Origin of the sequence: Streptosporangium sp. NPDC001681 (genome assembly GCF_040298085.1) — a bacterium.
In the GTDB taxonomy this organism is placed as follows: Bacteria; Actinomycetota; Actinomycetes; order Streptosporangiales; family Streptosporangiaceae; genus Streptosporangium.
On the sequence record NZ_JBEOZN010000034.1, the window covers coordinates 1 to 57,671 of the forward strand.

Consider the following 57,671-nt stretch of genomic DNA (forward strand, 5'->3'; position numbering starts at 1 on the left):
CTTCTGCTCTATCTCTTCTGGCCGCCTAGCCGACCCCGGCCCCCGCCCCGCCCCCCCGAGACTCCCCCGGCCCGGGGCGCGGCGGGCCGTACGGGGTGCCCGGTGCGGGCGGCTCCTACTTGAGCCAGCTCATCATCGGACGGAGCTTGGCACCGGTCTTCTCGATCGGGTGCTCGGCGAGCTCCTCGCGGTAGGCGGTGAACTTCTTCTGGCCGCTGTCGAACTCCTCCACCAGTTCCCTGGCGAACTCGCCGGACTGGATCTCGGCGAGGATGCGCTGCATCTCCTTCTTGGTCTCCTGCGTCACCACGCGCGGGCCGCGGGAGTAGCCGCCGTACTCGGCGGTGTCGGAGACCGACCAGTACATCTTGTGGATGCCGCCCTCGTACATCAGGTCGACGATCAGCTTCATCTCGTGCAGGCACTCGAAGTAGGCGACCTCGGGCTGGTAGCCCGCCTCGATCAGGGTCTCGAAACCGGCCTTGATCAGCTCGGACACGCCGCCGCAGAGCACGGCCTGCTCACCGAACAGGTCGGTCTCGGTCTCCTCCTTGAAGGTCGTCTTCAGCGCGCCGGCGCGGGTGCCGCCGATGCCCTTGGCGTACGACAGGGCGAGGTCCAGGGCGTTCCCGCTGGCGTCCTTCTCCACCGCGACGAGACACGGCACACCGCGGCCCGCGGTGTACTGGCGGCGCACGAGGTGACCGGGGCCCTTGGGGGCGACCATGGCCACGTCCACACCCTCCGGCGCCTCGATGAGGCCGTAGCGGATGTTCAGGCCGTGCCCGAAGAAGAGCGCGTCGCCCTCGACCAGGTTCGGGGCCACGTGGTCGGCGTACAGGTGGCGCTGGATGTGGTCCGGCGCGAGGATCATGGTCAGGTCGGCCTCTTCGACGGCCTCCGAGGGCGTGAGCACCCGCAGGCCGTCGGCTTCGGCCTTCTCCCGGCTCTTGGAGCCCTCGGGCAGACCGACCCGGACGTCCACGCCGGAGTCGCGCAGCGAGAGCGCGTGGGCGTGGCCCTGGCTGCCGTATCCCAGAACGGCGACGTGCCGGCCCTGGATGATCGACAGGTCGGCCTGGTCGTCGTAGAAGATCTCAGTCACTTGCTTAACCTTTCGGGTTTCTCGGGTGCGTTACGCGGTCCGGTCCAGGGCCCGGAGAGAGCGGTCGGTGATGGAACGGGCGCCGCGGCCGATGGCCACCATGCCCGACTGGACGAGCTCCTTGATGCCGAACGGCTCAAGGACCTTGATGAAGGCCTGCAGCTTGTCCGGCGTGCCGGTGACCTCGATGGTCACCGCGTCCGAGGAGACGTCGACGCAGCGCGCCCGGAACAGGTTGACCAGCTCCAGCACGCTGGAGCGGTTGTCCGCGTCGGCCCGCACCTTGATCAGTGTGAGCTCGCGCTGCACCGACTGCGCCGGGTCGAGCTCCACGATCTTCAGCACGTTGACGAGCTTGTTCAGCTGCTTGGTGACCTGCTCCAGCGGCAGGTCGGCGACGCTGACCACGATGGTCATCCGGGAGATGTCCGCGTGCTCGGTCGGCCCGACCGCCAGCGAGTCGATGTTGAATCCCCTGCGGCTGAACAGCGACGCGACGCGCGCGAGCACGCCGGGCTTGTTCTCCACCAGCACGGAGAGCGTGTGCCTGCTCATGCCTAGTCCTCGCTGTCCCAGACCGGCGCCATGTCGCGCGCGAACTTGATGTCATCGTTGCTGGTCCCGGCCGCGACCATCGGCCACACCATGGCGTCCTGGTGCACCACGAAGTCGACGACCACCGGCACGTCGTTGATCTCCATGGCCTTCTTGATCGTCGCGTCCACGTCCTCGGGGCGCTCGCACCGCAGGCCCACGCAACCGTAGGCCTCGGCGAGCTTGACGAAGTCGGGGATGCGGCGGACCGTCTGCAGGTCGGTGTTGGAGTAACGCTCGTTGTAGAACAACGTCTGCCACTGCCGGACCATGCCCAGGTTACCGTTGTTGATGATCGCGACCTTGATCGGCACGCCCTCGATCGTGCAGGTGGCGAGCTCCTGATTGGTCATCTGGAAGCAGCCGTCACCGTCGATGGCCCAGACCGTGGTGTCGGGCCGGCCCATCTTGGCGCCCATCGCCGCCGGCAGCGAGAAGCCCATCGTGCCCGCGCCGCCGGAGTTGATGAACGTACCGGGGTTCTCGTAACCGATGAACTGCGCGGCCCACATCTGGTGCTGGCCGACCCCCGCGGTGTAGATCGCGTCCGGGCCGACGATCGCTCCCAGCCGCTCCATCACGTACTGCGGGGCGAGGGAGCCGTCCTCGAACTCGGTGTAACCCAGCGGGTAGGTCGCCTTGTAGGTGTTGAGCGCCGTCCACCACTCGGCGTAGTCGCCCTTGCGTCCCTCACCGCGCACCGCGGCGATCAGGTCGGAGATGACCTCCTTGCAGTCGCCCACGATCGGGACGTCCGCGTGCCGGTTCTTGGAGATCTCCGCCGGGTCGATGTCCGCATGGACGATCTTCGCGTACGGCGCGAAGGTCGACAGGTCGCCGGTGACACGGTCGTCGAAGCGGACACCGAGTCCGATGATCAGGTCGGCCTTCTGCAGCGCGCCGACCGCCGACACCGAGCCGTGCATGCCGGGCATGCCCATGTGCTGCGGATGGCTGTCGGGGAAGGTGCCCCGCGCCATCAGGGTGGTGACCACCGGGATGCCGGTCAGCTCGGCGAACTCCAGCAGCTGCGCCGACGCGCCGGCCCGGTGCACGCCACCGCCCACGTAGAGCACCGGCCTGCCGGCTTCGACGATGAGCTTGGCCGCCTCGCGGATCTGCTTGGAGTGCGGCCGGGTCACCGGCCGGTAGCCGGGCAGCTGCATGACGACCGGCCACTCGAAGGTCATCTTCGCCTGGAGCGCGTCCTTGGCGATGTCGACCAGCACCGGCCCCGGACGCCCGGTCGAGGCGATGTGGAATGCCTCCACGATCGTCCTGGGGATGTCGTTCGGGTCGGTGACCAGGAAGTTGTGCTTCGTGATCGGCATGGTGATGCCGGAGATGTCGGCTTCCTGGAAGGCGTCGGTACCGATGGCGGCGCTGGCCACCTGACCGGTGATCGCGACCATCGGGACCGAGTCCATGTAGGCGTCGGCGATCGGGGTGACCAGATTGGTCGCGCCGGGACCACTGGTGGCCATGCAGACTCCGACCTTGCCGGTGGCCTGCGCGTACCCCTGGGCCGCATGCCCCGCACCCTGCTCGTGCCGTACAAGCACGTGCCGGACCTTGGTCGAGTCGTAGAGCGGATCATAGGCGGGGAGAATCGCGCCGCCCGGGATCCCGAACACAGTGTCGACTCCGACGTGCTCCAGCGCCCTAACGAGGGCCTGGGCTCCTGTCATCTGTTCGGTCATCGGCTCGTTCCTTGTGGCTGAACATGCTTAATGGCATAAAAAATGCCCCATTCCGCTTGGTCGGCGGAGCTGGGGCGGCGCGCAGGTCGGAGTACTTCGCTCAGCGACCTGCGCGCCGGTGAAGTACTACGAGGATCCCACGGTCAATCTGCATGCCTCCACCTTGGCCGACGGAGTGGCCCCACGTCAAATTCATGGGACAGATATCTCAGAGTCCGAGATGTGAGGTCAGGCGTGAGTCCCCAGGCTGGAGAGGCTGGTACGCATCAGCGAGTCGACGCCGCGCGCGGCCATCGGGCGCGCCACCAGGAATCCCTGGCCTCGGGTGCAGCCCATCTCACGCAGCAACTCCAGCTGCTCGGGCCGCTCGATGCCCTCGGCGACCACGATCAGCCCCAGGTCGTGACCGAGCCGCACGATCGTACGGGTCAGCAGGGTCAGCGTCTCGTCGCAACCGAGCCCGGACACGAAGGAGGGGTCGATCTTGATCATGTCGACCGGGAGCTGCCGCAGCAGCGCCAGCGAGGCGTAACCGGTGCCGAAGTCGTCGATGGCCAGCCGGACCCCGAGGGTACGCAGCTCGGAGAGCCGGGTGATGGTCTGCTCGGCATCCTCGACCAGCATCTCCTCGATGACCTCCAGGGTCAGCGCGCTGGGCGGCAGCCCGCTCTCGACCAGGGCGGACTCGACGGTCTCCACGAAACGCGGCGCCATGATCTGCCGGGCGGACAGGTTGAGCGAGAGGCCGATCTCCCAGGCGGAGGCGCGCCAGGTGGCCACCTCCCGGCATGCCTCGCGCAGGATCCACTCGCTCAGCGGCACGATCAGGCCGGTGTCCTCCGCCGGGCCGAGAAACTGCTCGGGCGGTACGAACTCGCCCCCCCGGCACCAGCGCACCAGCGCCTCGACGGCGGTGACGCGCGAGGTGGCCAGGTCGACCACCGGCTGGTACTCGATCACGAACTGGTCTTCCAGCAGCGCCCGCTGCAGGTCGGCGGCGAGCTCCAGGCGCCGTACCACGTCGGCGTGCATGTGCGCGGCGAACACCTCGACCCTGCGCCCGCCCAGTTCCTTGGCCCTGGCCATCGCCACGTCGGCGTTGCGGATCAGATCGGCGGAGGAGACGTCGTCGGCCGCGAAGGCCACCCCGACGCTCGCGGTCAGCGCGATGTCACGGTCGGCCACCCGGAACGGCTCGGAGGAGACCGTACGGACCAGTCGCTCGGCCAGGTCCACCGCCGTCTGGGCGTCGACCGCCTCAAGCAGCACCGCGAACTCGTCTCCGCCCCAGCGCGCCAGGGTGTCGTCGGTCCGTACCGCGGCGCGCAGCCTGCGGGCCGCCTGGCCGAGCAGGTAGTCGCCGCTGGCGTGGCCGACCGAGTCGTTCACCGCGGTGAAGCCGTCCAGGTCCAGGAAGACCACGGCGACGCTGTTCGCGCCGGGACGGCCGAGCACCTCGCGGGTGCGCTCCTCGAAGTAGGCCCGGTTGGGCAGGCCCGTGACGCCGTCGTGGAAGGTCAGGTGGGCGACCTGGCTGCGCAGGGCCTCCTGGTCGCTGATGTCACGGGTGGTGACGAGCAGCAGGCCCTCGCCGCGCACGTGCCGGGTGGCGACCGACTCGGCGGGGCGCCAGGTACCGTCGGAGGCTCGGACCCGGCAGGCGACCATGCATGCGCCAGGCCCCTCCTCGGTCTCCTCCTCCAGGCTCATCGCGCTCAGCGCCCCCTGGATTCCCGGCACGTCCTCGGGGTGGATGTAGTCGAAGATCTTCCCGCCGACCAGCTCCTCGGGGCGGTACCCGTACGTGATCTCGACACCCTCGCCGATCTGCCGCACCACACCGTCGTAGTCGCAGAGCAGGACCACGTCGCCGGCGCTCTCGGCCAGGTCGTGCAGCTGCCGCTCACCGAGATGGAGCAGGCTCCGCAGCCGCCCGGTCTCCAGCAGCATCACGAACATACGTACCAGCAGGACCGCGACGATCGACGCGCACACCGAGGCCAGAACCACCGGCGGCCCCTGTACCCCGCCCCCGATCACCTTCAGGAGCACGACGACGGCGGCCACCGCGACGAGGAACAGCGGCACCGCCGCGATCAGCGAGGACGTGCTCTCGCGGAGGAACGGCTCGTCGTCCTCGAGATCCGGCGACCGCGCCGCGCGCCCGCTCCACGGGACCACGGCGAGCACCAGGAACGCGGCGGGGGCCAGCCACACCCAGGTGAGCGACGGCGTGTCGCCGCTCACCCGGGCCAGCGCGGTGGTCGTCTCGGAGGTCGCGACGGCGGCCAGCACGGCCAGCGCCGCCAGGCCGACCGGCCAGGCCGACCGCCTGATCGGCACCACGGCGGGGCCCACGACGCAGGCGAGGATCAGGCAGAACAGGGGTGAGGCGAAGGTGACCGCGGCATTGCCCGCGTCGCCGGCGTCGCGGTAGACCGGCCCCACCAGCGTCACCCAGATGATCACCAGGATGGAGGCGGCGCACACGTAGGAGTCGGCGAGATCGCGCAGCAGGGCATGCCCTCGGGCGGGCCTGGCCGCCGACAGCGCGGTACCGACGGCGATCATGGCCGTACCGGCCAGGAGCACCAGGTCGGCGAAGGTCACCACGAACGGCGCGCCGTCCGCGATCGGCCGCACCCCCACCCCGACCAGCCAGGTGACCGAGCCACCCGCCAGCCAGCGCCAGGCCAGCGCCCTGCGCCGGCCGATCACCCTGGAGGCCGCGGCGAACAGTGAACCCGCGGCGGCCGCCGCGGTGACGACACCTGCCACCGCCTCGACGACCACGGCGGGAGCGCCGCTGACAAGAGCGGCAACGAGCCCCACCACGCCGACGGCGGCGGCGGTCAGCGGTACCCGGGGGTCACGCCAGCGGATCAATGTCGTCTGCCTATCGGTGTCGTTTCAGTGTGTTCTGCTCCCGCAGCATCTCCTGCTCGCTGCGCTCATGTCACCGGCGCGAGCGCGTCGTCCTTCGTCCTCGGCGCTCGTACCGACACACGGCCAGTGTGGGCCGTCCGGCCCGCGCGAGGGGTGACAACGCCGTAGTCGTCACCGATCTGATAACCGCGCGGGCGATGGACATCGTTTCCGCCGACGCTACGCACCGCAGGTCACGAGGTAGCCACGGTCCGGATTCCTTTGCCGGTCAGTAGGAACCCGTGATCACATTTTTGAGCGGCTCCCCCGCGAGGTAACGCAGCAGCTGGGAGCGGAGCAGCTTCAGCGTGCGCCGTACGGACGCCGGGCTGCTGCCCGCGACGTGCGGGGTGATGAAGACCCCCGGCGCGCTCCACAGCGGGTGTCCCTCGGGCAGCGGTTCGGGGTCGGTGACGTCGAGCGCGGCCAGGATCCGGCCGCTGCCCAGCTCGGCGACGAGCGCGTCGGTGTCCACCACCGGGCCCCTGGCCGCGTTCACCAGGACGCCGCCGTCCTTCATCGCCGCCAGGAATCCGGCGTCCACCATGCCCGCGGTCTCAGGGGTGGACGGTACGAGCAGCACCACCACATCCGCCGCGGGCAGCAGGGCGGGCAGCTCGTCCATGCCGTGCACGCCGGGCCTGGCGGTCCTGGCCACCCGGACGACGTCCACCTCGAAACCGTCGAGCCGTCGCTCCAGCGCCTCACCGATCGAGCCGTAGCCGACGATCAGGACCGTGGAGTCGGCCAGCACCCCGGTGTGGTGGTAGGTCCACTCACCCCTCCGCTGCGCGTGGACGAACCCGGGGAACTCCCGGAGCACGGCGATCATGGCTCCCACCGCCCACTCGGCGGTACCCGCGTCGTGCACGCCCCGGGCGTTGCACAGCGTCACCCCCTCCGCCAGGTGCGGCCGGTAGGCGTCGACACCCGCCGTGACGGTCTGCAGCAACCGCAGGCCGGTCATCCGGGCGAGCAGATCGGGGAGATCCGCCACCGGCGTCAGCGGTGGGATCCAGACCTCGACCTGCTCCGCCCCCTCCGGCACCGGCTCCGTGCCGTCATAGACGACGCACTCCACTTCGGGCAGATCACACAGAACGTCGGCGGCGGCTTTCGAGGGGACCCAGATCTTCATCCCCGCATTATCCAACCGCGACGCCCGCGAGCCACTACTCGTCCGCGCTTCCCTCACTCACGCACTTCAGGTCGAGTTCGGGGCGGTAGACCGTGGTCTCCTTGACGCGCTTGATCTCCTTGCCGTTCTGCTTGAAGACGCGCCAGACGTCGATCGTGAACCCCTGCTGGCCGACCATCGGGATGCAGTTGGGGCCGCTGTCGGTCGCGCTCTTGAACGGGGTGATGTTGTAGCGCTCGGACGAGATCGACTCGATCTCGTACCGCTTGGTGCTCCAGAAGGCGACGGTGACCCCGTTGTTGTCGAAGGAGGTCTTCACCAGCACCCCGTACGGCGAGTCGTTCTTCCAGCGGAAGTCGGGCTCGGGCCAGGAGACCGTGGACTCCCGTCCGGCGGGGTAGCGGGAGATGTAGAACTCGTGTGCCATGTGCTGGACGTCCTCAAGGCCGCCGAAGAACACCGCGTTGTACATCGTGGTTACGAACTGGGAGATTCCACCGCCGACCGAGTCGACCAGCCTGCCGCCCTGGATCATGGGAGCGGGGACGAAGCCGCGGGCGGTGTCGCGCTGGCCGATGACGCCGTTGAGCGAGAAGGTCTCGCCCGGCTTGACCAGGTAACCGTCCAGCAGCTTGGCGAGCGCCCTGATGTTGGTCACCCGTGGCGGGCAGCACTCGTAGGGCGTGGTGAACTGGCTGATCCGCTCCTTGATGCCGAGCTTGCGCGCCTCGGCGTCGGACATCCGCGGCCGGACCGTGGTCATGGCCACCGGGATCGTCCGCTCTCCGTTGCGGGAGACCATCTCGGCCACGTCGGCCGCGAGCCGCTCGTCGTCGACGCCCTTCCCCTTGCGGCCGGGCACCAGTTTCGGCTTGCCCGCGATGATCTGGAAGGTGGGGTCGCGCGGGGCCAGGGCCGGATCGACGAGCTTGTCCTCCACGGAGGCCACCGCGCTTCTGGCGTCGAACACCGGGCGCATGCCGCCGGAGCCGTCCGGCTCGAAGGACAGGTGCGCGGCGAGGGTCTCCACCGGCAACTGGACCTGCTTGCCGGAGAAAGTCAGGGTGACCGGCCCGGACAGGGCCTTGACCGCGTCGTTCGCGGCCTTCTTGACCGTTTCCGCGCCGACCTTGGGCTTGATCACCGAGACCGGGAGCCTGACCTCCTTCGCCGGACCGAGGAAGGCGTCCGTGATCGCGGCGACCGCGGCCTCCCTCTCCAGTTCCCTGCCGTCGCGGGGCGTCACGACGACGGGTTTGACGCCCTCGAAGGTGACCGAGCCCTCGCGGACCTTGAGGTCGATCTTCTTGGCCAGGCTCGCGACCGCGGTCTTCATGGCCTCGGCGTCGGTGGAGACCTTGGGCTCCAGCTCGGTGGTGCCGGTGAAGGCCCGCCATACCTCGGCGGGAGTGGGGAAGTCGCTGGGCGCCTGGTCGATGGTGGCGACCACGTTGAACTCCAGACCCGCCTTGCCCGGGTCGAATTCGTGGCGCTTGCCCGCGGCCAGGAGGGTCATCTCCTTCGACGCCTCACCCGCCAGACGGTCTCTGAGCTTGTCGGCCGCCTCGGTCGCGGTCAGGCCGCCGATCTCGACACCCCGCACCACGGTGCCCGGCAGCATCTTGCCGGACATGACGACCGCGGGCACCGCGTAGGCGAGAGCGGCGACGAACAGCACGGCGAGGATGATCAGGACGATCCTGCGGCCCTTGCGCCGGCTCGGGGAGGGCTCCTCGTAACGGAGGCCGCTGGACTGTGGGAACCCCCCGTCGCCGCCGGGGACGAGCGAGGGCTCGTCTCGCCGGAACGAGGGCTCGGGCGGGGCCGCCATCTGCCAGGGCTGCGGAGGCTGTGCCGCGGGCGGAAGCGCCGTCGCCCCGCGGGCCGGTGCGGCGGGACCGCCAAAGCCGGTGGGGCCGAAGATGTCGGGGGAGACTCCCGGGGGGAGGCGCGAGCCGTCCTTGGACTGGCCGCCCGGTGCTCCCGGAGGAAGGCGTGGATCACGGGCGCCGGGCGGGACGGGACGTGAGGGAAGCGGTATCGCCTCAAAGGGGTCCGTCGGCGGGTCCACAGACGCTCCGGCGTTCCGCACGGCCTCCGTCTCCTCCTGCTTCGCAGCTTCCACCTCCCGCAACCCTAAACCACACTGGTCAACCAACACCCGAAAATAAATAACAAATCAACCAGTCCAGCGGTAGCGATGCTCAGGCCGACCAGCGGTGCCGTACTTCGGACGGAGCTCCGCCTGGCCCGCCGCGCACAGGTGCTCAAGGTACCGGCGGGCGCTGACTCTGGAGAGACCGGTGATCGCCGCCGCCTCGGCCGCCGACATGTCGGTGTCGCTCTTCCTGAGCGCGGTGGCCACCAGGGTGCACGTGGTGGCCGACAACCCCTTGGGCAGCGGCAGTGGGACCCCCTTGACCGTGCCGAAGAGCTGGTCGACCTCGTCCTGACGCGCCTCGTCCCCGAGGGTGGCGAGCCTCCGGCGCATCTCGGCGTACTGTTCGAGGCGGTCGGTGAGGGCGCGGGCGGTGAAAGGTTTGATCAGGTAGTTGACCGCGCCGCCGCGCATGGCCGCCCGGACCGTGGCCACGTCACGCGCGGCGGTGATCATCAGGATGTCCACCGGGTGCGAGGCTCCCCTGAGTGTCATGAGTACGTCGAGTCCCGACATGTCCGGCAGATAGATGTCGAGCAGCACCAGGTCGGGCCCGTGCGTCGTGACCGACTCGATGGCGGCACTTCCGGTGTGCACGACGTCGGCGACCGTGAAGCCGGGCACCCTGGCGACGTAGCCGCCGTGGATCCTGGCCACCATGAAGTCGTCGTCCACCACCAGTACGCGGATCTCCCCCGCGTGCCCGTCCCCGGTCATCTCCGCGTCTGCCGTTCCGTGAGCTCCCCAGGGCCGGCGGGCTCCCTCTCGGAAGACGGCGCGGGCTCACCCGTGGGGAGGAGCGCGGTGAAGACGGCGCCGCCCGCGTTGTGCACCCGTACCCAGCCACCCCGGCGCGAGCACGTCTGGCGGGTCAGTGCCAGCCCCAGGCCCCGTGGCCCGGCGTGGGCCACCTTGGTGGTGAAGCCCTCCAGGAACACCTCGTGGACCAGGCCCGGGGTGATCCCCGGACCGGAGTCGCCGACCCGGATGTGCAGCCCGTCCGCCTCGGTACGGACCGAGACCTCCACCGTTCCCCCACTCTCCTGCAACGCGTCGAGGGCGTTGGCGACCAGGTTGCCGACGACCAGGACCGCGTCGTGCGGATCACCGAGCATGCCCTCCTCCACCCGGGAGTCGTCGGACAGCACCAGGGTGGCGCCCCGCTCGGCCGCCTCTGCCGACTTCGCCAGCAGCAGCGCGGCCAGCGTCGGGTCGGCGACCTTCTCCCGGACGCCCGAGGCGTGCCTGCTGTACGCCTCGGTGGTCTGGGTGATGTAACTGACGGCCGTCTCGTACTCGCCGAGTTCCAGCAGACCGACCACGGTGTGCATCCGGTTGGCGAACTCGTGGGCCTGCGCGCGCAGCGCGCCGGTCGTGGTGCTGGCCTGGTCGAGCTCGCGTGCCAGCCGCACCAGCTCGGTCCGATCCCGCAGGGTGACCACCCAGCCGCTCTGCCGCTCCCGTACCGCCACCGGGGTCCGGTTGAGCACCAGCACCCGGTCACGGTGGAGCACCACCCGGTCGTCACCGGGGTCCACACCGTCCAGCACGTCCCGCATCCGGCCGGAGAGCGGCATCTCCCCCAGGCTCCGGCCGACGTCGTGCTGGGAGAGTCCGAGCAGGTCGCGTGCCGCGTCGTTGACCAGCGTCACCCGGCCCGCCAGATCAAGGGCGAGCACCCCCTCCTTGACGCCGTGCAGCACGCCCTCGCGCTGTTCGAGCAGAGCCGCGATCTCCGCCGGTTCCAGGCCGAACGTCTGACGGCGAACCCTCCGGACGATCAGCGCGGCGGCTGCCGACCCGGCGGCCAGGACCGCGAGCACGGTCCAGAACAGCGGCGGGAGCGCCGCGCCGAGCTGGTCGTCGACGGTCTCCTCCAGGATCCCGACCGAGGCCAGGCCGATGACCTTCCCCGAGGAGTCGAAGATCGGCGCCTTGCCGCGCACCGAGCGGCCGAGCGTTCCCGTCTGGATGCCGGTCCAGGGGTGCCCGTCCGTCATCACCTGCGAGCCGTCGGTGGACAGCCGCTTGCCGATCAGGGCCGTGTTGGGGTGGGCGTAGCGGATCTGGTTCCGGTTGGCGATCACCACGTAGTCGGCGCCGGTGGCCGCCTGCACCCCGGCCGCGATCGGCTGCAGGCTCAGTTCGGGCCGCGCCCTGGTGAACGCCTCCCGCACCTGGGGAAGCCCCGCCACGGATTCGGCGATCGCCAGGGCACGCTGCTGGTACTGCCGGTCCAGCAGCTCACGGGTGTGCTCCATCCAGACGCCCGCCGTACCGCCGACCGCGAGAAACACGATCACTGTCTGCAACACGAAAAGCTGGGTGCCGAGCGAGGCGTTGACTAAGCGTCGCACGAGTTGACTCCCTGGTCAGGGAAGGTCGATGAAAGCAGCCCGAGATAACGACGAGGTCGCGGGGGCGCGTGACCAATATGACCGATACGACGGCAAACACGCAAAGGATCGACACGGCGACCGGCTGCGGTCACCATCCTCACCACGCTCTGTTCATGTTGTTGGGAGTTCGACCATGCGTCTTCGGAGACTTGCCACCCTCGCGGTGTTGTCCCTCGCCGCCCTCACCGCCTGCGGTTCCGGTGGCAGCTCAGGTACCAGCGCGCTGAGAATCATGGCTCCGGCCTCACCGGGAGGCGGCTGGGACCAGACCTCCCGCGTCGCGGGAGAGGCGTTGAAGTCCGCCGATCCGTCCCGCAAGGTCGAGATCTACAACGTGCCAGGCGCGGGAGGCACCATCGGCCTCGCCCAGCTCGCGGGTGAGAAGGGCAACGGCAACCTGCTGATGACCATGGGCCTGGTGATGGTCGGTGCGGTGGAGCAGAACAAGTCGAAGGTCACCCTGGCCGACACCACGCCCATCGCGAAGCTGACCGAGGAGTACGAGATCGTCGTGGTTCCCGCAGGGTCGCCCTACAAGACGCTGGCCGACCTGACGGCGGCGTGGAAGGCGGACCCCGCGAGGGTCGCCATCGCGGGTGGCTCCGCCGGGGGCACCGACCACATCGTGGCGGGCCTGATGGCCAAGGCCGCGGGCATCGACCCCAAGCAGGTCAACTACATCGCCCACTCCGGCGGCGGCGAGGCGCTCAACGCGCTGCTCGGTGAGAAGGTCGCGGCCGGGATCTCCGGTATCGGCGAGTTCGCCGAGCACGTGAAGTCCGGCAAGCTACGCGCTCTCGGGGTCAGCTCGCCCGCCCGGCTCGACAACGTGGACGCCCCGACCCTCAAGGAGGGCGGCCTGGACGTGGAGCTGGCCAACTGGCGAGGCTTCGTCGCGCCCGGCGGGCTGGACGACGGTGCGAAGAAGGAGCTCACCGAGCTGGTCACCAAGATGCACGACTCGCCGGCCTGGAAGGACGCGGTGATCAAGAACGGCTGGACCGACGTCTTCCAGACCGGGCAGCCGTTCGCCGACTTCCTCACCGCGGAGCAGACCAAGGTCAAGGCGGTCATCGCGGAGATGGGCCTCGTCTCCTGATGTCGTCCGCGAAAGACCCGTCCGGCACCGGACACGAACCCGTCGCCGTCGCCGTCGCCCGCGCCGGCGACGGCGGTACCGGCCAGGAGACCGGCGCGCATCCCCGTCCGGCCTCCGAGGTCGGTGCCGGCTGGTCGTGGCGGCGGCCCGAGCTGGGGCTGGCGGTGCTGGTCCTCGCGCTGGGGGCGTTCGTGATCGTCGGCACCGCGGACGTGGCCGCCCCGGGTTCCTCCTTCGGTCTCGGTCCCCGGTTCTTCCCCGCCCTGGTCGGGGCGGCAATGCTGCTGATCGGGCTGTTCTACGTGATCGACGTGCTCAGGGGAGGCCACGGCGATCCCGAGGACGCCGAGGACGCCGACTCCGGCGCGCGGGCGGACTGGCGCACCGTCGCGCTGGTCAGCGTGATCTTCCTGGCCTTCGCCGGGCTGCTCGACCTGCTCGGCTGGATCATCGCGGGCGCGCTGCTCTTCTTCGGCCTGTCCGTGACGCTCGGCGCCCCCCACCGGCTGCGCGCGGGCGTCATCGCGATCCTGCTGTCCACCGCCACCTACCTGGCCTTCGTCAAAGGGCTTGGCGTGACGCTGCCGGCCGGGCTGCTGTCCGGGGTGATCTGAGTGGACTCGTTCCAGTTGCTGCTGGAGGGCTTCGCGACCGCCCTCACCCCGGTCAACCTGCTGTACGCGCTGGTGGGCGTCACGCTGGGCACACTGGTGGGCGTGCTGCCCGGCATCGGCCCGGCCATGACCGTGGCGCTGCTGCTGCCGATCACCTTCACCGTCCCTCCGGCCAGCGCGTTCATCATGTTCGCGGGCATCTACTACGGCGGCATGTACGGCGGGTCGACCACCTCGATCCTGCTCAACACGCCCGGTGAGAGCTCCTCGATGATCACCGCGCTGGAGGGCAACAAGATGGCCAAGCGGGGCCGGGCCGCCCAGGCGCTGGCGACCGCCGCGATCGGCTCGTTCGTCGCGGGCACCATCGCCACCGCGCTGCTGGTCGTCGCGGCGCCCCTGGTGGTGGACTTCGCCATCTCCTTCGGCCCCGAGGACTACTTCGCACTGGCCATTCTGGCCTTCACGGCCGTCTCGTCCGTGCTGTCCCGCTCCGTGGTACGGGGGCTGGCGTCCCTGGGGCTCGGCCTGGTCATCGGGCTCATCGGCATCGACCAGCAGACCGGCCAGGCCCGGCTGACGCTGGGCGTGCCGCAACTGCTCGACGGCATCGACGTGGTGATCGTCGCGGTCGGTCTGTTCGCCGTGGGCGAGGTGCTCTACGTCGCCTCCCGGCTGCGGCACGGCCAGCCGGAGGTGATCCCGGTCGGCCGGGCGTTCCTCGGCCGCTCCGACTGGTCGCGTTCCTGGCGGCCCTGGCTGCGCGGCACCGCACTCGGCTTCCCCTTCGGCGCGCTGCCCGGTGGCGGAGCGGAGATCCCGACGTTCCTGTCGTACTCGATCGAGAAGCGCCTGGCGCGCGGGATCGCCCGCGAGGAGTACGGCAAGGGCGCCATCGAGGGCGTCGCGGGTCCCGAGGCCGCCAACAACGCCTCGGCGGCGGGCACGCTGGTCCCGTTGCTCACCCTGGGCCTGCCCACCTCCGCGACGGCCGCGATCCTGCTGGCGGCCTTCCAGCAGTACGGGCTGCAGCCGGGGCCGCAACTGTTCGACCACAACCCGGCACTGGTCTGGGGCATGATCGCCTCGCTGTTCGTGGGCAACACCATGCTGCTGGTGCTCAACCTGCCGCTGGCCCCGCTCTGGGCCCGGGTGCTGCACATCCCCCGCCCCTACCTCTACTCGGGGATCGCGCTGTTCGCGGCGCTCGGCGTCTACGCGCTGAACTCCTCCTGGGTGGAGCTGGTCATCCTCTATCTCCTGGGCCTGCTCGGTTTCGCGATGCGCCGGTTCGGCCTGCCGGTCGCCCCCGCGGTGATCGGCCTGATCCTGGGCCCGATGGCCGAGATCCAGCTTCGCCGGGCCCTGGCCATCGGCGCGGGTGACGTGACGGTCCTGGTCAAAAGCCCGATCGCGGCGACGCTGCTGGTCGTGGCGGTACTGGCGCTGTTCACGCCCCTCATCAGGAAGGTGGCCGCCAGGCGCGGCGCCTGACCGGAGCGGGCCGCACCGGGGTGCGGCACACGCGGGCACGGACGGACGTCCGTGCCCGCTTCCTTTTAAGGAGTGAAGGCTTAAGGAGTGAAGGCGGCCAGCAGGTCGTCCAGCCCGGCCTTGACGCGCTCGACCGTCACCCCGCGGTCGCGCAGGCGGTGGGCGAGCAGCGGCGCGGCCAGCGGAGCGAGGAGGGCGTCGGCGAGGACGTAGGCGTCGGCGCCGGGTCTGGCCTGGCCGACGAGCATCGACAGGTGGGCGTGGTAGGCGTCGTAGGCACCGCCGAAGCGGGCGAACGGCGTCGCCGTCTCGGCCATCACCAGCAGGTCGATCTGCTCCACGGTCCTGTCGGCGAGGGCGTGCAGGAAGCCGCGGATGCGGGCGGGCGCGTCGGCACCGGGCCCCAGCGGCGGCGGCCCCTCGATGAAGGCCGCCTGGAACTCGCGTTCCCGCTCGTCGATGAGCGCGTACGCCAGCCCCGAGCGATCGCCGAACCTGCGGTACAGCGTGCCGACTCCGACCCCCGCGGCGGCGGCGACCTCCGCCATCGACAGTCCCTCGACGCCGTGAGCGGCGACGATGCCCGCGGCGGCGGCGAGGATCTTCTCCCGGTTGCGCGCCGCGTCGACCCGCTCGCGGCGCGGGTTCATGGCGACGTCCACGATCACAGGCTACTGGAGACTTGTAAGCGGAATCAGTTCCGCTTTACAGTTAAGCGGAACTGATTCCGCTTAAGGAGCACACATGACACGCAGAGTCGCGCTCGTCACCGGGGGAAGCCGTGGGATCGGCGCCGCCGTCGCCGTACGCCTCGCCGCCGAGGGCTCCGACGTGGTGATCACGTACGCGCGCTCGGCGGAGCGGGCGGCGGCGGTCGTCAAGGAGATCGAGGCCGCCGGCGCCCGCGGGCTGGCCGTGGCGGCGGAGGCCACCGACGCCGGGGTGCTGGTCGCCGCGGTCGAGCGGACGGTCGCCGAGTTCGGGCGGATCGACATCCTGGTCAGCAACGCCGGCGTCGCCCCGTTCGGCCCGCTGGAGGAGGTGACGCTTGCCGAGGTCGACAGCACCCTCGCGATCCATTCCCGCGCCTCGTTCGTGCTGGCCCAGGCGGCGGCCCGGCACATGGGCCGGGATGGCCGGATCATCTGCGTCGGCAGCAGCCTCGCCGAGCGCGTGCCGTACCCGGGGTGGACGCTCTACGCGATGAGCAAGTCCGCGCTGGTCGGCCTGACCAAGGGGCTCGCCAGGGACCTGGGGCCGAGGGGCATCACGGCCAACCTCGTCCAGCCCGGTTCGACCGACACCGAGATGAACCCGGCCGACAGCCCTGAGGCGGAGGAGGAGCGGCGCTTCACCGCCCTGGACCGCTACTGCGCCCCCGGCGACATCGCCGCCACCGTCGCGCACCTGGCGGGAGAGGGCGGCAGGAACATCACCGGCGCCACCATCACCGTCGACGCCGGCACCACGGCCTGACCGCCATGGCCTGGGTCCTGCTTCTCGTGGCCGCCGCGCTGGAGATCGTCTGGGCCACCGCGCTCGAACGCTCGGACGGGTTCACCCGGCTCTGGCCGGCGTTCGTCGGGGTGACGGCGGCGGTCCTGAGCTTCGTCATGCTCACCTTCGCGCTCAGGACGCTGACCATGGGCACCGCGTACGCGGTCTGGGTCGGGCTCGGCACGCTCGGGGTCGCCGCGGTGGGCATCGTCGCCCTGGGCGAGAGCGCGGCCCCCGGCCGGCTCGCCTGCCTGGCGCTCATCCTGGTCGGCGTCATCGGCCTCAAGCTCCTGGACGGGTGACGCGACGGCGGGGGCTCACGCGACGCTGGGGCTTCGCGAAGTTAGGGCTTCGCGACGCCGAGGCCTCACGACGCGGCGCTGGGGTCTTGCGCGACGCCGGGGCCTCACGACGCGGCGCTGGGGTCTTGCGCGACGCCGGGGCCTCACGACGCTGGGGCTTCGCGACGTTGGGGCTTCGCGACGTTGGGGGCTCACGCGATGTCGAAGCCTCGCGCGACGACGGGGTTTCGCGCGGGAATTCACGCGGGGTTTCGTACGGGATCTCGCACGGGGTTTCACAACGGAAAACGGCCGCCCGGCCGTGGGGAGCCGGGCGGCCGGGTCTATCCCCGCAGGGTGTCGACGTCCGAGCCGTCGGCGCCCAGACCGTCCTCCCTGGCCAGGTAACTGCACGAGACCCATCCCGTGGTGCCCGCCGCCAGTCCCGAGGCCGACCTGCCGCCCAGCCGGAAGTTGCACCAGCCGCTCGTCGAGTTCGGATTCAGCACCTGCCCGTAATCGCCGTAATAGAGATAGCCGATAACCGTCGACCCTCCGGCGCTGGCCCGCAGGCGCACCCCGTCGGCGACGACCACGGCGTCCACCGCCGGGAGCGCCGACAGGACGGAAAGCCTGTTCGCAGGGGCTGCCTGGGCGGGAAGCGCCGCGACGACCATTCCCGCCGCGGCCGTCAACGTCGCGGCGGCGAATGCCAGGAACCTTCTCATTTTTCGCGCTCTCCGAATGTGAGGTCAGGTCATACCAGAGTGAATGGTGGGACTGCAGTGATCACTTTGCAAGCCATCAAGAATTTCGTCAATACCTGTTGAATTTCAGAAATATGAATTACCACATGAAAAAGCCCCGCCGATCACCGGGCGCTTTTCTTCGCGTTTCCCGGATTCAGCGGGACGGGGACCGGTTCGACGGGCCGGGCCGCGTGGGGAGGCCACCCGCTCCCGCGGATCGTCCGGAGGCGGCCACGACGGTCAGAAACCTCCGCCCCCGGCCACAACCAGGGCACAAGTGACCCACAAGTAGTCATTCCTAGATTTCTCCGCACAACCAGGGCCGAGAACGAGGACCCGGTGACCGGGTCCCGATCACGGGACCGGAAGACCAGCGGGGGTCGCGGCGACGCGGCCGAGAGGAGTGATCATGTCGAAGATCACGATTGACGACCTGCCCTTCGAGGGCGCCGAGCTGACCGAGGCCCAGCTGGGCGAGGTCGCCGGCGGCAGGTGGTCGGTCAGCGCCTGGAAGAAGGACCTGCCGTGCGAGTGGTGGCAGTACTAGTCCGAGCACACGGCCGCTAGTCCGATACGACCGTGCCGCCTCACGCGGCCGAGAGGAGTGATCATGTCGAAGATCACGATTGACGACCTGCCCTTCGAGGGCGCCGAGCTGGGCGAGGCCGAGCTGGGCGAGGTGTCCGGCGGCAGGCCGTGGTCGGTCAGCGCGTGGAAGAAGGGCCTGCCGTGCGAGTGGTGGCAGTACTAGTCCGAGCACACGGCCGCTAGTCCGATACGACCGTGCCGCCTCACGCGGCCGAGAGGAGTGATCATGTCGAAGATCACGATTGACGACCTGCCCTTCGAGGGCGCCGAGCTGACCGAGGCCCAGCTGGGCGAGGTCGCCGGCGGCCGGGGCGGGTGGGCGCTGACCTACGACGGGGCGGGGCCCTGCCGTCGCGAGTGGGTCGACGGCTGATCAGGCCATTCCGCCGGTACCGGGAGGCCGTCTCGCCATAGGACGGGCCGCGCCCCTGGTCGGCGTACTGGATCGAACGCGGCGCGGCGGGACGGGAAACCGGTTCCGCCGCGCCTACGCAGATGGGACCGGGCAGTGATTCTGATCGTCAGCAACCGCGGGGACGGGGCCGCGGAAAGGGTGCTGGCCGCGCTCCGGCGGCGCGGCGCCCGGCTGGTGGGTGACGATACCGGTGACGGCACCGGCCCGCCGGTGCTGTGGTGGGACACCGGCGACTTCCCGGGGCGCAGCCGGATCACCGCGTCGTTCACCGGCGGGGAGCGGCGGCTGATGCTGGACACCGGCGCGGAGACGGTCGACCTGTCCCGGGTCACCGCGGTGTGGCGCAGCCGGCCGGGCAGACCCTCGGCTGCCGGCACCGTGACCGAGCCGAGCCACCGCGCGCACGTCGATCAGCAGGCGGAGTTCATGCTCGACGGGGTGTGGAGCCTGCTGACCGCGCGCTGGCTCCCCGGCCGCCGCGCGGACGAGCGCCGCGCGCACAACAAGATCTTCCACATGGCGCGGGCGATCGAGCTGGGCTTCTCCGTACCCGACACGGTCTACACCAACGACCCCGCGGAGCTGGCGGACGCGTACCAGGCGGCGGAGGGGCGGCTGGTCGCCAAGCAGATCACCGCCGAGCCGTTCCAGGTCGACGGCGCCGAGCACCGCGCGTACACGACCGTGGTCACCCGCCGCCACCTGACCTCCCGGCACCGGATCCAGCACGAGCCGGTCATCCTGCAGCCCTACGTCTCCAAGGCGGTCGAGCTGCGGGTGATCGTCGTGGGGGCGCGGGTGTTCGCGGCGGAGATCGACGCGTCGGGATCCCGGGCGGCCAGGGACGACTGGCGGCACTACGACAACGACCGGGTCAGGTACGGCGTGCACGAACTGCCCGCCGAGGTGTCGCTGCGCTGCGCCCGGCTGGTCGCCGACGTCGGGCTGACCTACGCGGCGCTGGACTTCATCGTCACCCCCGGCGGCGAGTACGTCTTCCTGGAGCTGAACTCCAACGGCGCATGGGGGTTCGTCGAGCTGTGGACCGGGCTGCCCGTCAGCGACGCGATCGCGGGCTGGCTCATGGATGGAGGAACACCGTGACCGATTTCGCCAAGGCCCTGGACTCAGGGGTCTCCCTGCTGCGCGCGCTCCCCCGCCGCCGCTCGGGCGTCGCCGACGCCCGGCGCGCGGTCGGCGAGTGGGCGGCGCGGCACCCGGAGGTCCGGGCACAGCTCGTCGTCGACCGGCGCCCCGGGACCCCGATGGTCGACTACGACCTGGTCCTCGACCATCCCGGCGGCGGCACGGTCGCGTTGACCGCCCCGCCCGAGGACGGGGTGCCCTGGCTGATCGACCACTCGACGCACTGGGCGGCCGGGTACCTGGTCAGCGTCAACGACGTGGACGTGACGGTCCCCCAGGCGCTGACCATGCTGCGCTCGCTCTCCCGGCGGGACTCGTCGCCGTACCGGGAGATCGTCGACCAGTGCCTGCTCGTCGAGGCCACCGGCGACACCGAGTCACCCACCGATTCGCCCACCGAGCCGCTCACCGCCGCCGAACTCCAGGCGACGGCCGACGAGTTCCGGCGAGGCCGGGGACTGCACGACCGCGCGTCGACGCTCGCCTGGATGACCGAGGCGGGCATGTCGGGCGAACAGTTCGAGGCGTACATCACCGAGATCGCCCGGCGCCGCCGGTTCCGCCGGGACAGGGAGGCGGAACTGGCCCCTGGCCACCTGGCCGCGAACCCTGGGGACTTCGCCCGGGTCAGGGCCGTGTGGGTCATCGGCGAGGAGAAGGTGACCGCCGGCACCGTGTCCGACCTCCTGACCGGTGTGGCCTCGCTCGGGGACACCGGGGAGGCCACGGTGACCTTCGCGACCCGCTGGGAGGCGGATCTGCCCGCGCCCCTGCGCGGTACGCCGCCCGGCGGGATCGTCGGCCCGGTGGAGCTGCCGGACGGCGGATTCCTGACCGGCGCCGTTCTGCACAGGAGCCCGGCCACCGACGACCGGGAGACGCTGGCCGCCGCCGGGCGCGCCGCGTTCGCCGGCTGGCTGGCGGAGCGCCGCGCCGCGGCCACGGTCGAATGGCACTGGTCGTGATCGACCCGGACCGCACCCAGGCCGTCCCCGCACCCGGCCGACACAGGGCCGGCCACTGGGAGGACACCGAGGGGTACCGTCCCCGGGCGCCGTACTCACCTCCGGCCCCTCCGCAACGCCCCCCGGCGGCGGCCCCGCCGACGCCCCCGCCCGGCCACCGGCCGCATTCCCCGTCAGCGCCTCCGGGAGGGCAGCCGGCGGGGTCCCCTCCCGGAGGCGGCCCGCCGGGAGGGCCCATCTACCGGGCGGAGGCGCTGCGCCGGCATGCCGAGACCCGCTCCGTCGCCCGGATGCCGCTGGTGATCAGCGGCCCGTCGTTTCTGCTGCTGTGGATCCTGGTGGCCGCCGTCCTGGCGGCCGGCGCCACGCTGATCGCGCTCGCGCTGGGAGCCGGCGGATGAGGAGTCGCGTACCGGTCCTGCTGCAGAACACCGTCACCGAGTGCGGCGCCGCGTGCCTGGCCATGGTGCTCTGCCACCACGGCCAGCGCACCACCCTGCACCAGGTGGCCGAACGGCTCCAGGTCGGCAGGGACGGCCTGAGCGCCAAGGCCATCGTGGACGGCGCCCGCGAGCACGGCCTGAAGGCGCGCGCCTTCTCGCTCGCGCCCGAGGACCTGGCGCGCGTTCCGCTCCCCGCGGTCGCGCACTGGGAGTTCAACCACTTCGTGGTGGTCGAGCGCTGGTCGCCCGACCGGGTGGACATCGTCGACCCGGGGCGGGGCCGCCGCAGGCTGACCGCGGAGGAGTTCAGCGACGGGTTCACCGGCGTGCTGCTGGTCTTCGAACCCGGCGAGGGGTTCCACCGCGGCACGTCCTCGATGGCGAGCGCCTGGCGGCGCGAGTTCGTCCGGACCCTGTTCCGGCGCCGGCGCGGCCTGCTCGCCCAGGTCGTCGCGGCCTCGCTGCTGCTGCAGTTGCTGGGGCTGGCCCTGCCCTTCTTCTCCCAGCTGCTGATCGACAGGATCATCCCGTCCCGGGGCGCGGACCTGCTGCCCCTGCTGGGCGGGGCCGTGCTGCTGGCCGGGCTGGCCCAGTTCGTGATCGGCTACCTGCGGGCGGCGCTACTGGTGGCGGTACGGGCCCGCGCCGACCAGGAGCTCACCGAGGGGGTGATCGGCCACCTGGTGACGCTGCCGTACCGCTACTTCGCGCAGCGTGGCAAGGGCGACCTGCTGACCCGGGCCGCCAGCGTCTCCACGCTGCGCGACATCCTCACCGGCCAGATCGTGGCGGCGCTGCTGGACGGTCCGCTCGCCGTCGGCTACCTCGTGCTCGTGTACGTGTGGGACCCCGTCTTCGGGCTGGCGCTGACCGGCGTGGTCGCCTTCCAGGGGCTGCTGGTGCTGGCCACCACCCGCCGGATCAACCTGCTCACCCAGCAGGAGCTGACCGCCTTCTCCGCGTCGCAGAGCAGCCTCATCCAGGCCATCAGCGGCATCGAGACGCTGAAGGCGTCCGGGGCCGAGAAGCGGGCGGTGGAGCAGTGGTCGGCCCACTTCGCCCAGCAGCTCAACGCCGACGTGCGCAACGGCCTCACCCAAGGCCTGGTGGAGGCCGCGCTGTCCGCGAGCCGGGTGATCGCCCCGCTCGGGCTGCTCTGGCTCGGCGCGTGGCGGGTCCTCGACGGGCAGCTGACCGTGGGCGCGCTGATCGCGCTCAACGCCATCGCGCTCGGCGCCCTGACCCCGCTCGGCTCGCTGATGACCGGCCTGCAGAGCCTGCAGCAGGTGGGCGCGCACTTCGACCGCCTGTCCGACATCCTGGCCTCCGAGCCCGAGCCCAGCGAGGGCATCGAGGTGCTGCGGCTGCGCGGCGCGGTGGAGCTGCGCGGCGTGGGCTTCCGGCACGACCCCCGCGGCCCGTGGGTGGTGCGGGACGTCTCGGTCTCCATCCGGCCGGGACAGAAGGTAGCGCTGGTGGGCGCCTCGGGCTCGGGCAAGAGCACGCTGGCCAGGCTGCTCCTGACGCTGCACACCCCGGTGGAGGGCGAGATCCTCTACGACGGCGTCCCGGCCTCCGAACTCAACCTGCGCACCCTACGCCGCCAGTTCGGCGTGGTCGGCCAGGCCACCTCCCTGTTCAACGGCTCGATCCGGGAGAACATCGCGCTGAACCTTCCCGACGCGCCCCTGGAACGGGTGGTCGCCGCGGCCGAGGTGGCGGCGCTGCACGAGGAGATCATGGCGATGCCGATGGGGTACGAGACGGTGCTGACCGACGGCGGCGGTCTCTCCGGCGGCCAGCTCCAGCGGCTCTCCCTGGCCCGCGCCATCCTGCCCCGGCCGAAGATCCTGCTGCTCGACGAGGCCACCAGCAACCTGGACAGCGCCACCGAGGCGACCATCGAGTCCAACCTGTTCTGGCTCACCCAGACCCGGATCGTCATCGCCCACCGGCTGAGCACCATCCGGGACGCCGACCTGATCCTGGTGGTCGACTCCGGCCGCATCGTGGAACGCGGCACCCACGACGAGCTGACGGCCATCGGCGGCAAGTACGCACAACTCGTCGCCGCCCAGGCCGCCACCGCCTGACCTCACTCCGCGGGTCCGCCCGGTGGCCGGTACGGAACCCGGACGGCACTCCGAGCACGGCGGTCGCGACGGTGCCCCCGTCGGAGGGGCGGGGGCACCGTTCACAACGTCCTGTCGGGCCAGCTGAAAAGCGCGCCCGGGATCCTTCGCGCCGGCTACCCGGAGACGCCGAGGCGCTCCAGGATGAGCTCCCTGGCCCGGCCCGCGTCGGCCTTGCCCCGGCTGGCCTTCATGACGCCACCGACCAGGGCGCCGACGGCGGCGACCTTGCCGTTGCGGACCTTGTCCGCCGCGTCGGCGTTGCCGGCCAGGACCTGGTCGATGATCTCCATCAGCTCGCCCTCGTCGTTGACGATCTGCAGGCCGCGGGCGGCCACCACCTCGTCCGGGGAGCCCTCGCCGTTCAGCACGCCCTCCAGCACCTGGCGGGCCAGCTTGTCGTTCAGCGCTCCCCCGGCGACCATCGCGCACACCCTGGCGATCTGGTCCGGGGTGATCCGCAGCGCGCTCAGCGAGAGCCCCGCCTCGTTGGCGCGGCGGGCCAGCTCGCCCATCCACCACTTGCGGGCGTCCGCGGGCGGGGCCCCGGCGGCGACCGTCGCCTCGACCAGGCCGATGGCGTCGGCGTTGTGCATGGACGTCATGTCCAGGTCCGACACGCCCCACTCCTGCTGGAGCCGCTTGCGCCGCACGCCCGGCAGCTCCGGCAGGGTCGCCTTGAGCTCGGCGACCCAGGCGGGGTCGGGGGCGATCGGCACCAGGTCGGGCTCGGGGAAGTAGCGGTAGTCCTGCGCCTCCTCCTTGGACCGTCCCGAGGTGGTGGTGCCGGTGTTCTCGTGGAAGTGGCGGGTCTCCTGGATGATCCGGCCGCCGTCGGCCAGGATCGCGGCCTGGCGCTCGATCTCACCCCGTACGGAGCGCTCGACGCTGCGCAGCGAGTTGACGTTCTTGGTCTCGGTACGGGTGCCCCACTCCGAGGAGCCGCGCGGCATGAGCGAGACGTTGACGTCAAAGCGCATGGAGCCCTCCTCCATGCGTACGTCCGAGACGCCGAGGCCGCGCATGACCTCGCGCAACTCGGTTCCGTAGGCGCGGGCGACCTCGGGAGCGAGCCTGTCGGTCCCCGGGATCGGCTTGGTGACGATCTCCACCAGCGGGATGCCGGCCCGGTTGTAGTCGACGATCGAGTAGTCGGCCCCGTGGATGCGGCCGGTCGCGCCGCCCACATGGGTGGACTTGCCGGTGTCCTCCTCCAGGTGGACGCGCTCGATCTCGATCCGCACCGTCCTGCCGTCGACCTCGACGTCGAGGTAGCCGTCGAAGCAGAGCGGCTCGTCGTACTGGCTGATCTGGTAGTTCTTCGGCATGTCCGGATAGAAGTAGTTCTTCCGGGCGAACCGACACCACTCGGCGATGGAGCAGTTGAGCGCCAGACCGATACGGATCGTCGACTCGATCGCGGCGGCGTTGGTCGTGGGCAGCGAACCGGGCAGCGCCAGGCAGACCGGGCAGACGTGCGTGTTCGGCGGGGCGCCGAACGTGGTCGGGCAGCCGCAGAACATCTTCGACGCCGTGCCCAGCTCGACATGCGTCTCCAGGCCCAGCACCGGCTCGAAGCGCTCCAGCGCCTCGTCGTACGGCATCAGTGTCTCAGCGCTCACTGTCGTTCACCACTCCTCCCTCGCTACGCGGAGCGCTCGTCCCTCGCGCGCCACTACGCTCACTGCGTCGGATTCTCTCAGCACTCACAGGTAACCAAGTCCCTTCAAAGCGTTCCTCGTCTCGGCCACCCAGTTCGCGTAGGCGGGCACCTGGGCCAGGACGGCGAGATCGATGTTGCGTCCTATGTATTCGAAGTAGTCGCGGACCGGCTTGCCACGCCGGGGGACGGTCGCGGCCAGCACCCTCGCGGGATCGGCGATCCTCTCGACATCGCGGGGCCGCGTGGGCAGCCCGCCGAGGTCACTGCCCGCCAGCCCCGCCCACACCGCGCGGTCGGCGAGCAGCCAGGCCTCGGTGTCGCCAAGTCCGATCACCGGCACCAGGTAGTGCGAGTGATAGCGGACGCCGTCGCTACGGCGGCGCTCCCGCCCGTCGTCGTGGGTGAAGAGCAGGTGGCAGTCGGCCGCGAGCTCCTCCAGCGCGGTGACCATGTGCTCCCGGTCGTGGGAGACCACCTCGGTCTCCTTGACGTCCACCGCGTACGGTGACATCCAGGTGAGCTCGCGCAGCTGCCTGGCGATCACGATGCTGAGGAAGCCCTCGTCGGTCTCCCCCTCCGCGATGAGTCCGGGAACCAGCGGGCGGCTCATGCGGCCGCGCCCAGGTACTTGCGGACCTGCCGGGGTGAGACGAACGTGCCCGGCTCACCGTCCGGCTGGATCGGCTTGGCCACGGTCACCCGCGACACCCGGTCGTTGTCGGGGTCGACGCGGACCGCGGTGTCGAGGAACGTCAGCGCGTCCGGCTCGGTCCGGTAGACCTCCGCGACGACGATCGGGGACTGGCTGGTGAGGATCACCTGCCGCGGCGGCTCGGCACCCCCCGGCCCGGAGGTCCTCTGGCGCACCCGCCGCAGCAGCTCGCCGAGGCGCCCCGGATGGACGCCGCTCTCGATCTCCTCCACCAGCAGCGTGCCCGGGTGGTCGGGGTCGTGCAGGGCGGTCAACAGGCCGAGGACCCGCAGGGTGCCGTCGGAGAGCAGCGTGGCCGGCACCGCTCCCTGGCCGTCGACGAGCAGATCGAAGGAGCACTCTCTCCGGTCGGTGCGCGGCACCAGCCCGGTGACGTCGGGGAGCACCCCCGCGAGGTCGACCACGAGGTCGGCCAGCGCCTCCGTACCGGCCATCCGCCCGAGCACCGCGGCCAGGTTCGCGCCGTCGGCCGCGAGCGGCCCCCGGTTGGCCGAGGGGCAGCGGCGGCGCATCGCCGCCGGGGACGGCGAATAGCGGCGCCACGAGGAGACCGTACGGCGGGGCGTGCCCTCCGGATCCGGGTCCTCGACCAGGAGATCCAGCAGCTCGTGCGGGATCCGCTGGGCCACGTGGCTGACGACGGCCCCGCTGGATCTGGGGATCTTCAGCACCATCTCCGCACCCACGTCGAACCTGACCGGCACCACGGAGCCGGGCTCCGGGGTGACCAGCGCCTCCACCGAGACGACGAACCCGCCCACGGCGGAACCGTGGGCGACCCGGTGGAACTGCTCGCCCGGCAGCCCGCGGGTCGCGCCCAGCAGCCCGCCCGGCCCCTCGATCTCGGCCGCCACGAACCCCACGGCGTCGAAGAGGTTCGACTTGCCGCTCGCGTTGGGTCCGACCAGCGCGAGGAAGGGCGGCACATCGAGATCGAAGCTCAAGAAGGACTTGAACCCGTCGATCTCGATCCGAGTGATCATGCCGCCGTTCTCCCTGTCACCTGTCGCCCCCTCGCCCCGAAGTCCAGAAAACCCTTATAGCTCCGGGGCTCTGGACAGCAGGCTGCCGCCCCACCGCGCCTGGAGGGCCTTCTCGACCGCGGCACCGACCCGGTAGCAGCGGTCGTCGCCGAGCACCGGAGCCATGATCTGCAGACCGACCGGCAGGCCGTCCTCGTCCGCCAGGCCGCACGGCACGGAGATGGCCGCGTTGCCCGCCAGGTTGGTCGGGATGGTGCACAGGTCGGCCAGGTACATCGCCATGGGGTCGTCGGCGCGCTCGCCGATCGGGAACGCCGTGGTGGGCGTCGTCGGCGAGATGAGCACGTCCACCTGCTGGAAGGCGGCCTCGAAGTCGCGCGCGATGAGCGTGCGGACCTTCTGCGCCTGGCCGTAGTAGGCGTCGTAGTAACCGCTGGACAGCGCGTACGTGCCGAGGATGATGCGGCGCTTGACCTCGGGGCCGAAGCCCTGGGCCCTGGTCAGGGCCATGACCTCCTCGGCGCTGCGCGTGCCGTCGTCGCCGACGCGCAGGCCGTACCTCATGGCGTCGAAGCGGGCCAGGTTGGAGGAGCACTCCGAGGGGGCGATGAGGTAGTACGCCGGGAGGGCGGTGGTGAACGAGGGGCAGGAGACCTCGAAGACCTTCGCGCCCAGCGACTCCAGCAGTTCCACGGTCTCGTGGAAGCGCGCGAGCACACCCGCCTGGTAGCCGTCGCCGCCGAACTCCTTGACCACGCCGATGCGCAGCCCGGCCACATCGCCGTTGCGCGCCGCCGCCACGACCGAGGGCACCGGGGCGTCGACGGAGGTCGCGTCCATCACGTCGTGGCCGGAGAACGCCTCGTGCAGCAGCGCGGCGTCCAGCACGTTGCGGGCGAAGGGGCCCGGCGTGTCGAGCGAGCTGGCGAAGGCGATCAAGCCGTAGCGGGACGAGCCGCCGTAGGTCGGCTTCATGCCCACGATGCCGGTGACCGCGGCGGGCTGGCGGATCGAGCCGCCGGTGTCGGTGCCGGTGGACAGCGGGGCCTCGTAGGCGGCGACCGCGGCGGACGAGCCGCCGGAGGAGCCGCCGGGGATGCGGGACAGGTCCCACGGGTTTCGGGTGGGGCCGTAGGCGGAGTTCTCGGTGGAGGAGCCCATCGCGAACTCATCCAGGTTGGTCTTGCCGAGGATCACCAGGCCGGCCTCGCGCAGACGGCGGGTCACGGTGGCGTCGTACGGCGGGCGATAGCCCTCAAGGATCTTGGATCCAGCCGTGGTCGGCATGTCGACGGTGGTGAAGACGTCCTTGTGCGCGATCGGCACGCCGGCCAGCGGGCCGAGCTCCTCGCCGGCGGCCCGGCGGGCGTCGACGGCCCGCGCCTGCTCCAGGGTCGTCTCGGCGTTGACGTGGAGGAAGGCGTTGACCTGCGGCTCGACGGCGGCGATCCGGTCGAGATGGGCCTGGGCGACCTCGACGGCGGAGACCTCTCCGGCGGCGATCAGCGCGCCCAGATCCGCGGCGGTCTTGTGGATGAGGCTCATGCTTCCTCCCCAAGGATGCGCGGCACGCGGAAGCGGTCGTCCTCGACTGCCGGGGCGCCTGACAGCGCCTGTTCCGGCGTCAGTCCTGGCCGCACCTCGTCGGGGCGGTAGACGTTGGTGAGCGGCAACGCGTGCGAGGACGGCGGGATGTCGTCGGCCGCCACCTCGGCGACGCGGGCGACCGCACCGATGATCACATCGAGCTGGGCGGCGAAGTGGTCGAGCTCCTCGTCGGCCAGCGCCAGCCGGGACAGCCGGGCGAGGTGAGCGACCTCGTCGCGGGTTATGGCGGACATGAGTCGTTGAACCCGTTTCGTGGAATGGCAATTGGACACTGTCATCCTATGGCTCGCGACCTGAGGGTCCCGACTCATTAACACCGTCGCAACCAACCGAAGATCTCTTACTCGAAGCGGTCAGACCGCCCCCGGCTCGCCAGGCCGGAGAAATCGGCTCCCGGCCTGTCCGGTGCGCACCGATCCGGGAGGCCCTGAGCCGGTTGCCGTCGCCCGCCGAGATCGCCGTACATCGGCCGTGCCGTGCCCCTGCCCGCCGGGAGATTGCGAAACGTTTTACTGCCGGGAGGCCCGATGATCCACATCGCCGTCATGGGCACCGGGTCGCGGAGTCGCGCCGCGGGTCCGGCCTGAAACGTTCCCGCCCGGCCGGTCAGGGGCACCGGTGCACCGGCGTCCCAGCTCGCACCACGAATCACGTTCCACCTCGCGTTCGGCCCCGGGCGCCCCGCGATCGCGGCCCCGTCCCACTGGAGAATCGCCGCCAAAGCTGGCCTTGCGCACCTATGTCAAGAACGTTTTAATAGCCGACAAACTGTGACACGGAACCGGTGCCGACCGTGGCGGCCGGACTCCGGCCGGCCGGATGTGATACCCGCGCCGTACCCGACGGCGATCGCCATCGCCCAGGACCTGGACGGAAAACTCGCGGGACGGAACGGCTGGGTCCCGCCTGGGGGGCAGACCAAGTAAGGGGTGTGTCCAGTTAACGGCGTGCGCCGTGAGGCGCTGTGATTTGAGCGGAGGTGGGAGACCTTCGCCTTCGGCCTGTCGCAGCAGGTCGGTGAAGCTGAGGGCAGCCTGATCCGGGTGATGCCGGGGAGGGCGGGAGCAGCCCTGACAAAGCCGGGACGTGCCAATACTGCCAGATGGTGCGGGTCCGGTGAGCGTGATGGAGAGGAGTACGAGAGGAACCGACGACGTCGTTAAGTCCCTCCACTGGACGCCTGCTCGAACCTGGTGGATCTGGGCAGGACGCGGTGCGCACCCGTCGGCCAAGGGCTGGCGGGGAACTCCTGGGCCGGTTTGCCGATGCCGGCAGGGAGGCCATGAGGAAGGTCTGCGGCGTACTCATGGCGAGGCCGCAGGGACAAAGTCGGGCTCCTACTTCGTCGAGCGAATCACAGTGAACACGGGAATCACCCGGTCGCAGCTCCAGGCCGTGGGCATCCAGCCCGTTGGCCGGGATAGGTGCATCGACCGCTGAACGGGCCGGGTGGGGCGGAGCCGCCGTAGTAGTCCGAGGCCGGGAGAGCCGGTCACATGGCCAAGGGCGGCAGCGGATTCGAGAAGGGATGGAGGCTGCAATGCCGAAAGACGCGCTGCCGAACGGCAGCGCCAGCGCCTCGGCCCCGGTGGGGTCGTGGTCACGGGTATCGGAGATGCAGGCCAAACTTCACCGTTGGGCGGCGGCTGATCCTGGCCGCCGGTTCGACGACCTGTTCAACTTCGTGCATGACCCGGCGACGCTGATCGTGGCGTTCGATCGGGTCTCGGGCAACCACGGGGCACACACTCCCGGCGTCGACGGCCTGACGGTCACCGGCGTCGAGGAGCGCATCGGTGTTGCGGGGTTCCTAGACGACCTGCGAACTTCCCTGAAGGATGGTTCGTTCCGGCCTTTGCCGGTGCGGGAACGTAAGATCCCCAAACCGGGTGGGTCAGGAAAGGTCCGTGCCCTCGGGATTCCGACGGTGAGCGACCGGGTCGTGCAGGCCGCGCTGAAACTCGTGCTGGAACCGATCTTCGAGGCCGACTTCGAGCCGGTCTCCTATGGGTTTCGGCCCAACCGGCGTGCTCAGGATGCGATCGCTGAGATCCACCATTTCGGCACCCGAGGCTATCGGTGGGTGCTGGATGCGGACATCGAGGCGTGCTTCGACCGGATCGACCACACGGCCCTGATGGACCGGGTGCGTTCCCGGGTGAAGGACAAACGCATTCTGGCGCTGGTCAAAGCGTTCTTGAAAGCCGGGATCTTGACCGAGCTCGGTGAGAACAAGAGCACCACGACCGGGACACCGCAGGGCGGCATCCTGTCTCCGCTGCTGGCCAACATCGCCTTGTCGGTGCTCGATGAGTATCTGATGCAGCCGTGGAAGAGCAGCGGGTCGATGTCGAGCGAGGGCAAGCGCGGATACCGTCGCCGCAAGGGGCTGCCGACATGGCGACTGGTTCGCTATGCCGACGACTTCGTCGTCTTGGTCCATGGGACCGAGCACGACACGCAGGTGGTGCGCGAGGACATCGCGAAAGTGCTGGAACCGATCGGGCTGCGGCTGTCACCGGCCAAGACCCGGATCGCGCATCTGAGCGATGGGTTTGACTTTCTGGGGTTCCGCATCCAGTGGCGCCGCAAGAGGGGAACCGATAAATGGCACGTCTATACCTTCGTCGCTGACCGGCCCATCCGGTCGTTGAAGGCCAAGATCCGTGCTCTGATCCACAGGAAGTCACAACAAGACCTGGGATCGGTGCTGATCAGGCTCAACCAGATCATGCGCGGCTGGGCCAACTACTTCAAGCACGCCGTGGCCAAGGACCGGTTCTGCGCACTTCACCAGTTCGTGTGGTGGAGGCTGATCCGGATGCTGCAGGGCCGGCGCCGCTGGAGCTGGAAGGACGTCCGACGTCATTTCACCACCCCGACCGGGCGGTGGCTGCCCATCACGGCGACGGGCGGGACCGAGTTGTTCGACATCGCCAAGGTGGCGGTGACCCGCTACCGCTGGCGCGGCAACAACATCCCCAATCCCTGGAATTCACCCATATGACGGCAGAGACCGTGGAGAGCCCGTTGCGTTGAGAGGCGCACGGCGGGTTCGGCGAGCGGCTTGAGGAGACGGGTTCAGAGAGATCTGAGCACCGCGCCTCAAGCCGACTCGACTCTGGCACGAATGCGGTGGTGACAGTGCGTGCTCAGGAAAGCAGGATCCGCTGCCGCAGCAGGGCGAAGCCGGCTCGGCCGTACATCTGACGTTTCAGCAGCTTGGCCTTGGTGTTGGGTGCCTTCCATGGGGCCGTTGCCGTAGGGCAGGGTCAGCCCGGCGATGACGGCCTGTTGGTCCTTTTCCAGGCCGAGGGCGAAGCTGTGCAAGGCGAGCAGGTCATCGGCGCGTACTGTGCTGATCCAGTCGTCAAGGTCGTGACCGCGACGCTGGGTGAGGATGGCGGCGAACTCCCGCACCCGCGAGGCCAGGGCCGTCAGGTGCGGGCAGGCGGGAATCAGCTCCTCCAGGTGGCGGCGGTGGTGAGGCGGTAGGTCGTCGGGGCGGCTCATGAGCCAGGAGACCAGCCGGCGTGGTGAGGGCGGGGTGCGGTCGGGGTCGGCGCGACCTTGGTTGTCGAAGGTCTGGCCCCGGCCAGCCGCAAGACCCGCTGAATCCATTCCTCCAGCCTCGTGGAGGCCGGCGGCGCGGACGCCTGGTCCATCTCGGTGACTCCCTTGCGATTGGGCTGGCGACGCCCTGGAGGCAAGTTTTGCCTGGGCAAGGACCGGCCTGGGAAGGCTGCGGGGTTTTCGTCTGAGAGCGTCGGAAACAATGCCGACCATAACTCTTAGTCACTGATGCAACGCAGATTGCGAGCAACGCCATGATCAAAGCTTTCCTCGTCGTCCTGGCGTTCGCCATCGCGGTGCTGATCACACTGGTTGTGCTGTCCCGCCCGCGCACAGCGCGCTGATCCGATCCAAAAGCCGCCCCGGGCCTCGGACATCCGCACTGCGTCTCGGCGTCACCGGCCCACGCGCCGGCCGCGTGACTCATCCAGCCGATGGTCGAGACCGAGGCCGCACAGCAGCCGTTCGACCTGGGCACAAAGGCCGCACACGGTCAGCATGCCGCCCCGCTCCTGGAGGCGCTGCTTGGCCCGAAAGAGCACGCGCAGCCCGGAGCAGTCCATAAGCGGCACCTGGCCCAAGCCCACCTCGACCCAGGGACCGCCCACCATGGCGATCTCGTCGAGCACGGCTCCCAGCAGCTCGGCGGTAGCCAGGTCGACCTCACCGCGCACGTGCACCACGGTGCGCCAGGCTTCGATCTCCACGCTGACATCCAGCCGCTGCAACGCATCCTCCGGATGGATCCACAGCCTCACCGGGGGCTACTCGGGAATGTGTCTTTCTTGCAGGCCAGCACAGCCGCGGCCCGCCGTCACCCCCCAGCCAGATAAACCCGCGCCCATTTTCGCCCCACCCACCATAGGTGGCAGTGGGTGTGCCCGGCTTAGCGTACGTTTTCGTTCCGCTGCACCGACCTCCGAATCGGGCGTCAGAGTACGGTGGAACGAAAGCACACGCTTGTACCCTCCGCAACCACGGCCGTCCCGGATCTCCGAGCGTCGGCCAGGTTGCGGGACGCCTTGTGGGATGGGCCGACCTGGGACAACAGGATGATCTTCAGTCGTCCCGGAATCGGACGTTTGCGGGACGCGATCCTCATGCCGAAGGCCTTGGCGTGCGTTTTCGGGGTGCCACCGGAATACGGCTGACACGGGCCGCCAGAGGCCATAGCCGCTGGGGACTTCTCGGACGTGGGTTACTGGACAGTGTTTCCGCAGGTGACCTAGCTGTCCGAGAACGTGTACGTTTCCGGACGACGGGCGGCTGGGCTTGCAACGTCGCATGTCAGAGGCTCGGCGGCCCGAATCTGCCGTATTCCGGTGGCACCCCATGTGGGCCGGACCCCTTCGAGAGTCCTGGGCCGACACTGGTGGATTCTTCACTCGCTATCTCGTGCTCGCCAGCGGCCCGACCGGCCGGGGGAAGCGTGCGACGAACCGTGCTCCGCAAGAGCTGTCTTCGATTGTGAGGGTGCCGCCATGGGCTTCGGCGATCTGCCGAGCGATAGCCAGGCCCAGGCCACTGCCGCCGGAGTCCTTGGCGCGGGCGTCTTGCAGGCGAATGAAGCGCTGGAAGACGAGTTCCCGCTGCTCGGGCAACACCCCGCTCCCGTCGTCGTGGACCTCCAGCACCGCCACGTCGCCCCGGTGCTCGACGGTGACCGTGACGCTGGTGCGGGCGTGGCGTTCGGCGTTGTCCAGGAGGTTGTGCAGCAGTCGTTCCAGGCCGATCCGTTCGCCATAGACCATCACGCCGCTGCTGAACCTCCTGACCACCCTGACCTTGCTTTGCTGGCGGTCGCGCTGCCGATGGTCGAGCTCGCCGTCCACCAGTACGGCGAGGTTGAGTAAGTCGTGCTGACCGACGATGCCCGCGTCAAGTCGGGAGAGCTCCAGCAGGTTGGTCAGCAAGTCCTGTAGCCTCTCGACGGTTTCCAGCAGCTTGTTACCGGTTTCCCCCCAGTCGGTCTCCTCCGGCTCCATGAGCGCTTCCTCGATCTCGGTACGCATGGCCGCGAGCGGGTGGCGCAGGTCATGGGAGGCGTCCGAGGCGAACCTCAACTGCTGCTGGATCGCTGCCTGGGCACGTTCCAACGTTTGGTTGGTGCTCTGCGCAAGCTTCTTGAACTCGTCATCATGGTTCGGCAGCGGAACCCGCTCGCTCAGATTGGAAGGCCGGATCGTGGCGAGTTTCCCGCTGATGGCGCACACCGGCTTGAGGGTCTTGCTCATCATCCAGTACGTCCCGAGCGCAGTGGTCGCGATCAACAGAAGTGAACCGCCGATGAGTCCGGCCAGGACGGCCGCGTTTCCATAGAGCGGAGGCTGGGGAGCGGCCATCAGCAGCAGCAGGGTGGCGGAAGCGCAGACCAGCGCCATGACAGCGCTCGCCACGGTGGTCACACGGGTTTTGACGGAGCAGTGATGCCATACGCTCAAGGTGATCACCCCAGCAGCGTCCTGGGTGCGGCTGCGGACGAGATACCGGTCCAAACAGCGGATGAGTTCTCCCTATTCCGGGGGGCAGACCAAGTAAGCCGGAAAGGGGCAACGGCGGTCGGCACACAGAACAGAATATTCACTCTGTCCGGTCACCCAGAGGCGTCATCCCAGGTCAACGCCTCCACACTGGTTCCCTCGCCGATTCAGTCCCGTGAAGCGTTCGGCGGCAGACCGCCGAAATCCGCCCTCGCCGAGCGGCACAACGAACCGTGTGGCACCGGTCGTTGCCCCTTTCCGGCTTACTTGGTCTGCCCCCCGCCTCGCCGGATTGTCACCGGCCACCGCGGCACGTGCGAGGCACCGACCGTCCGGCCGCGGCAGGCGGAAGATCCGGGGGCTAGGCCCGCTGGGGGTTGAGGATCTCGGTGGGGCGCAGGAAGCCGAAGTCGTGCGGGGCGAGCCCTCGATGCTTGCGCAACCATACTGTCGCCTCCGCGGCCGACATGGGCTTGGCGAACAGCCAGCCCTGGCCCAGATCGCACCCCATGTCCGCCAGGCGCTCGGCCACCTCGGCCGACTCGACGCCCTCGGCGACCGAACGCAGGCCGAGGGAGCGGACCAGGTCGACGATCGAGCGGACGATCCGCTCGTCGTCCTTGGACTCGCCGATCCGGCGGACGAACGAGGAGTCGATCTTGACCTCGGCCACCGGCAGACGCTGCAGGCGGACCAGCGAGGAGTAGCCGGTGCCGAAGTCGTCGAGCGCGAGCGGCACACCCAGCGAGGCCAGGGCGCGGACCGCGTCGGCGGTGTACGCCTGGTCGGTCATCAGGATGCGCTCGGTGACCTCCAGCTGGATCGCCTTGGGCGGCAGCCGGTATCGCGCCAGGCCCGCTCCCAACTGGTCGGAGAGCGCCGAGTCGAGAAGGTCGCGGGCCGAGACGTTGACGGAGATCTGCTCGTGCAGGCCGGTGTGCCACCAGTGGGCGGCCTGCTCCAGGGCCGCGTCGATGACGTATCCGGTGAGGTGGCGCATCAGATACGACTGCTCGGCCATCGGCACAAACTCTCCCGGGGAGATCATCCCCCGCTCCGGGTGGCGCCATCGCAGCAGCGCCTCCACGCCCCGCACCTGCCCTCCCGACAGGTCGAGCTTGGGCTGGTAGTGCAGCCGCAGCTCGGAGCGGTCGATGGCCCTGCGCAGGTCGCCGAGGAGGGTGAGCCGCTCGGGACTGTTGCGGTCCTTGTCGGCGGCGTAGATCTCGACCCCGGTCCTGCTCTCCTTCGCCAGGTACATCGCCACGTCGGAACGTTGCAGGAGCATCTCGAAGTCCGGTGCGTGGTCGGGGTAGATGGCGATGCCGAACGAGGCGTCCAGGTCGAAGCTCATGCCCTCCAGCCGTACCGGCTCGGTGATCGCCACCCGCAGGCGCGCCGCCACCTCCCTGGCCGCCGCGGCGTCCCTGACCGAGGGCAGCAGGACGGCGAACTCGTCGCCGCCGAGCCGGGCCACCACGTCGCCAGGACGGACGCTGTGGGTGAGCCGGTGCGCGACCATCTGCAGGAGCCGGTCGCCGACCGGGTGCCCGAGAGTGTCGTTGATCTCCTTGAACCGGTCGAGGTCGAGCAGGAACAGGCCGACCCGCTCGCCCTCCCGCGCCTCGGCGAGCGCCTCCTCCGTGCTGAGCACGAGCATCTTGCGGTTGGGCAGCCCGGTCAGGCCGTCGTGCATCGCCTGGTGGTCGCGGCGGACCGACATGCTGGCCGTGAAGTAGACGGCCAGCATGGGCGCCAGGAAGAGCGGCACCAGGGCCGGCGAGTGGTTCATCACCACCACGACGAGCGGGGCCAGGCCGAGCAGCCCGGCGTAGACGAGGCTCTGGTGACCGATCGTGGTCTTGATCACCCGGTGGATCGACCTGCGTTCGTGCAGCGCCACCGCGCCGGAGACCAGCGCGGCCCGGACCACGAAGTAGGCCAGCCCGGCCAGCCCGATCGCCAGCAGGTCGGCGCCGTCGGGCACCCCGGTGCCCACCGTGACGGGCCGGTCGCCGAAGAGGCCGAGCACCACCCCGGCGGCGGTGCAGGCCAGTGTCACCTGGGCGATGTTGAACATGACCCGGTGGCACGCCTTACGGGTGACCGCCCCGTTGACGACCATGGCGACCGCCTGCAGCAGCACCGCGATCGGCAGGCCGTAGTGGAGCAGCGCGGCGAAGGTGAACATGGTCGACGGGTAGGTGCCCCCCACGGTCAGCGACGACGACAGGACCACCGGCCGCAACTCGCCCAGCACGACAAGGACCGTGAGCATCCAGAACAGCGGGCTTCGGGCGAGTTCCACGATCTCGGCCGTGTCCATGCTCAGCTGGGACACGACCAGGACGACGAACCCGACCGAGATGACGGCGGCGAGATAGGCCCAGAGGGGCGATCCCAGACGCGGTCCGGTATCGCGGGTGTCGGTTGGGTCGGCCATGAGTAACAAAACCCCCATTAGTTCACTATGGGAGAGTACGGCCTACGGGCCACTTCGCGAAACCGATTGCGCACGGTCCGTCACTGAAAATTCACGCCTTCTTGCGCACGGCGGCGGGGCGGTCCTGTCACTCCTCGGGCCGCACCGTCACCTCCACCGCCGCCTCGGGCCCCTCGGCCAGCAGGACTCGCAAACCGGCCTCGTCGAGGATCGGCACGCCGAGCTTCACGGCCTTGTCGAACTTGGAACCCGCGTTCTCTCCGACCACCACGAAGGAGGTCTTCTTCGACACCGACGCCGCGACCTTGCCACCTCGGGCGGCCAGGGCCTCACCGGCCTCGTCACGGGTGAAGTCGGCGAGCGTGCCGGTCACCACGAAGGTCAGCCCGGCCAGGGTCTGCGGGAGCTGCTCGGCCGGCGGGTCGTCGACCATCCGGACCCCGGCGTCCGCCCAGCGCTTGATGATCTCCCGGTGCCAGTCGACCTCGAACCAGTCGCGGATCGCCGCGGCCACCCGCGGGCCGACGCCCTCGACCGCGGCGAGCTCCTCCTCGGAGGCCTTCGCGATCGCGTGGATGGAACCGAACTCCGCGGCGATCGCCTGGGCGGTCGGAGGGCCGACATGCCGGATGGAGAGCGCGACGAGCACCCGCCAGACCGGCTGGCTCTTGGCCTTCTCCAGCTGCTCCAGCATCTTCTCGGCGTTCTTGCTCGGCTCGCCGCTCTGGTTGGCGAAGAAGGTGACGATCTTCTGCTCGCCGCTCTCCGGATCGGTCTTGGGCAGCCCGGTGTCGGGATCACGGACCACCGACCTGATCGGCAGCAGCTGCTCGATCGTCAGATCGAACAGGTCTGCCTCGGTGCGGACCGGCGGCTCCTGCGGCGGCAGCGGCTGGGTCAGCGCGGTGGCCGCCACGTAACCCAGCCCCTCGATGTCGAAGGCCCTGCGGCCGGCCGCGAAGAAGATGCGCTCGCGGAGCTGGGCGGGACACGCCCTGGTGTTGGGGCAGCGCAGGTCGGCGTCGCCCTCGTTCTCGTACGCCAGCTCGGTGTCGCACTCCGGGCAGCGCTCCGGCATCACGAACGCCCGCTCGGCGCCGTCGCGCAGGTCGACGACCGGACCGACGATCTCGGGGATGACGTCGCCCGCCTTGCGCAGCACCACGGTGTCGCCGATCAGCACCCCCTTGCGCGCGACCTCGGAGGCGTTGTGCAGCGTGGCCCGCTCGACGGTGGAACCGGCCACCACGATCGGCTCCATGACCCCGTACGGCGTGACCCTGCCGGTGCGGCCCACCGCGACCTGGATGTCGAGGAGCCTGGTGTTGACCTCCTCGGGAGGATACTTGTAGGCGATCGCCCAGCGGGGGGCCCTGCTGGTCGAGCCCAGGTTGTGCTGGAGCTCGATGCGGTCGACCTTGACCACGACGCCGTCGATCTCGTAGGCCGGGTCGTGACGGTGCTCGTTGTAGAAGTCGATGAAGGCGTTGATGCCCTCAAGGTCGTCGACGACCCGGTAGAGGTCGCTGACCGGCAGGCCGAACGCCGCGAGCCGGTCGTAGATCTCCGACTGGGTGCGGGGCGGGGCGGTCCCCTCCCACTTGCCGATCCCGTGGACGATCATGTGCAGCGGCCGCTGCGCGGTGACGCGCGGATCCTTCTGCCGCAGGGAACCCGCCGCGGAGTTGCGCGGGTTGGCGAACGGCGCCTTGCCCGTCTCGACCAGCTGCTCGTTGAGCTTCCTGAACTCCTCGACCGGGATGTAGACCTCGCCCCTGACCTCCACCAGGTCGGGCACGTCGTCGCCGGTCAGGCGGTGCGGCACGTTGGCGATCGTGCGGACGTTGGCCGTCACGTCGTCACCGACGCGGCCGTCGCCCCTGGTGGCCCCCCTGGTCAGGCGGCCCTTCTCGTAGACCAGTGCGATCGCCAGACCGTCGATCTTCAGCTCGCACAGGTAGGGCGCGGGGTCGCGCTCGGCCAGCCGCTCGGCCCTCGCCCGCCAGGCGGCGAGATCCTCGGCGTTGAAAGCGTTGTCGAGGCTCTCCATCCGCTGCAGGTGCTTGACCGGATTGAAATCGCTGGAGATCGGCGTGCCGATCTTCTGGGTGGGGGAGTCGGGCGTGCGGAGGGTCGGGCTCTCCTCCTCCAGCTCACGCAGCTCGCGCATCCACCCGTCGTACTGGGCGTCGCTCACGGTGGGCGAGTCGAGCACGTGGTAGCGCCAGTTGGCCTCCTCGACCAGCTCGGTCAGCTCCGCGTGCCGCTCCAACGCCCGCACCGGCACGCCCTCGACCTCAGCGCCCATCGCCGCTTCTCCCCTCGTCGTCGGCCAAGCCAAACGTATCCTCGAGCACCGACAGTCCGCGTCCTTCCTTACCCCGAGTTGAAGCCCCCGGCGGCCGGGATCACTCGCCGGGGTCGTCCTGCAGCACCCGGGCGGCCTTGCGGCAGGTGGCCAGGGCCGCCCTGGCGTAGGCGGGCGAGGCCCCGGCCAGGCCGCAGGCCGGGGTGAGCACCACCTGCGAGGCCAGCGTCGCGGCGGGGAAGCCGAGACGGCGCCAGAGCTCGACGGCCGGTCCGGCGACCACTCCGACGTCGGGGAGCCTCGCGTCCGTCCCCGGCACGACACCGAGGAAGAGAGCCGTCCCCGCCTCGACGGTCTCGCCGATCGCGTCCTCGTCGCGCCTGTTCAGCAGGTGGGCGTCGAGCGAGACGCCCGCCGCGCCCGCCGCGCGCAGCACGCGGAAGGGCACGGCGGGGGCGCAGCAGTGCACGACGGCGAACGTCCCCGCGGGGAACACCGCGCCGAGCCGGTCCGCGGCGACCTGGCGGTCGACCGCGGCCAGCCGCCCGAAACCCGAGGCGGTCGGCACCGTGCCCGCGAGGACGCCCGGCAACCCCGGCTCGTCGATCTGCACCACGATCTGCGAGGCCCCCGGCACCCTGCGGCGCACGTCGGCGACGTGCGCGGCGAGCCCCTCGGCCAGGGACTCCACCAGATCGCGCACCGCCCCCGGGTCGGCGAGCGTCTTGTCGCCGTGTCTGAGCTCGACCGCTCCGGCCAGCGTCCACGGCCCGCACACCTGGATCTTGAAGGGCCCCTCGTACCCCTGGGCCGCCTCCTCCAGGGCGTCGAGGTCGCGGATGAGATGGTCGCGGGCGCGTTTGAGGTCACGGCCCGGCCGGTCGGCGAACCGCCAGCCCGACGGCTGTACCTCAACGGGCATCTCCAGCAGGAGCGACGCGGTGCGCCCGATCATGTCGGCGCCGACGCCCCGGGCGGGCAGCTCCGGCAGGTACGGCAGCGCGGGCGACTCGCCGAGGACCACCCTGACCGCCTCGGCGTGGTCCTCCCCCGGATGCGACCCGATGCCGGTGGCGGTCGCCTCACCCCATGGGTACTGGCTCAAGACTGCTCCTGGTTTCGCGTTGGGAGGCAGGCGGGACCCGCCCGCCCAGGCCAGCTTATGACCGCCGGATCACGCCTTCGGCCCGGGGAATCCCGCCGCGCCGTGACGGCACGCGCCCGGGAACGAGAGCCCGTGGCGGCACCGCCCCCTCGTGGATCATGGACCGGCGCGCCCGTAGGGTGTGGGAATGAGACTCACGAAATTCGGACACGCCTGTGTCCGCCTGGAGAAGGACGACTCCGTTCTCGTGATCGACCCGGGCTCCTTCAGTGAGGAGTCCGCACTCGACGGGGCACGGACCGTGCTCATCACCCACGAGCACTTCGACCACGTGGAGGCGGGCCGGCTGCGCCGGGCGGCCGAGGCCGACCCGTCCTTGGAGATCTGGACCAACGAGGGCGTGGCCGCCACGCTGACCGACGTCCCCGCGAAGATCCAGGTGGTACGGCACGGCGACGCGTTCGACACGGCCGGCTTCGGGGTGAGGGTCGTCGGCGAGTGGCACGCCCCCAACCACCCGGACCAGCCGATCGTGCGCAATGTCGGTTTCCTCGTGGACGAGGAGGTCTTCTACCCGGGGGACGCGTTCACCCCGCCGGGCGTCGAGGTGCCCACGCTCCTGGTGCCGACCAACGCGCCGTGGATGAAGGCGTCGGAGATGGTCGAGTACCTGCGCCAGGTCCGCCCGGACAGGGCCTTCTCCACCCACGACGGCCTGCTCAACGACATCGGGCTCGGCCTGGTCGACATGTGGCTGGACATGGAGTCGAAGAAGCAGAAGGCCGAGATGCGCCGTCTCAAGCCCGGCGAGTCGGTCACCCTGCCCTGACGCGGACCTGCTCGCCCGGGCCGGGAACCGGGCGCGGGGACGCGACCGCCGAGGACGTGCCCGCTCGGCGGCGGAGGGGGCTCAGCGGGCCGAGGCGATGGTGGCCGAGCCGATCACGGTGTCGCCGAGGTAGAGCACCGCGGCCTGGCCCGCCGCGACCCCGGTGGCCGGGGCGTCCAGCGTGATGTGCACCTCCCCGCCGGACAGCCGGGCCCGGCAGCCGTACACCTCGCCGTGCGCGCGGAGCTGGACCGTGCAGGTCAGCGGCTCGCGCGGCTCGCCGGTCGGGCCGTTCCAGACCGGGCGCCCCGCGACGATCTCCGTGACCGCCAGGGACGAGCGCGGACCGATCGTGACCGTGTTGGAGACCGGCTCGATGGACAGCACGTAGCGCGGGCGGCCGTCGGGGGCCGGGCGGTCGATGCGCAGGCCCTTGCGCTGGCCGACCGTGAAGCCGTAGGCGCCCTCGTGCCCGCCCACGACCTCGCCGGACTCGTCGACGATCGGACCCGGCACCGCGCCGAGACGGTCGGCGAGGAAGCCCCTGGTGTCGCCGTCGGCGATGAAGCAGATGTCGTGGCTGTCGGGTTTGTCGGCCACCATGAGCCCGCGCCGCGCGGCCTCCTCGCGCACCTGGGCCTTGGTGGAGTCGCCCAGCGGGAAGATCGCGTGACCGAGTTGCTCCCTGGTGAGCACGCCCAGCACGTACGACTGGTCCTTGCCCTCGTCGGGGCTGCGGCTCAGCACGCCGTCGGTGACACGCGCGTGGTGCCCGGTGGCCACCGCGTCGAAGCCCAGCGCGAGGGCGCGGTCGAGCACCGCCTCGAACTTGATCTTCTCGTTGCAGCGCAGGCACGGGTTGGGCGTGCGGCCGGCGGCGTACTCGCTGACGAAGTCCTCGACCACGTCGCGGTGGAACCGCTCGGCCATGTCCCAGACATAGAAGGGGATGCCGATCACGTCGGCGGCCCTGCGGGCGTCTCGCGAGTCCTCGACCGTACAGCACCCGCGGGCGCCGGTCCGATAGGACTGGGGATTGGCCGAGAGGGCGAGGTGGACACCGGTGACGTCATGGCCCGCCTCGGCGATGCGGGCGGCCGCCACGGCGGAGTCGACGCCGCCGGACATGGCGGCAAGCACACGAAGACTCATAACCCCTTGAGCGTACCCGCGTTGGCGGGCACCCCGTCGGGCTGGGAGAATCCGGGGTCATGCGACTGTTCGGGCGGAAGAACGAGCCCGCCGCCGACCCTGCCGACGGTATCGGCGAGTTCTGGGCGTGGTGGGCGGAGGCGAGACCGGAACTGGACGCGATGGTCGCCGCCGGCGAGGCCGAGCGGCTGGCCGAGTGGATCGGGCCCGCGGTGCTGGTCGTCCACCCGTCGCTGGTGTGGGAGATCGCCCCCGGCCGGAGCGCCGACCAGGCCCTCGTGGTCACCTCGGCCGGCGACCCCGAACTGCGCCCCATCGCGCATCGCTGGGCCGCCGCGGCGCCGCCCGCCGACGGCCTGTGGGAGTTCCACCCGTCCCGGCGGGCCAACCCGCACGCGATGGACCTCACGCTCGACGTGGGCGGCTACGAGTTCGCGCTCGACAAGCTCGTGCTCGGCCTGCGCGCCCCGCACGGCAACCCCCGGGTCGACGTGGTCGCCTACCATCCGATCTTCACCATCCTGGACGACGAGACGCGCACCGAGGCGGCGCTGCTCGCCCTCGACTGGCTGCTCGGCGAGGACGACGTGGCCCGCTGGGTGGGTGACATCTCCGCCGCGGCCTTCGAGCCGATCGACGCGGTGCCCGCCGTGCACCTGCCGAGCGTGGTCTCCGATCTGGCCTCGGGCTACCGGGACGAGCAGTGGGCGCTACTGGAGGGTGAGACCGCCACCGGCGCCCGCCTGATCGCCACCGCCCGATACCCGCTCCGCCCGGTCGACCATCCGCTGTTCGACCAGCACATCGCCATCACGCTGCCGTACGCGCACCGCGACGCCGAAGGGCTGCCCACCGGCCCCTCGCTGGAGGCGCTGCGCGACTTCGAGGAGCGTCTCGCCGGGCGGATCAGCAGGCTGAACGGCCAGGCCCTGCTCGCCGCGCACATGAGCGCCGAGGGGCAGCGGGTGCTGCACGTCTACGCCGACCCGGTGAGCGAGACGGCCATCCACGCCAAGGAGCTCATCGTGAGCTGGGAGGAGGGGCGGCCCCGGGTCGACGTGGTCGGCGACCCCGGCTGGATCGCCATCTCGCCCTTCCTGACCTAGGAATCCCCGGCACGGTCTTGAGTACCGGCCCTCAGAGCCGTACGGATCAGCTCAGACCCGCGCGGCGGGCGCGCTCGACGGCGAGGCCGATGATCTCGGCCAGCCGGTCCACATCGGCCTCGGTCGAGGTGTGGCCGAGGGAGAAGCGCAGCGAGCCGCGCGCCCGGAAGCCGTCGGCGCCCATCGCGAGCAGGACGTGGGACGGCTGGGCGACACCTGCCGAGCAGGCCGAGCCCGTCGAGCACTCCACGCCCTTGGCGTCCAGCAGCATGAGCAGCGCGTCGCCCTCGCAGCCGGGGAAGGAGAAGTGGGCGTTGCCCGGGAGGCGGTTCACCGGGTCGCCGTTGAGGATCACATCGGGCACCGCCTCACGGACCCGGCGGATCAGGTCGTCGCGGAGCGCGGCCAGCCTGGTCGAGGTCTCGGCCTGCCGGGCCACCGCGGTCCGCACGGCCGTGGCGAAACCGGCGATGGCGGGGGCGTCGAGCGTGCCGGAGCGGACATCTCGCTCCTGACCGCCACCGTGCAGTACCGGCACCGGGTCGACGCCCCGGGCGAGCAGCAGCGCGCCGACGCCCATCGGGCCGCCGACCTTGTGACCGGAGAGCGTCAGCGCGTCGATCCCCGAGTCGGCGAAGACCACCGGGATCTGACCGACCGCCTGGACCGCGTCGGTGTGGAAGGGGACGCCGTACTCGCGGGCCACCTCGGCGAGCGCGTGGACGGGCTGGACGGTGCCGACCTCGTTGTTGGCCCACATGACGCTGGCCAGCGCGACGCTGCCCGGGTCGCGCTCGATGGCCTCGCGCAGGGTCTGCGGATGCACCCGGCCGAACTCGTCGACGTCGAGCAGCTCGACGGTCGCACCCTGGTGATCGCTCAGCCAGTGCGCGGGGTCCAGGGCGGCGTGGTGCTCGACGGCGCTGATCAGGATCCTGTCCGCGCCCCCGGCGCGACGGGCCCAGTACAGGCCCTTGATGGCGAGATTGTCGGCCTCGGTGCCGCCCGCGGTGAAGACGACCTCGCTGGGACGGGCGCCGAGCGCGGCGGCGATGGTCTCCCGCGACTCCTCCACGACCTGGCGGGTGCGGCGGCCGGCGGCGTGCAGGGAGGACGCGTTGCCGACCTGGCCCAGTTGGGCTGTCATCGCCTCGATCGCCTCGGGAAGCATCGGCGTGGTCGCCGCGTGATCGAGATAGGCGGACTGCACGGCCGCATCCCCTCCCCCACATCGCTGTCAACCTTCCAAGGGTATCCGTGCTCGGGAAGGGCCTCACCCCCGGAGTTGACCGCTAAACCGTCCAGACGGTACAGTAGCGGCCATGAGACGGGGTGAACTGTTGGACGCGGCAGAGGATCTGCTCTCCGACCAGGGCTCCCAGGCGCTCACCCTGGCGACCGTCGCCGAGCGCGCCGGATGCAGCAAAGGCGGCCTGCTCTACCATTTCAGCACCAAGGAAGCCCTGATCAAGGGCATGGTCGAGCGGCTGATCGAGGAGTTCGACGAGCTCATCGCCGCCCAGGGCCACGACACCTACACCAAGAACTATCTGGCGGCCACGTTCGCCGCCGTGCGGAGCGGCAGGCTGCGGCGCTGGGCCGTGGTGACCGGAGCCTCCGGCAACCTCTATCTTCTGGCACCGCTGCGGGTGGCGATGGCCCGATGGCATCGCGAGGGGCTCGACAGCGAGCCCGACCCGGAGGCGGCGCAGATCGTGCGCCTCGCCTGCGAGGGACTGTGGGACGTGGCGAGCCACGACCCCGATCTCTATGACGACGAGCACTACGAGAGTCTGAAACGGCGTCTGCTGGCCATGCTGCCCGCCTGACCCTGATAGGCCCCTGACACCTTCTTCTCCTGGTTCCCCTGACACCCCTCACTCGCCCGCGCGCCTGATCGCGTGCCCGGCCGGGGAAAACCCATCACACAAATTGGTGGTCGCTTCCGCACGCGCGAAAGCGACCGTCTTTGGTGTGCCCGTTCACCGGTTTGTCAAAACATTTATTGAAGGGATTGAGCATGACCCGCGACCTGAGAACGGCTCGAACCGGGGCGGTTCTCACATTCGTGCTGGCCGGTCTGATGTGTGGATCGATGACCGTGCGCATTCCGGCGCTCTCCGACAAGCTCGGCCTGTCCGAGGCGTCGGTCGGTGTCACCCTCCTCGTATGGGGGCTGGGAGCGCTCATCACCATGCAGTCGATGCGCGCCGTGATGGCGCGCTTCGGCAGCCGGAGCATCCTCCGGGTCGCAGCCCCCCTCACCGCGACCACCCTGGCCCTGCTGGCGGTGGCGCCGTCGTTCCCCCTGGCCGTGGCCGCGAGCGGCCTGTTCGGCATGGCGTTCGGCGCGGTGGACGTCGCGATGAACGCGCAGGGATCGGTGGTCGAGCGCGCCTACGGCCGCCCGCTGATGAACGGCATGCACGCCGGCTGGTGCGCCGGAGCGATCGGCGCGGGCCTGCTGGGCACCGCGGCGATCGCGGCCGGGCTCTCGATCACCGCCCACCTGGTGCTGATCGCCCTGCTCTCGCTCCCCGCGACGGTCCTGATCAGCCGCACCTACCTGCCCGACCCGACGGTGGTCTCCGGCACCGCCCCCGCCGCGCCCCGCCGCCGGATGCCTCCGGTGATCTACCTGCTCGGCGTGATCGCCTTCTGCGCGTTCATGGTGGAGGGCACGGTCGCCGACTGGAACGGTCTGTACCTGCGGGACGCGCTGGGTGCCCCGGAGGCGGTGGCCGCCCTGGGTTACCCGATCTTCGAGGCGGGCATGCTGGCCGGGCGGCTGGCCGGTGACCGGGTCCGGGCCCGCTTCGGCGCCCGCGGCATGATGGTCGCCTCGGGCCTGGCCACCGCCGCGACCTTCGGCGTGGTCATCACGGCCCCCAGCGCACCGGTCGCCCTCGCGGCCATGCTGTTCGTGGGCGTCGCCGTGGCGACGGTCTCGCCGATGGCCATGTCCCTGGCGGGCGAGGCGACCGGCACCCCGGGACCCGCCATCGCCCAGACCGGTGCGATGGGCTACGCGGGACTGCTGCTGGGCCCGGTGATCATCGGTTTCCTCTCCGATCTGGCCACGCTCAGGACGAGTCTCGGCATCGCCGTGCTGCTCGGTGTCCTGATCGCCGCGGTCGCGTGGTTCCTGCCCCGCCACCGCGCGGCGGCCGTCCCCGCGGAGACCGCCAGGCGAGAGCTCTCGATGGCGGCCTGACCCGGGAACGCGAGACGGCACCGCACATGTCGTGCGGTGCCGTCTCGTTCCCATCACCCCGCGTGTACCCCGTACCCTTGCCGGGTCACTTGCGCTTGATGACCTCCTGGGTCAGCTGCGGGACCACCTCGTGCAGGTCGCCCACGACGCCGAAGTCGGCGAGCTCGAAGATCGGCGCCTCGGGGTCCTTGTTGATCGCGATGATCGTCTTGGCGGTCTGCATGCCGGCCCGGTGCTGGATGGCACCGGAGATGCCCGCCGCGATGTAGAGCTGCGGCGAGACGGTCTTGCCGGTCTGGCCGACCTGGAACTGGTGCGGGTACCAGCCGGCGTCGGTGGCGGCGCGGGACGCGCCGACGGCCGCGCCGAGCGAGTCGGCCAGTTCCTCGATGATCGAGAACTTGTCGGCCGAGCCGACACCCCGGCCACCGGAGACCACGATCGCGGCCTCGGTGAGCTCCGGGCGCGCACCCTTCTCCTGCTTGACCCGCTCCACGATCCTGGCGCCCTTGGCGGCGTCGGACACGGTGAAGGAGACCTGCTCCTCGGTCCCCGCGCCCGCGGCGGCCTCGACCGGCGTCGAGTTGGGGCGGACCGCGATGATCGGGGTGCCCTTGGTCACGCGCGACCTGACGTTGACGCCGCCGCCGAAGATGGACTGGTCGGCGACCAGGCCGTCCTCGATGCCCACGACGTCGGTCAGCACACCAGAGTCGATCTTGATAGCGAGGCGGCCGGCGATCTCCTTGGCCTCGGCGGTCGCGGCCACGAGCACCGCACTCGGCGACTTCTCGGCCACGAGGTGGGCGAGCAGCTCGGCCTTGGGGGCGACGACGTAGTCGCTGACCTCGGCGGAGTCGGCCACATAGATCTTCTCCGCGCCGTACTCGGCCAGCTTGGCCGCGGCCTCGGGCGCGTAGCCCGCGCCGGTCCAGACCGCCGACGGAGCGCCCAGCTTCCTGGCGAGCGTCAGCAGCTCAAGGGTGACCTTTTTGACCTGGCCCTCGACGTGCTCGACCAGAACGAGAATCTCAGACATTTCCAGCTACCCCCGCTCTCAGACGAACTTCTTCGACGCGAGGAAGTCGGCGGCCTTCACGCCACCGTCGCCCTCGTCCCTGACCACCGTGCCCGCCGCGCGCGGCGGAGCGGCCGCGAAGTCGACGACCTCGCTCCAGGAGCCGGCCAGACCCACCCGGGAGGCGTCGATCTCGGCCTCGGCGACGCCGAGCTTCTCGACCGGCTTCTTCTTGGCGGCCATGATGCCCTTGAAAGACGGGTAGCGCGGCTCGTTGATCTTCTCCACCACGGAGACGACGGCGGGCAGCGAGGCCTCGACCCTGTCGTAGCCGTAGTCGGTGACGCGCTGGATGGAGATGGCGCCCTTGTCGATCTGGACCTGATTGGCGAAGGTGAGCTGCGGCACGCCGAGGCGCTCGGCCAGCATGGCGGCGAGGACCCCGGTGCGGGCGTCCGTCGACTCCGAGCCAAGTACGACCAGATCGAAACTGATCTTCTTGAGAGCCTGCGCCAGGGCGTGCGAGGTGCCCAGCGCGTCCGAGCCGTGCAGCGCGTCGTCCACCAGGTGGACAGCCTTGTCCGCGCCCATGGCCAGGGCCTTGCGGATGGTGTCGCTCGCCTTGTCGGGACCCATGGTGAGAACGGTCACCTCACCGCCATGAGCCTCCTTCAGGCGCAGCGCCTCCTCGACCGCGTATTCGCACAACTCGTTGATGACGCCGTCGGCGGCGTCGCGATCGAGCGTCTTGTCATCGGACCTCAGCTTGCGCTCGGTCGCCGTGTCGGGGACCTGCTTCACGCAGACGACGATGTTCATGGCTGGTGGCCGACCTCCCGTGGTCGCTTACGCCACCGCGTCACTGCGGTTGGCGCCGGATACTCGGTGCGTACACGCGGGGCACGTGCACACTTTGCCAAGACTGCCAGGTGCCCGAGAGCGGTGTGGCAGCGGGTGGCCCGGTTGGGACGCGCCCGTCCCTACCCCGAGCCTATGTTACTTTCCAGTAGCTTAGCCGCAAACCACCGGGCCGGACGGCTCACGACCGGGACCCCAGAGCCCCCAGGGGACCCTCGACCACCATACCGAACTATATTCCGGTACCTGCGCGCGGGCCCTCACTACGGAAACGTACCCGGGAACCGGCCTGGGGAGCCCTGCCCGTTCAGCTGGCCACCAGGATCCCGACCAGGACGAAGACGACGGTGCCCAGCGCGAGTGCCAGGGTGATCGTGCTGAAGAACGTGCTGAGGGCCGCCCACAGCGCGACGGCCCCGGCTCCCGCGGACAGGGCGAGGATCGTGCGCCCGCGGTCCCTGCGGGCGAACAGGGCGATGCCCGCGTCGATGAGCATCGCCGAGCCGTACCCGGTCAGCAGCAGCAGAGCCACCTCGGGCAGCGGTTCCCTGGCGGTCGCGGCCATCAGCGAGACGAGCAGGCCGGTGCCGACGACCCAGCGGCGGTGCAGCACGACTCTGCGACGCTCGCGGGCCTCCTCCAGCGTGGGCCTGCCCTTCTGCGGGCGGGGGCGATCGCCCGGCCGCCACTCCCGGGTGGTGAGGCCGTGCATCCCGCTCTCCACCACGGCACGGGGCCGCGGCGGGCCCACCACGGGGGCCGCCCCCAGCCGGGCCGACAGCGCGCCCGCGTCAGGCCGGGCGGCGGGGTCGCGCAGCAGGCACTCCCGCAGCAGCGGCTCCAGCCAGCCGGGAACGCCTTCGAGGTCGGGAGGGTGGTGGACGACGCGGTAGCCGATCGCCGACGCCGGGCCCGTGCCGTAGGGGTGCCGCGCCGTGGACGCGTACGCCAGCGTCGCCCCGAAGGCGAAGACGTCGGCCTCGGCACCTGACCCGGTGCCCTCCAGCACCTCGGGCGCCAGATAGCCGGGCGTGCCGAGCACCGCCCCCGAGGCGGTGACCGAGGGCGAGTCGAGCGCGCAGGCGATGCCGAAGTCGATGACGACCGGCTCGCCGTCGGTCAGGATCACGTTCGCGGGTTTGAGGTCGCGGTGCACCACCCCCGCGGCGTGCACGGCCGCCACGGCCTCGGCCAGACCGCGCGCCAGCCGTACGAGATCGTCGCCCGCGACCGGCCCGTCCGCGCCGACCACCTCGCTGAGCGGGCGACCCTGCACGTAGCGGGTGACCAGGTAGGGGCGTGCCCCGTCAAGGGAGGCGTCCAGGACCTCGGCGACGTGCGGGCCCCGGACCAGCCGCATGGTCTCCACCTCGCGGGCCAGCCTGGTCAGCGCCGTCGCGTCGGCCGCGACGTGGGGATGCAGGATCTTGACCGCCACCGTACGCCCCTCGGGGTCCAGCGCCAGGTGGACCTCGCCGAAACCTCCGGCCCCCAGTCTCGACAGCAGGCGGTAGGGGCCAAGACGTTCACCGTCCGGTGCGACCATGCGACTCCTTCCGGTGGATCTCCTCCATCGTGCCGCAGAGAGGGCGATCCCGCATCGGCTGGATGTCAGGAAACACCCATCAACGGACATGGGATGCAAGCTAGAGGTTTCCCATCGACCACATCCGGTAACCGGGCTTGGGACCGGCTTGGTATCGCTCTTCAGGAATCGCCCAAGAAGCCGGGGCCGGCCTCGCCCCGGAGACCACCGGCGTCCGGGTGGCCTCGCCACGTGGGACCGGCCGTCGCGTACGCCCCCGACCGGCCCGTCTCCGCCGGCGGGATCGTCACCTCCAGAACGTCAGGAACCCGAGGCCGAGGCTTGTCATCAGGTCGTCGAGGAGGCCGCCGATGAGATCGAGCACGCCCATCGCGCCCTCGTTCGCCGACTGCCGCCACTGCGTCGTGAGGTTGTCGACGACATCGGTCGGCTGCTGCCACGGGAGGAAGGAGGGCACCACGCTCACCGCGGCCATCACCGCGAAGAACGCCAGCGTGCCCAGGATGATCGTGGTCACCATGCCCGCGCCGGGGCTCCGGATGATCCCGCTCAGCGCGCGGGCGACGGCCTTGCGCGGCTTGCCGCCGCCGGGAAGGACGAACAGCCCGGCCGCGAAGGCGCCGGCCGCGTAGGCGGCCGCGTGGTTCTTGTTCATGTCGCCCGCGTAGACCAGGAACCCCCACACGCACATGCCGAACATGGCGGAGAGCATCGCGGTGACCAGCGTCGCGCACGCGGCCTTGATCAGCGCCCACGGGGTGCCGAGCACCGCGAGCAGCGGGTCGGTGGCGCTGCTGCCCCTGATGGAGCGGCGCTGGACCAGGTCCCCGAACAGGTACTCCCCCACCCGCAGGCAGAGCGCGGCGGCCAGCGCGAACACGCTCACCACCACCGGCAGCACGCAGGCCACCGCCACCAGGATCGTCAGCAGCAGGAACGCGGCCAGCGGGTGGCTGGCGCGGTAGCGCTCCTGCGGCGGGGTCCTGGGCGCGGGCCGCTCCTGCGGCGGGGTGTGCGGCCGTGCCTGGACCGGCGGCGGGTAGTGCCTCGACGGGCCGGTCGGCGGCGGCGCCGGGTATCCGGCCACCCGCTGGTCGGGGTAGGGCGGCGGTGCCGCGCCCCTGGCCTGCGCCGCGGGCGGCGCGGGGACGTAGGGCGGCGGCTGGGGGGCCGGGACGTACGGCGGCGGGGCGGTCCCCGTGCCGGACGCCTGGCCGGACTCCTGCCTCGGCCTGCGCTCGCGCCGCTCCGGCTTGGCGTACTCGACCGGCGGGAGCAGGTCGGCGTAGCCCTCGTCCTGCGGCAGGACACGGGTGCCGTTCGGCGGGGGCGGCGGGCTCTGGCCGTCCAGGATCCTGGTGCCGTCGGTGTTGAGGACCTTCGTCCCGCCGTCGAGGACGGCGGTGGGCGGTGTCTCGTGGAAGGTCGTCACCGTCGGGTCGAGGGCGCGGGCCATCCGGTGCAGCTCCGTCGCGGACGGCCGGGCGGCGGGGTCGACGGCCAGTGCCCGCTTGAGCCAGCCGCGCAGCCACCCGGGGGCCCTGTCGACGTTTGCCCGGCCCTCCATGATGTTGAAGCAGACGACCTCGAAGCTACCCGTGCCGAACGGCGGCTGGCCGGTCGCGCCGAAGAAGACCGTCGAGGCCAGCGCGTGCACGTCGGCCGCCTGGGTGATCTCGGAGTCGCGGATGATCTCCGGGGCGAGGTAGCCGGGGGTGCCGACGAACATGCCGGTCTGGGTCAGCCTGGTCGCGTTGACCAGGTGCGCGATACCGAAGTCGATGACCAGCGGATCACCGTTGACGATCATCACGTTGGACGGCTTGAAGTCGCGGTGGATGACGTCGGCGGCGTGAATGGCCACCAGTGCCGCGCACATGCCCTGCGCCAGCCGGATGACCTGGTCCGCGGGGAGCGGGCCGTCCTGCAGGACGGTCTCCTCCAGCGTGCGCCCGGGGGCGAACCGGGTCACGATGTAGGGCTGCCTGGCCGTCAGTTCGGCGTCGAGCACCTCGGCGACGTGCGGGCTGCGCACCCGCCGCATGGTCTCCACCTCGCGGGTGAGCCGGTCGCGGGCCTTGAGGTCGGCCGCCACGTGCGGGTGCAGGACCTTGACGGCCACCTCGCGCCCGTCCTCGTCGACCCCGAGGTGGACGACGCCCATGCCGCCCTCGCCGATCTTTCTGAGCAGCCGGTACGGGCCCAGCCTCTCGGGCGCCCGCGTGTCCCCCGTCATCACGCCGCCTTCTTTCGTAGGTCGCTCAGTTCGTCCACCACCGTCCCGACGTCGACCGGCGTCCACACCGCCGGCCGTGCCCTGTCTCCCACGGTGCCGATCGCCAGGAAGACCATCAGCGCCGCCACCGCGCCCAGCACCGCGGCGGCGATCATGGCCGCGCCGCGTGACGGCAGCAGTGATGCCAGCGTACGTCGCATCTGGCGGCTGGGGCCCTCCACACCGGGTCCGGCGCAGACGGTCCAGAGCGCGACGGCCGCGCCCCAGCTCAGCGTGTTGGTGATGGGCATGCTCCCGACCAGCACGGCGAGCAGGAGCGTCACCGGCAGGCCGAGGATCAGCGCGTACGGCACCAGGGCGACGGTGATGCCGATCGACTTCAGCAGCGCGGCCGGCTGGCCGAGCACCCGGAAGACGTCGGCAGCCGCCTCACCGGCGGTCCTGCGGGCGTTCAGGGCCGGTTGGGCGATGTCGGCGGCACGAAGCAGGATCGCCACCGGGATGGCCACCGCGGCGACGATCAGCGGGGCGATGACCGCCGCGACCGTCATGATGACCAGCATCAGCACGCTCACCACCCCGTACGCCTTGGAACGCTGCAATGCGTGCCCCGGCCGCTGCCCGGGGTGGAGCGGCAACGGCGCGGGGTGCTGCTGGGCCTGCTGGGGGTACTGCTGAGGGGGCTGCTGGGCCTGCGCGGGGGGCTGCGGGTGTGAGTAGGGGTAGGGCGGGGGTGCGGGGGTGCGGACGTGCGGGGTCTGCTGCTGATCGAACGGGGCCTGCCGCTGCGGGTACGGCTGCGGGGTGCCCACCTGCGGCGACCGGCCCTGCTGACCCGGCTGCCCCGGGTAGCCACCATGCCGGCCCGGCTGGTTCTGCTGGCCCGGCTGGCCCGGCTGGCCCGGCTGGTTGGTGTACTGGCGGATGTATTCCTGCAGGTCCTGGGGGCGGACCCGCTGGGTGGGGATGTCCCCGTCGGGGACCGGCGCGGTGAAGCCCTGGTCGTCGCCCCTCGCCCCCGGCTGGTCACGGACGGCGGAGCCGGGTGCGGAACCCGCGACGGGCGGGGAGCCCTGGACCGCGCCGGGGGTGCGAGTGGGCACGTCCTCCGGGGCGAGCATGCCGGTGGGCAGGTCGTGCGCGGACTGCTGGGCCGCCGCCTGGCGCAGTTCCTCGGGGGTCACCCGGCGGGTCGGCCACGGGTCGGGCTGCTCCTCGCCGAGCAGCGAGACGTACTCGTGGGGCTGGGCCACGGGGGCGGGGGGCCAGGGGGTGGGTGGGACCGCCGGGCGGGACGCCACCGGGGTCGGCACGTCGCCGGGGTCGCCGCGGAAACCCGGGTCGCCGCGGAAACCGGGATCACCGCGGAAACCCGGGTCAGGGGCGCCGCGAAAGCCGGGACCGGGGTCGTCGAACTCCGCGACCGTGGTGATCTCGTCCGGCACCCGGGACCGGCCGGTGTCCGGCAGCAGGCGCCCCACCTGCGCCACCAGGTCGGCGGCCGAAGGTCGCCTGGCCGGGTCGCGCTGAAGCGCGGCCCGCAGCACCGGCTGGAGCTCACGCGGGACGGCCTCGACGTTCGCCTTGCCCGCGGTGATGTTGTAGAAGATCATCTCCAGCGTGCCCTTGCCGAAGGGCGGCTGGCCGGTGGCGGCGAAGACCAGGGTGCCCGCCCAGGCGTGCACGTCGACCTCGGGGCCGGCCTCGTGTCCCTCGATGATCTCGGGGGCGAGGTAACCGGGCGTGCCGATGAACATGCCGGTCTGGGTGAGCCTGGTCGCGTCGACGGCCTGGGCGATGCCGAAGTCGATGAGGACCGGCTGGCCGTCCAGGATGAGGACGTTGCCGGGCTTGAGGTCGCGGTGGATCACGCCGACCGAGTGCACGGCGGCCAGCGCCGACGCCACACCGTGCGCGACCCTCAGCAGCGCGGGCAGCTCCATGGGGCCGTCCTGCTTGATCACCTCGTCCAGCGGCTGGCCGGCGACATATCGCGTCACGATATAGGGGCGGTGGCCGGTCACATCGGCGTCGATGACCTCGGCGATGTGCTCGCTGCGCACCCGCCGCATCGTCTCGACCTCACGCGAAAGACGGCGACGGGCGACGTCGTCGCCCGCCACCTCGGCGCGGAGCACCTTCACCGCGACCTGTCGGCCCTGTGGGTCGACCGCGAGGTGAACCACACCCATACCGCCCTCGCCGAGCCGCCGCAGCAGCCGGTAAGGGCCCAATCGGTCGTCCTGATTCATGGCATGAAGCACCATATCGGCTTAGACCCCGCCCATGAGATGAACCATCGGGCCACATTTTCCGACTGAATAACGTTCACAGAACCCCGACGGTTTCCCGATTCCCGTTCTCACTTAATCTCATTTTCGCTTCAGTTCGCCAGGCGGAGAACCTGCGCCGTTTTCAACCCGGCCAGCAGGGAGCCCGACACCGCCAGTTTGGAGCGGCGGACCCCGCTGCCGATCACCACCTCAGGATGGGCCGCCACCGCCTCGTCGACGAGTACCGGCCACTCCTCGGGCAGCCCGAGCGGGGTGATCCCGCCGTACTCCATACCGGTCAGCGTGACCGCGTCGTCCATCGACGCGAACGAGATCTTCCGCGCGTCCAGGTGACGCCGGACCACTCCGTTGACGTCGGCCCGCATGGTGGCGAGCACCATGCACGCCGCGTAGCGGACCTCCCCCGCGCGCCTGGCCGCCACGATCACGCAGTTGGCCGACTCGCCCAGGTCCACGCCGTAGCGCTCGCAGAAGGCCGCCGTGTCGGCCAGTGCCGGGTCGATCTCGGCGACCTCGATCTCGCCGAGGACCCCGTCGAGCCCGTCGACCGCCCGCGCCACCGGCTCGGCCAGCAGGTCCAGCCGCTCGGTGGCACTCGTCCAGTCCAGTGTTCCGATCGCCATCGCCGTCTCATCTCCCTCGGATTTCCTTCGCACCGAAAACCTTACGGCCGCGCCGGAGAACTCAGGAGGTCGCGCTCAGCACCCGGCGGTGCAGCTCGGTGACCGTCCTCCTCGCCGACTCCATCGCGCCGGCCTGCCAGGCGATCAGCTGGGTGAGCCAGTCCCCGGCGAAGTAGACCCGCCCCGCCGGGCGCTGGAGGAGGGCGAAAGCCCCCTCGTGGGAGGGCCAGCCCACCCAGCCGCCCTCGATGTGCGGCCTGCGCCGCCAGGCGATCGAGATGCTGGAGCGCAGCTCGGCGCGGTACTTCTCACCGTGGATCTTCTTGCCCTGGGTGAGCGCCCGGCTTCGACGATCGCGGTGGGAGAGCGCGCCGTAAAGATCGGCGTTCTGCCCGACGTTGTAGTAGCCGACCACCAGGCCACTGCGGGAGTGGTAGCCGTGGGAGGGGTACCAGATGTGGGTGATGTCCAGGTCGGTCTCGGTGACACCGCCGTAGATGCGGTCGTCGATCTCCCACCAGCGCCTGCCGTACTCCAGCCCGATCTTTCCGGCGGAGACCGGTACGGGCGTGCGGAGCGCGGCGGTGACCGGGGTGCCGAGGTTGTGCGGCAGGCGCGCGAGCAGGTGGGGTGGCAGGGAGGCGATGCAGTAGTCGGCGCGGACCGTGCCGCCCTGGTGGGTCACCTCCACCCCGTCGGGCAGGTTCCTTATCCCGGTGACCCGGGTGCCGGTCCTGATCCGGTCGCGGCCGACCGCGTCGGCGAGCGCGACGGCGATCGCGTCCATGCCGCCCACCGGCTGGAACATGGGCATCGCCTGGTCGTAGCCGAAGTCCATGGTGACGGCCCTGCCGGTGCCCGCGGCGAGCACGTCCCGCAGCGAGGGTGCCGCGCCCAGGGGAACGCCCTGGTCCACTCCCGGATAGGTCTCGAAACCCCGCCGTGCCGACCCTCGGTAGCTGAGATCGGGTCCGAGGTCGCCGAAGCGCCGCAGGAACTCCGCCAGCCGCTCGCGGTCGTCGGCGGTGAGCCTGCGGTTCAGCGCGCCGGCGCTGCTCGCCTTGGCCAGCAGTTCCGCGACGTAGCCGTACAGGTCCGCGCGGGCCGTACGCGCCCGGACCGGGGCACTCATGTTCTCGTTGTAGACGTACGCCGAGGCGTTGTTGTTGACGAACGTCTCGATGGGGACGCCCAGTTCGCGGCAGTAGTCCATGGTGACCATCCACGGCGCGATCCGCCCGGCCCCCGCGTTGAAGTAGGTGCCCTCCTCGAACGCGGCCGTCTGCGTCTCGCCGTCCAGCTCGTCCAGCCGGTCGCCCGCGCGCAGCGTGAGGTTCCTGCCGCCCACCCGGTCGGACGCCTCCAGAAGCGTGCAGTCGTATCCGGCCTTGCCCAGCTCGTAGGCGCAGGTCAGCCCGGTGATACCGGCGCCGAGGACGACCACCTTGGCCGCCGCTCTGCCGCTGAGGGAGAAGTCGGAGGGCTGCGGAGGGGTGAACTCTCTCTCCTGGGACTCCGGGGCGAGGCCGAGCGCGCCCATGGCCGCGAACATGGCCCCGGCGCCCCCGGCCGCGCCCACCCCGACCAGCAGCGCCCTGCGCGTCAGTCCTCCGCCGCCGGCCGGGGCGGCCTGGGCGACAGGCCCCGTCTCGTCACTCATCGAAAATCGTCAAGGGCATCGGGAACCGTCCGGGGGGCTATTTCAACGGGGACATTTCAAAGGGGACGTAGAGGGAGGTCAGCCATAAATGCCGCTGCCGCAGGCGATCTGACCGCCGATCATGGCGAAGACTCCCAGCAGGGCCATGATCTGCGAGAAGTCGTCCGTGGTGAACTCGGTGTGCCGGGGGCCCACCGCCCGCACGCCGGGAATGATCGCGCATCCGGCCGCGATGGCCGTGGAGTTCCACTCGACGCCGAGGGTGAACGGCGGCTCGGGGGCGCAGAGGCGGAAGTCGGCCACCCGGTCGAGCGCGCGGGCGGCGGCCTCGCGGATGCGGGCCTGGGCGACGGCGGGTGGCAGGAGCTCGGCGGCGAACCTGTCGATCCCCTTCTTGACCGCGACGGTCTCCACGTCGCCGAGCAGTTCCCTGGCCTCCTCGCAGACCGCCTCGTCCCCGGTCACCAGGGCCACCGGCACGCCGAGCGCCCCGGCGAAGGAGGCGACGAGACGGGTCTCGCCGCAGACCTCGTCGTTGAGGTAGAGGTTCTGGATCTCCCTGCCCATCCAGGTGTGGTTGAGGACGCCGTGCTGGACACCGGCCCGCGCGTGGTAGCCGACGAAGCAGGCCGCCCGGTGGCTCGCGTCGAGTCCCTGCCCCATCCGCATCGGCTTGCCGGGACCACGGAGCAGGGTCGCCCGCTCGTCGAGCAGGTCGATCCTGAGGTTCTTGGTCGAGCCGTGCGCGTCGTTGACGCGTACCGCGGTGGCGCCCGCGTCGAACGCCCCCTCGATGACCGCGTTGGCGTCGCCGGTCA

General features: G+C 70.6%; 47 protein-coding genes and 1 pseudogene (1 of these 48 running past the window's edge). 17 read left to right on the forward strand and 31 right to left on the reverse strand.

Going from position 1 to position 57,671, the window contains the following annotated elements; all coding sequences use genetic code 11:
* Positions 1–115: 115 nt before the first annotated feature.
* The 8 genes and pseudogenes from ilvC to ABT130_RS17650 form a co-directional block, all read right to left on the reverse strand.
* A complete protein-coding gene (ilvC, locus tag ABT130_RS17615) occupies positions 116–1,096 on the reverse strand; it encodes a ketol-acid reductoisomerase (RefSeq protein WP_343970053.1) in 981 nt (326 codons plus the stop codon).
* Between the two features lie 39 nt (positions 1,097–1,135).
* A complete protein-coding gene (ilvN, locus tag ABT130_RS17620; RefSeq protein ID WP_343969953.1) occupies positions 1,136–1,660 on the reverse strand; it encodes an acetolactate synthase small subunit in 525 nt (174 codons plus the stop codon).
* Between the two features lie 2 nt (positions 1,661–1,662).
* Positions 1,663–3,402, reverse strand: a pseudogene (locus ABT130_RS17625) (acetolactate synthase large subunit); the annotation flags it as partial.
* A gap of 225 nt (positions 3,403–3,627) precedes the next feature.
* The gene (locus tag ABT130_RS17630; RefSeq protein ID WP_350914716.1) at positions 3,628–6,285 is read right to left on the reverse strand and encodes a putative bifunctional diguanylate cyclase/phosphodiesterase; all 2,658 of its coding nucleotides are present in this window, start codon (positions 6,283–6,285) and stop codon (positions 3,628–3,630) included.
* A gap of 268 nt (positions 6,286–6,553) precedes the next feature.
* Positions 6,554–7,462 (reverse strand): 2-hydroxyacid dehydrogenase, encoded by a 909-nt coding sequence (locus tag ABT130_RS17635; RefSeq protein ID WP_350956578.1) that lies wholly within the window; start codon positions 7,460–7,462, stop codon positions 6,554–6,556.
* Positions 7,463–7,496: 34 nt separating this feature from the next.
* Positions 7,497–9,587: a VanW family protein gene (locus ABT130_RS17640; protein ID WP_350956580.1), complete on the reverse strand. Its 2,091-nt coding sequence runs from the start codon at positions 9,585–9,587 to the stop codon at positions 7,497–7,499.
* Between the two features lie 54 nt (positions 9,588–9,641).
* Positions 9,642–10,337 (reverse strand): response regulator, encoded by a 696-nt coding sequence (locus ABT130_RS17645; RefSeq protein WP_350956582.1) that lies wholly within the window; start codon positions 10,335–10,337, stop codon positions 9,642–9,644.
* Positions 10,334–11,977, reverse strand: coding sequence for an ATP-binding protein (locus ABT130_RS17650; protein ID WP_350914704.1), 1,644 nt, complete (start codon positions 11,975–11,977; stop codon positions 10,334–10,336). Before ABT130_RS17650 ends, ABT130_RS17645 begins: the two co-directional genes overlap by 4 nt.
* Before the next feature lie 175 nt (positions 11,978–12,152).
* Here ABT130_RS17650 and ABT130_RS17655 point away from each other — a divergent pair, with 175 nt between their 5' ends.
* Genes ABT130_RS17655 through ABT130_RS17665 form a run of 3 tightly spaced genes read left to right on the forward strand, consistent with a single transcriptional unit; the run spans position 12,153 to position 15,226 of the window.
* The gene (locus tag ABT130_RS17655) at positions 12,153–13,118 is read left to right on the forward strand and encodes a Bug family tripartite tricarboxylate transporter substrate binding protein (RefSeq protein ID WP_350914701.1); all 966 of its coding nucleotides are present in this window, start codon (positions 12,153–12,155) and stop codon (positions 13,116–13,118) included.
* On the forward strand, positions 13,118–13,732 hold the full coding sequence (locus ABT130_RS17660; protein WP_350956584.1) for a tripartite tricarboxylate transporter TctB family protein: 615 nt from the start codon (positions 13,118–13,120) through the stop codon (positions 13,730–13,732). Before ABT130_RS17655 ends, ABT130_RS17660 begins: the two co-directional genes overlap by 1 nt.
* A complete protein-coding gene (locus ABT130_RS17665) occupies positions 13,733–15,226 on the forward strand; it encodes a tripartite tricarboxylate transporter permease (protein WP_350914695.1) in 1,494 nt (497 codons plus the stop codon).
* Between the two features lie 80 nt (positions 15,227–15,306).
* Here the strand turns inward: ABT130_RS17665 and ABT130_RS17670 are convergent, their stop codons facing one another.
* Positions 15,307–15,888, reverse strand: coding sequence for a TetR/AcrR family transcriptional regulator (locus ABT130_RS17670; RefSeq protein WP_350956586.1), 582 nt, complete (start codon positions 15,886–15,888; stop codon positions 15,307–15,309).
* 82 nt (positions 15,889–15,970) lie between these two features.
* Between ABT130_RS17670 and ABT130_RS17675 the strand changes: the two genes are divergently transcribed.
* Positions 15,971–16,702, forward strand: a complete 732-nt coding sequence (locus ABT130_RS17675; RefSeq protein ID WP_350914689.1) for an SDR family NAD(P)-dependent oxidoreductase — start codon at positions 15,971–15,973, stop codon at positions 16,700–16,702.
* A 5-nt stretch (positions 16,703–16,707) separates the two neighbouring features.
* The gene (locus tag ABT130_RS17680) at positions 16,708–17,025 is read left to right on the forward strand and encodes a DMT family transporter (RefSeq protein ID WP_350914686.1); all 318 of its coding nucleotides are present in this window, start codon (positions 16,708–16,710) and stop codon (positions 17,023–17,025) included.
* Positions 17,026–17,348: 323 nt separating this feature from the next.
* On the opposite strand, the gene ABT130_RS17685 is transcribed toward ABT130_RS17680, so the two are convergent.
* Entirely contained in the window at positions 17,349–17,732 is a 384-nt protein-coding gene (locus tag ABT130_RS17685) for an SH3 domain-containing protein (RefSeq protein ID WP_350914683.1), read from the reverse strand.
* Between the two features lie 430 nt (positions 17,733–18,162).
* Between ABT130_RS17685 and ABT130_RS17690 the strand changes: the two genes are divergently transcribed.
* From ABT130_RS17690 to ABT130_RS17720, 7 genes are all read left to right on the forward strand, one after another.
* Positions 18,163–18,300 carry a putative ATP-grasp target RiPP gene (locus ABT130_RS17690; protein ID WP_350914921.1) on the forward strand — a complete coding sequence of 46 codons (138 nt, stop codon included), beginning with the start codon at positions 18,163–18,165 and terminating at the stop codon, positions 18,298–18,300.
* A 63-nt stretch (positions 18,301–18,363) separates the two neighbouring features.
* Positions 18,364–18,504: a putative ATP-grasp target RiPP gene (locus ABT130_RS17695; RefSeq protein WP_350956588.1), complete on the forward strand. Its 141-nt coding sequence runs from the start codon at positions 18,364–18,366 to the stop codon at positions 18,502–18,504.
* A 63-nt stretch (positions 18,505–18,567) separates the two neighbouring features.
* Entirely contained in the window at positions 18,568–18,714 is a 147-nt protein-coding gene (locus tag ABT130_RS17700) for a putative ATP-grasp target RiPP (protein WP_350914680.1), read from the forward strand.
* A gap of 135 nt (positions 18,715–18,849) precedes the next feature.
* Entirely contained in the window at positions 18,850–19,860 is a 1,011-nt protein-coding gene (locus tag ABT130_RS17705) for an MvdC/MvdD family ATP grasp protein (RefSeq protein ID WP_350956590.1), read from the forward strand.
* Positions 19,857–20,867 (forward strand): TIGR04500 family putative peptide maturation system protein, encoded by a 1,011-nt coding sequence (locus tag ABT130_RS17710; protein WP_350956591.1) that lies wholly within the window; start codon positions 19,857–19,859, stop codon positions 20,865–20,867. The genes ABT130_RS17705 and ABT130_RS17710 overlap by 4 nt, the downstream gene beginning before the upstream one ends.
* Entirely contained in the window at positions 20,852–21,268 is a 417-nt protein-coding gene (locus ABT130_RS17715; protein ID WP_350914671.1) for a hypothetical protein, read from the forward strand. The genes ABT130_RS17710 and ABT130_RS17715 overlap by 16 nt, the downstream gene beginning before the upstream one ends.
* Complete coding sequence (locus ABT130_RS17720) at positions 21,265–23,403, forward strand: peptidase domain-containing ABC transporter (protein WP_350956595.1); 2,139 nt, start codon at positions 21,265–21,267, stop codon at positions 23,401–23,403. Before ABT130_RS17715 ends, ABT130_RS17720 begins: the two co-directional genes overlap by 4 nt.
* Before the next feature lie 155 nt (positions 23,404–23,558).
* On the opposite strand, the gene gatB is transcribed toward ABT130_RS17720, so the two are convergent.
* The 5 genes from gatB to gatC form a co-directional block, all read right to left on the reverse strand.
* Positions 23,559–25,064 (reverse strand): Asp-tRNA(Asn)/Glu-tRNA(Gln) amidotransferase subunit GatB, encoded by a 1,506-nt coding sequence (gene gatB / locus ABT130_RS17725; RefSeq protein WP_350956597.1) that lies wholly within the window; start codon positions 25,062–25,064, stop codon positions 23,559–23,561.
* An 84-nt stretch (positions 25,065–25,148) separates the two neighbouring features.
* Positions 25,149–25,715, reverse strand: a complete 567-nt coding sequence (locus tag ABT130_RS17730) for a hypothetical protein (RefSeq protein WP_350914662.1) — start codon at positions 25,713–25,715, stop codon at positions 25,149–25,151.
* Positions 25,712–26,800: an AAA family ATPase gene (locus ABT130_RS17735; RefSeq protein ID WP_350914659.1), complete on the reverse strand. Its 1,089-nt coding sequence runs from the start codon at positions 26,798–26,800 to the stop codon at positions 25,712–25,714. Before ABT130_RS17735 ends, ABT130_RS17730 begins: the two co-directional genes overlap by 4 nt.
* A gap of 54 nt (positions 26,801–26,854) precedes the next feature.
* Positions 26,855–28,345 (reverse strand): Asp-tRNA(Asn)/Glu-tRNA(Gln) amidotransferase subunit GatA, encoded by a 1,491-nt coding sequence (gatA, locus tag ABT130_RS17740; protein WP_350914656.1) that lies wholly within the window; start codon positions 28,343–28,345, stop codon positions 26,855–26,857.
* Positions 28,342–28,641, reverse strand: a complete 300-nt coding sequence (gene gatC / locus ABT130_RS17745) for an Asp-tRNA(Asn)/Glu-tRNA(Gln) amidotransferase subunit GatC (protein WP_030913706.1) — start codon at positions 28,639–28,641, stop codon at positions 28,342–28,344. Before gatC ends, gatA begins: the two co-directional genes overlap by 4 nt.
* 1,307 nt (positions 28,642–29,948) lie before the next feature.
* Between gatC and ltrA the strand changes: the two genes are divergently transcribed.
* On the forward strand, positions 29,949–31,415 hold the full coding sequence (gene ltrA, locus ABT130_RS17750; protein WP_350956599.1) for a group II intron reverse transcriptase/maturase: 1,467 nt from the start codon (positions 29,949–29,951) through the stop codon (positions 31,413–31,415).
* Positions 31,416–31,513: 98 nt separating this feature from the next.
* Here ltrA and ABT130_RS17755 read toward each other — a convergent pair whose 3' ends face one another.
* From ABT130_RS17755 to ABT130_RS17780, 6 genes are all read right to left on the reverse strand, one after another.
* Positions 31,514–31,921, reverse strand: coding sequence for a hypothetical protein (locus ABT130_RS17755; protein ID WP_350956601.1), 408 nt, complete (start codon positions 31,919–31,921; stop codon positions 31,514–31,516).
* A 455-nt stretch (positions 31,922–32,376) separates the two neighbouring features.
* On the reverse strand, positions 32,377–32,739 hold the full coding sequence (locus ABT130_RS17760; RefSeq protein ID WP_350956603.1) for an STAS domain-containing protein: 363 nt from the start codon (positions 32,737–32,739) through the stop codon (positions 32,377–32,379).
* A 630-nt stretch (positions 32,740–33,369) separates the two neighbouring features.
* Entirely contained in the window at positions 33,370–34,431 is a 1,062-nt protein-coding gene (locus tag ABT130_RS17765) for a sensor histidine kinase (protein ID WP_350956604.1), read from the reverse strand.
* 391 nt (positions 34,432–34,822) lie between these two features.
* A complete protein-coding gene (locus ABT130_RS17770) occupies positions 34,823–36,904 on the reverse strand; it encodes a putative bifunctional diguanylate cyclase/phosphodiesterase (RefSeq protein WP_350956606.1) in 2,082 nt (693 codons plus the stop codon).
* Positions 36,905–37,031: 127 nt separating this feature from the next.
* A complete protein-coding gene (ligA, locus tag ABT130_RS17775; protein ID WP_350956608.1) occupies positions 37,032–39,212 on the reverse strand; it encodes an NAD-dependent DNA ligase LigA in 2,181 nt (726 codons plus the stop codon).
* A gap of 100 nt (positions 39,213–39,312) precedes the next feature.
* The gene (locus tag ABT130_RS17780) at positions 39,313–40,317 is read right to left on the reverse strand and encodes a methionine synthase (protein WP_350956610.1); all 1,005 of its coding nucleotides are present in this window, start codon (positions 40,315–40,317) and stop codon (positions 39,313–39,315) included.
* Between the two features lie 187 nt (positions 40,318–40,504).
* Here ABT130_RS17780 and ABT130_RS17785 point away from each other — a divergent pair, with 187 nt between their 5' ends.
* Positions 40,505–41,146 (forward strand): MBL fold metallo-hydrolase, encoded by a 642-nt coding sequence (locus ABT130_RS17785; RefSeq protein ID WP_350956611.1) that lies wholly within the window; start codon positions 40,505–40,507, stop codon positions 41,144–41,146.
* 81 nt (positions 41,147–41,227) lie between these two features.
* Here the strand turns inward: ABT130_RS17785 and mnmA are convergent, their stop codons facing one another.
* Positions 41,228–42,298, reverse strand: coding sequence for a tRNA 2-thiouridine(34) synthase MnmA (gene mnmA, locus ABT130_RS17790; protein WP_350956613.1), 1,071 nt, complete (start codon positions 42,296–42,298; stop codon positions 41,228–41,230).
* 59 nt (positions 42,299–42,357) lie between these two features.
* Here mnmA and ABT130_RS17795 point away from each other — a divergent pair, with 59 nt between their 5' ends.
* On the forward strand, positions 42,358–43,404 hold the full coding sequence (locus tag ABT130_RS17795) for a DUF695 domain-containing protein (protein ID WP_350956615.1): 1,047 nt from the start codon (positions 42,358–42,360) through the stop codon (positions 43,402–43,404).
* A gap of 46 nt (positions 43,405–43,450) precedes the next feature.
* Here ABT130_RS17795 and ABT130_RS17800 read toward each other — a convergent pair whose 3' ends face one another.
* Positions 43,451–44,614, reverse strand: a complete 1,164-nt coding sequence (locus ABT130_RS17800; protein ID WP_350956617.1) for a cysteine desulfurase family protein — start codon at positions 44,612–44,614, stop codon at positions 43,451–43,453.
* Between the two features lie 112 nt (positions 44,615–44,726).
* Here ABT130_RS17800 and ABT130_RS17805 point away from each other — a divergent pair, with 112 nt between their 5' ends.
* Together ABT130_RS17805 and ABT130_RS17810 are read left to right on the forward strand one after the other, a co-directional pair.
* Positions 44,727–45,233 (forward strand): TetR/AcrR family transcriptional regulator, encoded by a 507-nt coding sequence (locus ABT130_RS17805; RefSeq protein WP_350914633.1) that lies wholly within the window; start codon positions 44,727–44,729, stop codon positions 45,231–45,233.
* 191 nt (positions 45,234–45,424) lie between these two features.
* A complete protein-coding gene (locus ABT130_RS17810; RefSeq protein WP_350956619.1) occupies positions 45,425–46,618 on the forward strand; it encodes an MFS transporter in 1,194 nt (397 codons plus the stop codon).
* A gap of 85 nt (positions 46,619–46,703) precedes the next feature.
* Here the strand turns inward: ABT130_RS17810 and ABT130_RS17815 are convergent, their stop codons facing one another.
* The 8 genes from ABT130_RS17815 to ABT130_RS17850 all read right to left on the reverse strand — a co-directional run.
* A complete protein-coding gene (locus ABT130_RS17815) occupies positions 46,704–47,657 on the reverse strand; it encodes an electron transfer flavoprotein subunit alpha/FixB family protein (RefSeq protein ID WP_350914627.1) in 954 nt (317 codons plus the stop codon).
* An 18-nt stretch (positions 47,658–47,675) separates the two neighbouring features.
* Positions 47,676–48,455: an electron transfer flavoprotein subunit beta/FixA family protein gene (locus ABT130_RS17820; RefSeq protein ID WP_350956621.1), complete on the reverse strand. Its 780-nt coding sequence runs from the start codon at positions 48,453–48,455 to the stop codon at positions 47,676–47,678.
* A gap of 346 nt (positions 48,456–48,801) precedes the next feature.
* Positions 48,802–50,040, reverse strand: coding sequence for a serine/threonine-protein kinase (locus ABT130_RS17825; protein WP_350956623.1), 1,239 nt, complete (start codon positions 50,038–50,040; stop codon positions 48,802–48,804).
* A gap of 286 nt (positions 50,041–50,326) precedes the next feature.
* Positions 50,327–52,276, reverse strand: a complete 1,950-nt coding sequence (locus ABT130_RS17830; RefSeq protein WP_350914618.1) for a serine/threonine-protein kinase — start codon at positions 52,274–52,276, stop codon at positions 50,327–50,329.
* Entirely contained in the window at positions 52,276–54,528 is a 2,253-nt protein-coding gene (locus tag ABT130_RS17835) for a serine/threonine-protein kinase (RefSeq protein ID WP_350956625.1), read from the reverse strand. The genes ABT130_RS17830 and ABT130_RS17835 overlap by 1 nt, the downstream gene beginning before the upstream one ends.
* Before the next feature lie 131 nt (positions 54,529–54,659).
* Positions 54,660–55,193, reverse strand: coding sequence for a YbaK/EbsC family protein (locus ABT130_RS17840; protein ID WP_350956626.1), 534 nt, complete (start codon positions 55,191–55,193; stop codon positions 54,660–54,662).
* A gap of 61 nt (positions 55,194–55,254) precedes the next feature.
* On the reverse strand, positions 55,255–56,853 hold the full coding sequence (locus ABT130_RS17845) for a flavin monoamine oxidase family protein (RefSeq protein WP_350956628.1): 1,599 nt from the start codon (positions 56,851–56,853) through the stop codon (positions 55,255–55,257).
* Between the two features lie 78 nt (positions 56,854–56,931).
* Positions 56,932–57,671, reverse strand: partial view of a M55 family metallopeptidase gene (locus ABT130_RS17850; protein WP_350914608.1) — the 3' portion only. It continues 115 nt past the right edge of the window; 740 of the gene's 855 nt are visible here — the last part of the coding sequence; its start codon lies beyond the right edge, outside the window — the gene reads right to left on this strand; its stop codon occupies positions 56,932–56,934.

Excerpts from the sequence above, each read along its gene's own strand:
- ilvN (WP_343969953.1), bottom strand. The coding sequence starts at position 1,660 with ATGAGCAGGCACACGCTCTCCGTGCTGGTGGAGAACAAGCCCGGCGTG.
- ABT130_RS17635 (WP_350956578.1), bottom strand. The coding sequence starts at position 7,462 with ATGAAGATCTGGGTCCCCTCGAAAGCCGCCGCCGACGTTCTGTGTGAT.
- ABT130_RS17645 (WP_350956582.1), bottom strand. The coding sequence starts at position 10,337 with ATGACCGGGGACGGGCACGCGGGGGAGATCCGCGTACTGGTGGTGGAC.
- ABT130_RS17655 (WP_350914701.1), top strand. The coding sequence starts at position 12,153 with ATGCGTCTTCGGAGACTTGCCACCCTCGCGGTGTTGTCCCTCGCCGCC.
- ABT130_RS17660 (WP_350956584.1), top strand. The coding sequence starts at position 13,118 with ATGTCGTCCGCGAAAGACCCGTCCGGCACCGGACACGAACCCGTCGCC.
- ABT130_RS17675 (WP_350914689.1), top strand. The coding sequence starts at position 15,971 with ATGACACGCAGAGTCGCGCTCGTCACCGGGGGAAGCCGTGGGATCGGC.
- ABT130_RS17680 (WP_350914686.1), top strand. The coding sequence starts at position 16,708 with ATGGCCTGGGTCCTGCTTCTCGTGGCCGCCGCGCTGGAGATCGTCTGG.
- ABT130_RS17685 (WP_350914683.1), bottom strand. The coding sequence starts at position 17,732 with ATGAGAAGGTTCCTGGCATTCGCCGCCGCGACGTTGACGGCCGCGGCG.
- ABT130_RS17690 (WP_350914921.1), top strand. The coding sequence starts at position 18,163 with ATGTCGAAGATCACGATTGACGACCTGCCCTTCGAGGGCGCCGAGCTG.
- ABT130_RS17695 (WP_350956588.1), top strand. The coding sequence starts at position 18,364 with ATGTCGAAGATCACGATTGACGACCTGCCCTTCGAGGGCGCCGAGCTG.
- ABT130_RS17700 (WP_350914680.1), top strand. The coding sequence starts at position 18,568 with ATGTCGAAGATCACGATTGACGACCTGCCCTTCGAGGGCGCCGAGCTG.
- ABT130_RS17715 (WP_350914671.1), top strand. The coding sequence starts at position 20,852 with ATGGCACTGGTCGTGATCGACCCGGACCGCACCCAGGCCGTCCCCGCA.
- ABT130_RS17720 (WP_350956595.1), top strand. The coding sequence starts at position 21,265 with ATGAGGAGTCGCGTACCGGTCCTGCTGCAGAACACCGTCACCGAGTGC.
- ABT130_RS17730 (WP_350914662.1), bottom strand. The coding sequence starts at position 25,715 with ATGAGCCGCCCGCTGGTTCCCGGACTCATCGCGGAGGGGGAGACCGAC.
- ABT130_RS17735 (WP_350914659.1), bottom strand. The coding sequence starts at position 26,800 with ATGATCACTCGGATCGAGATCGACGGGTTCAAGTCCTTCTTGAGCTTC.
- gatA (WP_350914656.1), bottom strand. The coding sequence starts at position 28,345 with ATGAGCCTCATCCACAAGACCGCCGCGGATCTGGGCGCGCTGATCGCC.
- gatC (WP_030913706.1), bottom strand. The coding sequence starts at position 28,641 with ATGTCCGCCATAACCCGCGACGAGGTCGCTCACCTCGCCCGGCTGTCC.
- ltrA (WP_350956599.1), top strand. The coding sequence starts at position 29,949 with ATGCCGAAAGACGCGCTGCCGAACGGCAGCGCCAGCGCCTCGGCCCCG.
- ABT130_RS17755 (WP_350956601.1), bottom strand. The coding sequence starts at position 31,921 with ATGAGCCGCCCCGACGACCTACCGCCTCACCACCGCCGCCACCTGGAG.
- ABT130_RS17770 (WP_350956606.1), bottom strand. The coding sequence starts at position 36,904 with ATGGCCGACCCAACCGACACCCGCGATACCGGACCGCGTCTGGGATCG.
- ligA (WP_350956608.1), bottom strand. The coding sequence starts at position 39,212 with ATGGGCGCTGAGGTCGAGGGCGTGCCGGTGCGGGCGTTGGAGCGGCAC.
- ABT130_RS17785 (WP_350956611.1), top strand. The coding sequence starts at position 40,505 with ATGAGACTCACGAAATTCGGACACGCCTGTGTCCGCCTGGAGAAGGAC.
- mnmA (WP_350956613.1), bottom strand. The coding sequence starts at position 42,298 with ATGAGTCTTCGTGTGCTTGCCGCCATGTCCGGCGGCGTCGACTCCGCC.
- ABT130_RS17795 (WP_350956615.1), top strand. The coding sequence starts at position 42,358 with ATGCGACTGTTCGGGCGGAAGAACGAGCCCGCCGCCGACCCTGCCGAC.
- ABT130_RS17805 (WP_350914633.1), top strand. The coding sequence starts at position 44,727 with ATGAGACGGGGTGAACTGTTGGACGCGGCAGAGGATCTGCTCTCCGAC.
- ABT130_RS17810 (WP_350956619.1), top strand. The coding sequence starts at position 45,425 with ATGACCCGCGACCTGAGAACGGCTCGAACCGGGGCGGTTCTCACATTC.
- ABT130_RS17815 (WP_350914627.1), bottom strand. The coding sequence starts at position 47,657 with ATGTCTGAGATTCTCGTTCTGGTCGAGCACGTCGAGGGCCAGGTCAAA.
- ABT130_RS17820 (WP_350956621.1), bottom strand. The coding sequence starts at position 48,455 with ATGAACATCGTCGTCTGCGTGAAGCAGGTCCCCGACACGGCGACCGAG.
- ABT130_RS17825 (WP_350956623.1), bottom strand. The coding sequence starts at position 50,040 with ATGGTCGCACCGGACGGTGAACGTCTTGGCCCCTACCGCCTGCTGTCG.
- ABT130_RS17830 (WP_350914618.1), bottom strand. The coding sequence starts at position 52,276 with ATGACGGGGGACACGCGGGCGCCCGAGAGGCTGGGCCCGTACCGGCTG.
- ABT130_RS17835 (WP_350956625.1), bottom strand. The coding sequence starts at position 54,528 with ATGAATCAGGACGACCGATTGGGCCCTTACCGGCTGCTGCGGCGGCTC.
- ABT130_RS17840 (WP_350956626.1), bottom strand. The coding sequence starts at position 55,193 with ATGGCGATCGGAACACTGGACTGGACGAGTGCCACCGAGCGGCTGGAC.
- ABT130_RS17845 (WP_350956628.1), bottom strand. The coding sequence starts at position 56,853 with ATGAGTGACGAGACGGGGCCTGTCGCCCAGGCCGCCCCGGCCGGCGGC.